Source organism: Burkholderia cepacia (assembly GCF_001039005.1).
Lineage (GTDB): Bacteria > Pseudomonadota > Gammaproteobacteria > Burkholderiales > Burkholderiaceae > Burkholderia > Burkholderia theae.
Genome location: NZ_LDWR01000019.1, coordinates 1 through 55819, shown reverse-complemented (window position 1 = coordinate 55819; position 55819 = coordinate 1). Strand labels below are relative to the sequence as shown.

Here is a 55819-nt window from a genome sequence, read left to right as displayed (position 1 = left end):
CTGAAAGGCGGCTCGTATCTGTGTCATCGCGACTACTGCTATCGCTACCGCATCGCCGCCCGGACGGGGCGACCGCGGGATACGTCTACCGGACACACGGGCTTTCGGATTGCCTATGATGTTGCACGCGAGTGATTGACAAAGCGGTCATGGAGCCACGATCCGAAACAGTCCGCTGAAACGTCGGACATAGTCATGAGCCGCCCGGATTGTCCGGACAGGTTGCAGTGCCGGTGTTCGGCGAACCGATGCCGCGCGGCGGAAACCTGCTCAGGCGGCTGGCTGTTCGCGGGGTTTGCCGGTACCGTCCGCGTGCCCGGCCGCGCGCGGAAACGTCAGTACCACCGCGAACCCGCCCGTTTCGGGAAACGCGAACCCGACGCGACCGCCGTGCGCCTTCATCACTTCCTGCACGATCGCGAGCCCGAGGCCCGACCCCGTGCGCCGCTCGCTGCCGTCCGGCGCGATCCGCACGAACGGTTGCAGTGCCGCGTCCCAGTGCTCGCGCGCAATCCCGCGGCCGTTGTCGGTGACGGTCAGCGTGACCGCACCGTCGGCGTTGCCCGTGGTCGCGACCGATACGACGATGTCGTCCGCATGGCCGTGCAGCAGCGCGTTGTGCAGCACGTTCGACAGTGCTTCCTGCAGGCTGATCGCGTCGCCGTCGATCCAGGCCAGCGGCGCGTCGCTCGCGAACGCGACCGCCACGTCGCGCTCGCCGGCGAGCGGAATCGTGCGGCCGAGCACGTCCTTCGCGAGCGCGACGAGTTCGACGGGCTGCAGCGGCACGGCCTCGGTGCGATGGATCACCATCGCGTGATTGAGCAGCTGGCCGGTGAGCCGGCCGACATCCGCGCAGGTCGCGCGCAGCGCGTCGAGGCGCGCCGCGTGGCGCGCGGGATCGGATTCGCCGTCGAGCAGCTCGATCTGCGCGTCGAGCCGCGCGAGCGGCGTGCGCATCTGGTGCGCGGCGTCGGCGATGAAGCGCTGCATCGCGTTGATCCGCTCGGCAAGGCGGTGCATCAGTCCGTTGATCGAACCGATGATCGCGTCGATCTCGCTCGGCGTGTCGACGGCCACGGGCCGCAGGTCGGCCGGGTCGCGCGCGGCGATGATCGTGCCGATCTGCGCGAGCGGACGCAGGCCGTGCCGGATCGCGAGGCCGCTCGCCACGATCGCGAGCACGCTCATCAGCAGGATCAGCGTCCACACCTTGATGCTCATGTCGTTGGTGAGCTGCTGGCGCGCGTGGGTGGTTTGCGCAACGGTCACGAGGGCCCAGCCCGGTGTGCTTTCCTCGGGCATGTAGCGCGCGATGGTCGCGGTGCGGATCCGGTGCCCCTGGTAGACGGCGTTCGCGAACGCGGGGCCCTGTTTCGCGGCGGCGAGCGTCGCGGTGCTCGACAGATCGTTGTAGCCGGCCACGACGATGCCGCGCGAATCGACGACCTTGTAGTAGACGAGGTCGTAGCGCGACAGCGTCGACAGCGCGGCCACCGGCGGATTCAGCGCGAGCACGCCGCCTTGCACGTAGAGGTTCTCCGCGACCTGGATCGACGCGCCGGCCAGCAACTGGTCGTACGCGCGTTCGGCAGCGACACCTGCGTAGTAGCGCGCGATCGCCGCGAGCGCGAGCGCGCCGGTCGCGACGACGAGTGCGATGAAGAGCAGCGTGCGCCCGAACAGCGTCTTCGGGAACCAGTTATTGCGCGGCAATCTGATACCCCATCCCGCGCGCGGTGCGGATCTCGACCGAGCTGCCCTGAAGCTTCTTGCGCACGCGCGTCACGTACTGCTCGACCGCGTTCGCGGTCGGCTCGTTGCCGAAGCTGAACAGCTGGTTCAGCAGTTCTTCCTTCGAGAAGATGCGCTGCGGTCGGCTCGCGAGGATTTCGAGCAGCGCGAACTCCTGGCGCGACAGCGACAGCGGCTGGCCATCGAGTTCCGCGAGACGGCTGCTGCGGTCGATCACGAGGCCGCCGAGCGTCAGCACGTCGTTTGCATGGCCGCTGTTGCGGCGCAGGAGCGCCTGCACGCGCGCGTCGAGCTCGCGGTAGTCGAACGGCTTCACGAGATAGTCGTCGGCGCCGAAGCCGAGGCCGCTCACGCGGTCGTCGATCGCCGAGCGCGCGGTGACGAGCAGCACGGGCGTCGTGCTGCCCGACGCGCGCAGGTTGCGCAGCACCGTGAAGCCGTCCATGCCGGGCAGGTTCGCATCGAGCACGACGAGGTCGAAGCGCTCGACGCGCAGCAGCCCGTTCGCGGTCGCGCCGTCGGTTTCGAGATCGACGGCGTGGCCGAGCCGCGCCAGGCGGCTGCGGATCGCCGCGCCGATTTCGGCATCGTCCTCCACGACGAGAATGCGCATGGTGCCGTTTTGCAGGTAGGTGGATTAGGGGTTTTCCCTGGGACGGGATGTCAGCATTTTCTCAGACTCGGTCGATAACCTGTGTCGAGCCGGAAGCAGCACGCAAGGACGGCATTAATACCAGAAATACTCAAGGAGACGGCAACATGCAGCATGTCACGGGCACGACGCACGCGCGGCGCGGCACGACGCCGGCCCTCGCGTCGCTGTTTGCCGCCCGCCGCGTGGGGCCCCGCGCATGACGACGTCGCCGCGCCGCCGCGCGTTGATCGCCGCCGGGCTTGGCGTGCTCGCCGCGCCGTCGTTCGTGCGCGCGAAGCCGCGCACGGTCCGGATCTCGAAAGGTTATGGCGTGCTGTACCTGCCGCTGCTCGTGATGGAGAAGCAGCGGCTGTTCGAACGGCACGCGGCACGGCACGGCGTGCGCGACGTCGCGGTCGACTGGGTGCTGCTCGACGGCGGCAATTCCGTCAACGACGCGATGATGGCCGGCACGCTCGATTTCGCGGGCGCCGGCGCGCCGGGCTTCATCGAGCTGTGGGCACGGGCGCGCGGCATTCCGAATGTCGAGGTGATCGGCATCAGCGGGCTGTCGACCACGTCGCTGTCGCTGAACGCGAATCGTCCGGGCCTCACGTCGCTGCGCGACTTCACGCCGTCCGACCGGATCGCGGTGCCCGGCATCCGCACGTCGCTGTCGGCCGTCGTGCTGCAGATGATCGCGAGCCGGCAGCTCGGCCACGCGCATTTCGCGCAGCTCGATTCGATTACCGTGAACCTGCCGCATCCGCAGGCGATGCAGGCGCTGATCCGCCGCGAGAACGGCGTCACCGCGCACTTCACGTCGCCGCCGTTCTCGACGCTCGAGTTGCGGCAGCCGGGCATCCACCGTGTCGTGAGCTCGGTCGACGTGCTCGGCCCGGTGACGCTCGACGTCGTGTTCGCGCCGAAGCGGCTCGTCGATACGGAGCCCGCGCTGGCCGCCGCGTTTCTCGGCGCGCTCGACGAAGCGAACCGCCTGATCGCGCAGGACCCGCGCGCGGCGGCCGCGCTTTATGCGGCGTCGTCGGGCGTCGGCGTGTCGCATGACGACGTGATGCAGATGCTCGCCGCGCCCGACACGCGTTTCTCGGTGCGGCCGAACCAGCTGATGGACTACGTCGAATTCCTGTACCTGGCCGGCACGATCAAGGCGAAGCCGCGCGCGTGGCACGAGATGTTCGCGCCGATGCTCGACGACTACCGGTCGGGCTGAACGCCGCCGGCTTGCGCCGGACCCCATTCATCGAAACATTCCGCGCCCGCGCCTTCGTTGTGCACGGCGCCGATTCAACCGACACGCAACCGATTCACGTAAGGAGCCTGCAGTGAACGCTACCGAAACCCTGGACCCCGCGTCCGCCGAAGAACAGCGCATCATGTCGAAGGTGGCGCGGCGCCTGCTGCCCATTCTCGTCGTGATGTTCCTGATCGCGTTCATCGACCGGCAGAACGTCGGCTTCGCGAAACTGCAGATGGTGCACAGCCTCGGGATGACGGAGGCCGCGTTCGGGCTCGCGTCGTCGCTGTTCTTCATCGGCTACCTGCTGTTCGAGGTGCCGAGCACGCTCGCGCTGCATCGCTACGGCGCGCGCGTGTGGCTCGCGCGGATCATGCTGACGTGGGGCCTCATCACGGTGCTGATGGGCTTCACGACGTCGATGCCCGCGTTCTGCTCGCTGCGCTTCCTGCTCGGCATCGCCGAGGCCGGTTTCTATCCGGGCGTGATCTACTACCTGACGCTGTGGTTTCCGCAGAGCTACCGCACGAAGGTGCTCGGTATCTTCACGCTCGGCAGCGCGCTCGCGAACATGCTCGGCTCGCTGGTCGGCGGCGTGCTGCTGAGCCTGAACGGCGTGTGGGGGCTGGCGGGCTGGCAGTGGGTGTTCATTGCAACGGGCATCCCGGCCGTGATCGTCGCGATCGTCGTGTTTCGCGTGCTGCCTGCGTCGTTCCGCGAAGCGCCGTTCCTCGACGAGCGCGAGAAGCAGATCGTCGCGGCCGCGCTCGAACGCGAGAAGCCGGCACAGGCCGAGCACGGGCAGCCGTGGAAGGCGCTGCTCGATCCGCGCGTGATGCTGTTCGCGGCAACCTACATGCTGATGTCGACGTCGCTGTACGGCGTCACGTACTGGCTGCCGACACTCGTGAAATCGTTCGGCGTGTCGAGCAGCACGAATGGCCTCCTGAGCATGTTGCCGTGGGCGCTCGCGGTGCTGCTGCTGGTGTGGCTGCCGGCGAAGCTGCGCCGCGCGAAGAGCATCCTGCGCACGATCGCGATCGTCGCGGCGCTCGGCGCGCTCGGTTTCCTGCTGAGTCTCGTGCTGCCGTCGACGCCGCTGCGCTTCGTCGCGCTCGTGCTCGGCGGCGCGTGCATCCCGCTGCTGTATCCGTGCTTCTGGTCGATGCCGCCGCGCTACTTCACCGGCGCGCGTGCGGCCGCGAGCGTCGCGGCGATCAATTCGATCGGCAACCTCGGCGGCTTCTTCAGCCAGAACCTGATGCCGTTCGCGGGCAAGGTGACGGGCACCGCGTTCGGGCCGATGATCGTGCCGATCGTGTGTCTCGCGCTGCTCGGGATCGGCGCGCTGGTCGCGTGGACGCGCTCGGAGCGGGGGATGGTGGCGGCGCGCGTGTGAGCGCGCGCGGCGTCACCGCATCATCACCTGGTTCCCGACGACCTTGAAGTTGGTCGATGCGTGTGTGTTCGACAGCAGGTACTTGAGCGCGGCGATGTCCGGCGCGGTCGTCGAGAAGCGGTTGTCGCCGTCGAATCTGAAGTCCCACGTGATGATGCCGCGGTTGTATTCGGGCATGTCCACGTGGATCTCCTTCAGCGACGCGAGCGGGTACGCGCGCTCGTGCCAGTCGAACAGGTGCCGCACGTAGAGGTGATCCTGCGTCACGATTTCGTAGCGCCGCAGGAACGGCGTCGCGACGACGAAGAGCACGGCGGTGAAGATCAGCAGCGAGCGGGCCGCGCGCCACAGGACGGCCCGCGATGTGCGGCCGCGCGGCTTGGTGCGGTAACGCTTGCAGGCGGAAGGCACGATCAGCAACACGCCGAACCACCAGATGATCGCGATGAACCCGAGCGGCACATTCATGAACGGCACCGACAAGGCGCCGACGAAGCTGGTCGGGAAATCCATCAGCCGCGCGGTCGACACGAATCCGAGCCCGAGGTAGCTGCCGGCCGGATGCGGGATGAACAGCGCCGTCGTCAGCGCCTGGAGTGCAAGCAGGACAGGCCAGCACAGCAGCGATACCGCCAGCCAGCCGGCCGCGACGGCGACGAAGCAGAGTACGTAGGTGAGGATGGTTTTCATCGTGGTGACGGGAGATCCGGGCGGCCGGCGCGTTGGCGCGAGAAGTGTGCGGATGGCGATGGCGGTGGATTGTAGCGCTGTGCCGATTCTGTCATCGGGCGCTCGGCGTAACGGGATGGGGGGCAGGGATGAGAACACCTCGCAAGCCGACTATTCCATATGGCCGACTCTTCACGCTCATGCTGACGTGCTATTATGCATTACATATGTAATGCATGGAGTGTGCGATGAAAACAGCAACGATGCCTGCGCTGCGAGTCGACCCGAAACTGCGTGAAGAGGCGGAATCGGTTCTGGCAGAAAACGAGACGCTGTCTGCGTTCATGGAGTCGGCGTTGCGTGATGGCATTGCGCGCCGGCGCATGCAGCGCGAGTTCGTCGCACGCGGCCTGGCGTCGCGCGACGAGGCGCGGCGTACCGGCGAATACGTCGATGCCGCGGATGTGCAGAACGAGCTTGAGAGCATGCTGAACGCCGCACGTGCGGCGAAGGCGGCTGATTGAGCTACCCGGTCCGCTATACGCAAGCGGCGCGTGAAGATCTGGTTCGACCGTATCGATATCTTCTCGAACGTGATGTGGATGCGGCGGCGAGGGCCCTGGAGGCGATCGAACGCGGCGTCGCCATGCTGCGATTGTTTCCGTTCACTTGTCGCAAGATCGACGCGAGCAATCCGTTTCTGCGCGAATTGATCGTGTCCTTCGGTACGTCAGGCTATGTCCTGTTGTTCGAGATCGAAAGTGCGGAGCAGGTAACGATCCTCGCCGTACGTCATCAACGCGAAGACGACTACCACTGACCACGTTAGCGACGCGGCGCTACCGCAAGCCACCGCACTTACCCCCGCGAAACCCCATCCCCGCCATGCGCGATCGCCACGGGCGCGTGCGGCAGCGGAATATCCACCTCGACCGTCGTACCCTCGCCGAGCGTCGTCGTGATCTGCAGCGTGCCGCCGACGAGATACGCGCGCTCGCGCAAACCCACCAGGCCGAACGAGCTCGACTTGCGTGGCACGCCGGGATCGAATCCCGCGCCGTCGTCGCGTATCGTCAACGCGATCGCATCGTCGCCGTACACGAGTTCGACGTTCGCCTGCGACGCGGCCGCATGCCGCGCGACGTTCGCGAGCGCTTCCTGCGCGATGCGGAACACGGCTGTCGCATACGGCTCGTCGAGCTGCAGCTCGGGCGGGTCGACGTGCAGCGTGCACGCGATCGTGTGACGGCGCCGGAAATCCTCCACGAGCCATTGCATCGCCGCGGCGAAACCGAGATCGTCGAGCATCAGCGGGCGCAGGTCCGACGCGATGCGGCGCGTCGCGGCCACCGCGCCGCGCGACAGCGTGTGCATCGTCGCGATCTTGCGTGCAAGCGGCGCATCGTCCTGCGGCACGTGGTCGATCAGCCATTCGAGATCGTTCTTCAGCGTCGCGAGCGTCTGCGCGAGTTCGTCGTGCAGCTCGCGCGCGATGCGGCGTTGCTCGGCTTCGCGCGCGGTCGCGCTGATCGCGGCGATCTCGCGCAGTTCCTCGCGCGATGCCTGCAGCGCCCGCTCCGCGCGCACGCGCTCCTCGACTTCGCGCCGCAGGTCGCGGTTCGACGCGCTCAGTTGCGCGGTGCGCGCGGCGACGCGCTGTTCGAGCTGCTCGTTCGCATCGTTCAGCTGCGCGCCCTTCTGCACGACGAGCAGATGCTGGTAGCGCGCGCCGGCCAGCGCGCGCACCGTCTGCGCATGCAGCCGGCCGTTCTCGAACAGCATCGCGAACAGCACGACACCCGATGCGACCAGGCCGTACGCGCGGCCCGCGTAGAAGCCGAGATCGTAGCGCCCGTGATTCAGCATCGACGACAGCGCGATGTCGAACAGCCAGGCGACGAGCACGGTCATCACCCACAGGTCGAGCACGGAATGGCGGCGCCGCTGCCGCCACATCAGCATCAGCGCGACCAGGTTCAGTCCCCAGACGACCGTGATCGCGTTCGTCATCGTCGCGGCCATCCGGTTGCCGTTCATGATGCGCGGCAGCAGGTAGTGGCCGGCGGTCGCGAGCAGCGCGAGCGCGACCGTCGCGCCGCCCGCCGCGGCGATGCAGAGCGTCACCGGAATCGCCGCACGGCGCTGCGGGGCAGGGAGCGGGGCCGGACGCGCGCGCGACGCCACGCGCAGCAGCGCGTAGGCGGCGACCGTCAGCGGAAAACCGCCGTGCCAGAACAGGTAGAGCCAGGCAGTGGTCTGGTCGCCGGCGCCGAGCAGGCCCGTCGGCGCGAACAGCCCGGGAAAGGTCAGCATGTGCGTGCCGGCCATGAAGCCCGTGAACAGGTAGCCGCCCGCGAGCACGAGCAGCGACTTCTCGCGCAGGATCGCGTACTGGCCGAGCAGGAGGCCGGCCGTCACCATGTCGTTGACGACGATCGCCGACTGATACACGGGGATGAACGCCCAGCCCGGCGCGAGCGGCACGCCCGCGAACGGCGCGAGCGCGGCGAAGAACATCGCCGACACGATGACCGTCGCGAGCGCGAGCCGCCGCTCGCGCCGGCGCGGCGGCAGCGACGACATGAACAGGCGCGACGCGTCCGGCTCTTCGTCGTCCGGGGGCGCGGGCGGGAGGTGGGCGGCCGTCATGCGTCGTCGACGCCGGGGTCGAGGTCGTGGCGCACCGCGTAGCGGACCAGCGCGGCTTCGTGCGGCAGTTCCATCTTCTCGAGGATCCGCGTCTTGTACGTGCTGACCGTCTTTGCGCTCAGCGCGAGTTCGGACGCGATCTGCGTGATGGTCTGGCCCGCGATGATGCGGTGCATCACGTCGAGCTCGCGCGTGGACAGCCGTTCGTGCGGCAGCGCCGCGGCCGGCGCGCACAGCGTGTGCGCGAGGCCTTCGGCCGCCGACGGACTCACGTAGACGCCGCCCGCCGCGACCTTGCCGACGGCCTCGACGAGCTCGGCGGTGGCACTGTCCTTCGTCAGGTAGCCGGTTGCGCCGGCCTTGAACGCGCGCGCCACGTACTGCGCTTCCGCGTGCATCGTCAGCACGAGCGTGCGCAGCGACGGCGCATGGCTTTTGAGCAGCCGGATCAGCTCGATGCCGGTCGGCGCGGGCATCGACAGGTCGAGCAGCAGCACGTCGGCGGCGGCGCGCTCGGCCAGCGCGAGCGTGGCCGAGCCGTCGCTCGCCTCGCCGACAATGTCGAAACCGCCGGCCCTCTCCAGGATGTAACGCAGTCCGTCCCGCATGACTGCGTGATCGTCAGCCAGAATTACCCTGATCATCTTCTAGCGATCCTCTTCGGGATGACGCGGCGAACGGCTGTCCGGTTGCCGCCGCGGCTGTTCTTCTGACCAATATATTCCGCCGAATCCGAAAACGGTACACATCCGGGAAATTTTCGAGATAGCCGGATGCGGAATGCGCACCAAAACGAAATAATCCACGGGAAAGGGTACGATGCGGAACGCGTGCGTGGCCGGGTATTCCCGGATGACTGCCGCGACCGGGGCACGCCGGCCGGTGTGTCGAGCGCCGCCCCGCGAACCCGCCTGATTCGGGACTAAACTGGTGCCCGATGCCACTTCGTCACCGAGGAGCCCCGCGATGATCGACCTTGCCGATATCCTGCCGTCCGCGCTGCCCGCCGCCGTCGCATGGGCTGAAGCGGAGGCGGCGCGCGGGATCGCCCAGGGCGCGCCGCTGACGCCGGCGCAAGCCGACGACGCGCGCACGGTCGGCGTCGCGCAGCCCGAGCGGATCCGCGTGGTGATCGTCGACCGCATGCCGTTTCCCGAAACGCCAACGCTTGCCGCGATCGCCCGCGACACGGGGCTGTTGTCGCCGGGGACGATCGGCCTGACCCTCGGCCATGCGGTGTACGTGCTGCGCGGGCAGGATACGCGCCGCCTGCTGACTCATGAATTCCGTCACGTGCATCAATTCGAGGCCGCCGGATCGATCGGCGCGTTTCTCGCGCGCTATCTGCAGGAGATCGCGACGGTCGGGTACCACGACGCGCCGCTCGAGGCCGATGCGCGGCAGCACGAGTTCGATTGACCGCCTACGCCGGCGCGACCGCGCGCATCCCGCGATGAACGTTTCCCACGCCACTGCCGACCCGGTGTTCGCACGCCGCGCCGCACCGCGGTGGAGCGTGCGATGAGCGACACGATCCACGCGTGGATCGGCGCGATCGGCGCGCATCCGCTGCTCGTGCTGACGATCGTGTTCGTGACCGCTTGCGCCGAGGCGATCGCGCTGATCGGCACGGTCGTGCCGGCCGGCGCCGTGATGTTCGCGGCGGGGGCGCTGATCGGCGCGGGCGCGCTCGACGGCTGGACGACGATCGGCGTCGCGGCCGTCGGCGCCGTGGTCGGCGACGGGATCAGCTACGAGCTCGGGCGGCGCTACCGCGGCGTGATCCGCAATGTGTGGGCGCGCTTCGGTTATGCGGCCGCCTATACGCGTGGCGAGGAGTTTGTGCTGCGTCACGGCATGAAGAGCATCGTGCTCGCGCGCTTTCTCGCGCCGGTGCGCGCGGTCGTGCCGGTCGTCGTCGGCTGCGCGACGCTGCCGCGCCGGTCGTTTTATCCGGTCAACGTGATCTCGGCACTCATATGGGCGCCCGTGCATGTGGCGCCGGGCATCCTGTTCGGCGCGTCGGCCGCACTGGCCGCGGCGATCAGTGTGCGGGTCGCCGTGATCCTGCTGGTCGTCGCCGCGCTGGTCGCGCTCGTGTGGATCGGCGTGCGCGTCGCGCTGCGGCGCGGCTGGCCGCTGCTGCGCCGTGCGCTCGTCGCGACCATGCATGCGTGTGCGCACCGCTGGCCGCGGCTCGGTGCGCGGCTGAACGGCGCGATCGCGCGCGTGCGCCGCCTGCCGGGCACGGTGCCCGTGCTCACGCTGCTGTTCATCGGCTGCGTGTGGTTGTTCGCGGGCCTCGTGCAGGATGTCGTCGCGAACGATCCGTTGATGCACACGGACATCGCGCTGTACGCGTTCCTGCAGAACCTGCGCACGCCGCCCGTGGACGCCGCGATGCGCGCGGTTGCCGTGCTGCACGGGCACGATACGGGGCTGATCGTCGCGGCCGCGTTTCTGGTCTGGCTGATGATCCATCGCTGCTGGCTGACGGCCGTGTGGTGGCTCGCGACGGTCGGCATCGCCTTCGTGCTCGTGCCGGTGTTCGGCGCGGGCGTACCGGGCGCAACGCCCGCGAGTCTGCCGCCCGGCGCGCTGCACGTGCCGCTGCCCGATGCCGAAGCCGCGTTCGCGATCCTCGCGAGCAGCGGCCTCGGCTGGGTGTTGACGCGCGACCGGCCCGCACTGTGGCGCATTCCGGTCGTGACGGCCGTCGTGCTGTGGATCGTGCTCGGCGGTTTCGCGCGGCTGTACGTCGGCGACACCTGGCTGTCGGGGCTGCTTGGCGGCTGGAGCCTCGGGCTGGCCTGGTTCGCGCTGCTTGCCGGCGCCTATGCGTATTGGCATGTGCACGAGCATGTGCAGCCGCGGGGCGCGCTCGTCGCGGTGGTGGTGGTGCTTGCGACGGCGGGTGTCTGGACGGTTCCCGCGCAATGGCAGCTCGACCGCGCGTCGCGCCCGCATGTCGGCGACGTGGTCGCGATGACCGTCGACCAGTGGCTGCGCGGCGGGTGGGAGCGCGTGCCGACGCGGCGCACCGAGATCGGCGGCGACCGCGAGGAATATCTGCCGCTGCAATGGAGCGCGACGTCGGACACGCTCGACCGCCATCTCGCGCAGGCCGGCTGGCAGCGCGCGACGCCGTGGTCGCCGGCCACCGCGCTGCGCTGGCTGTTGCCGCAGGCGACCGCCGATACGTTACCCGTGCTGCCGCGCTACACGCACGGCGAAAGCACGCGCCGCGTGTTCGTCCGCGTCGATCCGGGCCACCCGGAAAGCCGCCTCGTGTTGCGGCTGTGGCGTTATCCGTACGTGTTGCAGGACGCGCTCGGCATGCGGCCGCTGTGGTATGGCGCGCTGTATCGCGAGGCGCTGCACCGGCCGGCGCGGTTGATGACGTTCGTGCGTACGACGCCGATCGACGATGCGGCGACGATCGCGCAGGCGCTGGCGGTCGAACCGACGATCGAGCATCCGCCGGCGGGGACGAATACCGCGCCGGCCGAGATGCTGCTCGTGTGGATGGTCCGGCCGTAAGCGGGCCGTGTGCCGCTTACGCGTGCGCCGACTGCGCGGGGACGACGGACAGGCGCAGGCCGACGGTCTTGAGCACCGCGAGCAGGGTTTTCAGCGTCGGGTTGCCGTTGGGGGACAGCGTGCGATACAGCGATTCGCGGCTGATGCCGGCTTCGGCCGCGACCGCGCCGAGCCCGCCGTACGCTTCCGCGACCGTGCGCAGCGCGAGCAGGCCGGCCGCGCGGTTGTCGGGATCGTCGAGCGATTCCATGGCGACGCGCAGATACGCCACCGCGAGTTCGCGGTCGGCGCCGAGTTCGGCGACTTCCGCGTCGTGGTGCGATACCGCGCCTTTGAGCTTGTTCACATTTGCCTCCGTTTCCAGTTCAACCAGTGTTCCTTTGCGCGCCTGATGTCGTCGGGTTGACTGCCCTTGTCGCCGCCGGACAACAGCAGCACCAGTGCCCCGCCGTACCGGCCGAAGTACACGCGATAGCCGGCGCCGACATGGATGCGCAGTTCGATCACGCCTTCGCCGACAGGCGCGCAATCGCCGAAATTGCCTGTCTGCACGCGGCGCAGGCGTTCGCGAATCCGCGCCTGGGCGAGTTTGTCGCGCACGGCGTTCAGCCATTCGGTGAAAGGCTCGCGACCGTCGTCGCGCTGATAGCGCAGCAGTTCGAACTTGGATAGCATTGTAACTTATAAGCTACAAAAAGAGTGATGGAAACGATGCGGCTTTTTGGCCTGCCACCGGCGGGGTGAACGAAGCGCGATGCATCACGCTGCCGATTGCCGGCGCGAGACGGCACGCAGCGCGACGGCGTTGCGGCCGGCGTGCGTGCGGTGCTTCATGGTTCGGGATGTCAGACAGCGAAGCCGGCTTCCCGGACGAAGATCATTCTTTCATCCGGGGCGTACGGCGGCGATTCGGCCGAATGGCCTGTATCGATGGCGCGATGAAGGGCACGCGCCGTGGGCGGGGTGTCGGGGCGGAATGCCGAGAGTGGCAAACCCGCCGGCGCCGGTGCATTGCGCGACCAGCAAGCCGACAGGTTTGCCGCGCGTTACGGCTTCGCGGGCGCGGCGCTCGCGACCTTGTCGAGCGCGGCGGGGATGTACGTGTCGAGCTGCGCGGTCACCGATTCGTAGAAGTCCATCGGCTTGCCCCATGCGTCGGGCACGTCGAGGTGCTTTCCGGTCGCGTATTCGGCGAGCGTGAACACCTTGCCGGCCGCCGACGGATAAAGCGCGAGCACCTTCTCCTTGTGCTTGTCGGTCATCGTCAGGATCACGTCCGAATGCTTGACGTCGTTCGCGTTCAACTGCACCGAGCGGTGCGCGGACGTGTCGATGCCGCGCCGCTTCATCAGGATCACGCCGTTTTCCTCGGGCTTTTCGTCATACGGATCCTCGTCGACCGCACGCGAGATCACCGCGACATGCGCGTGGCGCTGCGCGATCAACTGGCCGGCAATCGCCTCGGCCATCACGCTGCGCCCGGTGTTGCCCGTGTCGACGAACGCGACCTTCTTCGGTTCGTCGGCGAACGCCGACGTCGCGCACTGGATGCCGACGCAACAGAGCAGCGCAAGCGTGTTGAGGGTGTGCCTTCTTTTCATCATCTCTCCGTCAGGGTGGGGCGCGCCCCGGCGGCGCGCCGGGGCTTGCGGGAGATCATGACGGCCGTGTGCGACAGAAAAAAATAACCGGCCGGTTTTCGCAAAACGGTGTCGCTTCGTTGCAAGCGGCCATGGCGGTCGCGCATGCGCGGTCCGGCCGACCGCGGCAGCCGCGAACCGTCGCGCCGAGCGCCGCATGTCACCGGTTCGTCGTCACGCCGTCGCCGCGACGCGTTCCACCGCAAACCCCGCCAGCGTCCGCAACGCGTCCCGTGCCGACCGCAGGTAAAACGCCTGCAGATGAAACACATGCCAGCGCGCCGCATGAATCTCGAGCCGGCACGGCACGCCGCACGCGATCGCATGATGCGCGAGCCGCTGCGCATCCGACAGCAGCACCTCCTGGTCGCCCGCCTGGATCAGCATCGGCGGCAGGCCGCGCAGGTCGGTGTCGAGCGGGCCGCGCGCCGCGGCTGAACCGGCGCCGTGATACCAGCGCAGCCCCTGTTCGAGCCAGCCGCGCCGGATCATCGGATCGTCGCGGCGGCGCGATGCCAGCGTCGCACCGCCGAGCGCCGGGTCGGTCACGGGCGAGATCAGCAGCAGCGCGGCGGCGGCCGGCTCGCCGCGTTCGCGCAGCGCGATGGCGAGCGACAGCGCGAGCGCGCCGCCGGCCGAATCGCCGGCGATGACGATCCGGTGCGGCGCATGACCTTGCGCACGCAACGTGTCGTACGTGGCCAGCGCATCGTCGAGCGCGGCCGGGCTCGGATGCTCGGGCGCGAGCCGGTAGTCGGGCACCCACACCGGCAGGCCGGCGTCGTTCGCGAGCCGCGTCGTCACGCCGCGATGCGTATGCGGCCCGCCGAGACAGAACGCGCCGCCGTGCAGATAAAGGATCGCGCCGCCCGCATCGCCGCGTTTCGGCGCGACGACTTCGACCGGCACGCGGTGCGCGGACGTGCGGTAGCGCAGCGTGCCGCCCGCGCCGGGCATCAGCGGCGACAGCAACGCGACGACGCGGCGCTGCATGCGCGCGCCGAACGGCGGCCCGATCAGCGGCCGGAACGCGACGCGCAGGAAGCCGCGCAGCGATGTGGCGGCGAGCACCTCCAGCCGGCCCGCGGGCGGCGCGACCACCACGCCGTGCGTCGACGCGGCGGCATCGGGCAGCGGACGCGAGAAGCGGTACGCGGACAGCCCGGTGAAGCGCGTGATCCATCGGTAGCTCAGCGTGAAGCCCGGCCAGTTCGTGCTGTTGTGCCCCGATGCATCGACGTACCAGCTCTTGCAGCTGCTCCACACCGAACCTGCGAGCCGCTGCTGCACGTGTACGTTGAAGCGCCGGTAGCGGCGCGCGTCGACGTCGATCGCGTTCGCGCCGTCGCGCCGCATCGCGCGCAAGCAGCGCATCACGTGCGCGATCTGGCTTTCGAGCATGTAGACGATCGAGTTGTGGCCGAGGTTGGTGTTCGGGCCGTAGAGCATGAAGAAGTTCGGAAAGCCGGGCACGGTGAGCCCGAGATACGCCTGCGCGCCACGTCGCCACGCGTCGTTCAGATCGAGCCCGTCGCGGCCCGTGATGCGCATCGGCGACAGGAATTCGGTTGCCGCGAACCCGGTGCCGTAGACGATTGCATCGACCGGATGGTGCACGCCGTCGACGGTCTCGATGCCGTCTTCGGTCACGCGCCGGATCCGCTGCGTGACGAGTTCGACGTTGGCGCGGCTCATCGCGGCAAGATAGTCGCTCGACAGCAGGATGCGCTTGCAGCCGATCGGGTAGTCGGGTGTGAGCCGGGCGCGCAGCGCGGCGTCCGGCACGTCGCGTGAAAGCAGCTTGCGGAACGGGCGGCCGACCGCATAATCCATCAGCCCGTGCAGGCGCGTGAACGCGATCGCGCGCGATTCGTAGCGCAGGTAGATCGACGCGCGATGCAGCTTCATCACCCATGGCAGCCGGCGAAACAGCGCCTTTTCCCAAGGGCGATACGCGCGGTCGGGGCGCGGCATCACGTAGGCCGGCGAGCGCTGGAAGACGACCAGGCGCTGCACGTCGCCGGCGATCGCCGGGACGAACTGGATCGCCGACGCGCCGGTGCCGACCACCGCCACGCGCTTGCCGGCCAGCGCATAGTCGTGATCCCAGTGCGCGGAGTGAAACGCGCGGCCGCGAAACGTGTCGATGCCGGGCAGGTCGGGCATCGCGGGGCGGCTCAACTGGCCGGTGCCGCTGACGAGCACGGCGGCGCTCAGCGTCGTGCCGTCGGCGAGCGTGACGCGCCACAGCGCAGTCGCTTCGTCGTACCGTGCGTGCTCGACGTCGACGCCGAAGCGCAGATGGCGCGCGAGGCCGTACTTGCGCGCGCAATGCTGTAGATACGCGTGAATCTCGGGCTGCGGCGCGAACACGCGCGACCAGGCCGGGTTGGGTTCGAACGAAAACGAGTACAGGTGCGAGGGCACGTCGCAGGCGGCGCCCGGGTAGCTGTTGTCGCGCCACACGCCGCCGACGTCGTGCGAGCGTTCGACGATCACGAAATCGTGAATGCCGGCGCGTTGCAGCGCGATCGCCATGCCGATGCCGGCGAAACCGGCGCCGATGATGATCGCCGCAAGCGGTGCGGCAGGCGTGGCCGGTTCGGTCGCGCGGGACGTTTCAGGCGACAACATGACGGGTGTCCTCCGGCTGAATGGCCGCGTGTGCGGCGCACGATGCAAGAACGGCGTCGTGGTCAATCGATGCACCGACGGTGTCGGCATGCGGTTGCGCAGACGTGCGGCAAACGCCGCGGATCAGGTCGACGGCCTTCTCGGCGATCATGATCGTCGGTGCATTGGTGTTGCCGCCGATGAGCGTCGGCATGATCGACGCATCGACGATGCGCAACCCCTGCAGGCCGTGCACGCGCAGTTGCGGATCGACGACGGCGAGCGCGTCGTGTCCCATCCGGCAGGTGCCGACCGGGTGATACACGGTGTCGGTGCGCCGGCGCAGCACGTCGCGGATCTCGTCATCGGTCGTGACGTTCGCGGTGAACAGGTCGCGCGTGATCCATTCGGCGAGCGCCGGCGCTTCCATCAGCCGGCGCGTGAGCCGGAAACCCGCGACCATGTCGTCGAGGTCGCGCGGATCGTCGAAGAACGCGGGATCGATGCGCGGCGCCGCGAGCGGATCGGCGCTGTGCAGCGTCACCGAGCCGCGGCTGCGCGGCCGCAGCAGGCACACGTGGCACGACAGCCCGTGGCCGGCATGCAGCTTGCGCGCGTGATCGTCGACGAGCGCGACGACGAAGTGCAACTGGATGTCCGGCGCGTCGAGGCCGGCGCGCGTTTTCAGGAAACCGCCGCCTTCCGCGAAATTCGACGTCAGCATCCCGCGCCGTTCGCGCCGAAAGCGCGCGAGCTCGCGCAGCATGCGCAGGCCGCCGCGCGCCGATACGCCCATCGTGTCGACGCTGCGCGACCGGTAGCCGAGAATGAAATCCGGATGATCCTGCAGGTTGCGGCCGACGCCGGGCAAATCGGCGTGCACCGCGATGCCGAGCTGCTGGAGATCGCGGCCCGGGCCGACGCCGGACAGCATCAGCAACTGCGGCGTCTGCAGCGCGCCGGCCGCGAGCACGACTTCGCGCCGCGCGCGCAGCGTGCGGACTTCGCCGTGCTGCCGCACTTCGACGCCGACGGCGCGCGTGCCGTCGAACAGGATGCGCAGCACCTGCGCGTGCGTCTCGACCGTCAGGTTGTCGCGGCGGCCGACGTGCGGCAACAGGTACGCGCGCGCCGCGCTCCATCGTTCGCCGTGCTTCTGCGTGACCTGGTAAATGCCGATGCCTTCCTGCTGCGCGCCGTTGAAGTCGTCGGTGAGCGGCAGGCCGGCCTGTTGCGCGGCTTCCAGGTAGCGCGCGTGGAACGGGTTGCCGGTGCGCAGGTCGCTGACCCACAGCGGACCGTCGCGGCCGTGCCACGCATCGTCGAAGCGCTCGTTGTGCTCGCTCAGGCGGAAGTACGGCAGCACGTCGTCGTATGCCCAGCCTTCGTTGCCGAGCGCGGCCCAGCCGTCGTAGTCGACGCGATGGCCGCGGATGTAGACCATCGCGTTGATCGCCGACGAGCCGCCCAGCGCCTTGCCGCGCGGCTGGTAGCCGATGCGCCCGCCGAGCCCCGGCTGCGGGACCGTATCGAAGGCCCAGTTGTTCACGCGGGTCGGCAGCATCGCGACCGCGCCGGTCGGCACGTTGACGACCGCGCCGTCGCCGCGGCCGCCGGCCTCGAGCACGCAGACGGTCACGGCCGGGTCCTCGGTCAGCCGCCCGGCGATGACGCATCCGCCCGAACCGCCGCCGACGACGATGTAGTCGAAAGTCTTGCTCATGAATCGTCTCCTGATGGTCGATGGATCAAGCGTTGCGCGTCGGCGCGCGGTCGCGGGCGCAGGTTTCGCGCCGGCGTTCGAAGCGGGTTGCGGGATCGGTCGGGCGACTCGGTCGCATGGTGTCTCCTAAGGGGGCGATGGCGTCGTTCGGACGGCGACTGGATGACGCCGATGGTGCTGGCCGCATGGGAAAACACCAATGCTGCTTCGGGACAATTGTTTTAGTATTTGGGCCAAATCGGCGCTTCGAGGGTTTCTCCGCATGAGCTTCTGGGACTTCACCCGGAGTCCGGCCAGCGCCCGGCTGCTGGTCGATTTCGGCGACGAACGCGGCGTGCCGCACACGGCCCTGCTGGCCGGCACGGGGCTCGGGAACGCGCAGCTCGACGATCCGAAAGTCGAGGTGACGGCCGCGCAGGAACTGCGGCTGACCGGCAACCTGCTGCGTGCGCTCGGGCGCGCGCCGGGCCTCGGGTTCGAGGTCGGCCTGCGCTATCACTTCTCGGCGTACGGCGTGTGGGGCTACGGACTGATCGCGAGCGCGACCGCGCGCGACGCGCTCGCGCTGGCGATGCGTTTCCTGCCGCTCACCTATGCATTCACCGTCATCACGTACCGCGAGGAACCCGACACCGGCGTGCTCAACTTCGGCGCGCCGGAACTCGACGGCGCCGTGAGCCGGTTCGTCGTCGAACGCGACATGACGGCCGCGGCCGTGCTGCTGCAGGAAATCGGCGGCGACGATTTCGCGTTGTCGCGCTTCACGCTGCAGGCCGCGCGCGCGCCGTCGCTACCCGCGCCGCGCATCGCCGGCATCGAACCGGTTTTCTCGGCGCGCGCGAACAGCCTCGCATTCGACCGCGCGTTTCTCGACCGGCCGCTGCCGCATGCGAATCCGCTGACGGTGTCGATGTGCGAGCAGATGTGCGGCCAACTCGTCGAAGCGCGGCGCGCACGCGTGGGCACGTCGGAGATGGTGCGCCAGTACCTGACCGCGACGCCCGGCGCCGCGCCGTTCTCGCTCGAGGACATGGCGCGGCTGATGAACACGAGCCCGCGCACGCTCAAGCGCCGGCTGCAGGAGGAGGGCACGACGTTTCGCGCGCTGCTCGCGCAGGCGCGCGGCGCGCTGGCCGAGACGCTGCTCGGCGATGCGCGTCTGTCGCTCGCGGAAGTGGCCGAGCGGCTCGGTTTCAGCGACCTGTCGAGTTTCTCGCAGGCGTTCAAGCGTTGGTACGGCGTGCCGCCGGGCGCGTATCGGAGCGGCGTGCTGCGAGACGGCAGCCATCGATGAATCGCGGTACGATCGATTGCATGCCCGCCGACATCCCCTTCGCGAGAGAATTCGCATGATCACGCTTCGCCCGATGACCGAGGACGATTTCCCGCGCTTCTGGCCGACCTACCGCGCCATCGTCGCTGCTCAGGAAACCTACGCATTTGATCCCGCGCCCACACCTGAAGCCGCGAGCGCGCTGTGGCTCGACGCGCCGCTCTGCACGTGGATCGCCGAAGAGGACGACGTGGTGCTCGGCTCGTACTACCTGAAGGCGAACGCGGCCGGGCCCGGCAATCACGTGTGCAACTGCGGCTACATGGTGAGCGAAGCCGCGCGCGGCCGCGGCGTCGCCCGCCTGATGTGCGAGCACTCGCAGCAGGTCGCGCGCGAGCGCGGCTTTCTCGCGATGCAGTTCAACTCGGTGGTCGCGACCAACGAGGTTGCGGTCGCGTTGTGGCAGAAGCTCGGATTCGACATCGTCGGCCGACTGCCGCGCGCGTACCGTCACGCGCGGCTCGGCTTCGTCGATTGCCTCGTGATGTTCAAGTGGCTCGGCAGCGAGGCGGCCGCCGAAGCCTGAGCACGCAGCAGTTTCGTCAGACGGCGAACGCGCCGTCGAACACGATCCGGTCGTCGAGCGCCAGCGTGCCGCGCGCGAAGATCAGGTCGAGATGATGGCTGCCGTTTTCGCCGCCGCCGAGCCCGAGATGCAGGCCCGGATGGCGTTCCTCGAATCCCGCGTTGCGGCCGTACAGGCCGCGGATCCCGAGGTTGGTGCCGATGCCGAATTCCTCGATGCGCCGGTGATTCGCGTGCCGGTCGAGATAGGTCGCGAAATCGCGCCGGAAGCCGGGATCGTCGCTGTCGAAATCAACGATCATGCTGCGTTCGACATGCAGCGTCGCGAGCCGCTCGGCCACCTTGTACTTGATCGCGAACGGCACGGTGCCGAGAAACGTGCCGCTGAACACGACCGAGCCGTTGAGGTCGGTGACGTGCGTCGCGATCTCGCCGGGCACGACGTCGAGATTGCCCATCCCGTCCACGCTCGTCCATTTCTGGTCCGGCGCGAGCGAGCCTGTCAGCGTGTTGCCCGCTTCGTCGATGAAGCGGATCTGCGACGCGTGCGCGGCCGCGTCGATCAGCCGGCCGTTGCGCGCCGCGATGTCGTCGAGCGACTCGGCGAACGCTTCGTCGAGGTGCGGGCCGTAATCCTTGAATAAAACCGACTTGCTCCAGTGCTCGACGATCGCGGGGCGGATCGCGGCAAGGAACGGCGGCCCGCTCGGCGATGGTGTCGGCAGGCACGACGAGTCGTACAGCAGCACGAACAGGTCGGCGCGTTCGAGCGCGGCGGCGGTGTCGGCGGGGGGCGTGCTTTCGAGGCAGAGGGTGGTCGCGTCGAGCGAATCGGGCAGGGCGGAAAACGCGCGCAACGCGATGTCGCGATTGCGGGTGTCATGGCCGACCAGCAGTTTTCCCGACTCGCCGCGCGCAAGCTTGTCGCGCAGCGCGGGGTGAAAGCCGAGCGCGCGGTGCAGGTTCAGCATGCGTGTCTCCGGAAACGGCGGAAGGGCCGATGCCCTTCCGCGAGAACGGGTGGCCCGCTCAGACCGGCCAGAGCGCGGTGCCGAACGGCACCACGGCGTCCTCGACCATCATGTCGACGGCCTCGGGGTGCGTGTCTTCCTGCATCCAGTCAAGCAATTCGATCTGCTGGGTTTCCTGCATGTCAACTCTCCTGTGGTGAACATGAGTGCTTCAACATGAAAGCGCGGCTAAAAAGTTGCCACTCCTCATCAGGCATTTCGTGAATGCCGGATGAGTGGCGTTGATATTAGTATGACGAATTGTCGAATGCAATGCGTTGCAAGGTTTTTAGCCGTAGCGTGCTAAACACGGGGGAGATCGGCGAGTCGCGTGTCGTAAAACATGGATAAAGCGAATGACGAATTCGATATCATTTTTTTATCTCTGGAATCGGGATCGACGCATTGAATTCGACGATTTTTCATCGGGAATTCGATCGTCGTGATCGACGTCGCTCGCGGCGGCCATGCGGCCATGCGTGCGAACGCATCGCTGCTCGGAAGGGGCGCGTCGGCGGCCCGATGCCCGTGTCAGCCGAGCAGCGCCTTGCCGAGCGGTTTGGCCGGCTCGGACCGGAGCACCAGCGACGTCGTGACCGCGCCGAAGCGGGCAATCGCGTCGATGATGGTTTCCAGTTGTCCCGGTGTCGGCACCAGTACCTTCAGCAGGAAGCAATCCTCGCCGGTCATCCGGTGGACCTCGATGACGTGCGGCATCTCGGCGAACGCGCGCAGCGCGGGCTTGATGTGTTCGTGCGTCGTCTTCAGCCGGATGATGGCCATCATCCCCAACCCCAGCGCTGCCGGGTCAATGCGCGCGCCGTAGCCCGCGATGATGCCGCGTTCTTCCAGCCGCTTGACGCGCTCCGACGTGGCGGGCTGCGACAGCCCGATGCGCCGGCCCACTTCGGACAGCGGCATCCGCGCGTTTTCCTGAAGCGCCTCGAGGATCGAAAGATCCAGGCGATCGAGTTCTCCGTTCGACATGTTCGCTTTCCTGCTCCGTTAATTCATCGGCATATTGTCTCAATATCCGATGATTTGCCATTCCCGGCCGGTTTCCGGCAGACGAGACTGCGAGCTCGCCTGTTCATGGAGAGGGAGACGGAGATGGACCACACGATCGTGATCGTGCCGGGGATCGGCAACTCGGGACCGGATCATTGGCAGAGCCACTGGGAGGCCGCGCATGCGGGTGCCATCCGCATGGCGCCTGCGTCATGGGATGCCCCCGACCTGCGTGACTGGATCGCGGCGCTGGATGAAGCCGTCGCACAAGCCGACGCGCCGCCGGTGTTGATCTGTCATTCGCTGGGTTGCCTGCTGTTCGCGCACTGGCGTGCGGCGTCGGCGCGCGTCGTGCGCGGCGCATTGCTCGTGGCGGTGCCCGATCCGGGCGGCCCGCGTTTTCCGGCCGCGGCCAGCGCGTTCGCGAAAGTGCCGGGCGGCGATTTCGGTGGCGTGCCGGTGCTGGCGATCGCCAGTTCGGATGACGGGTACGACCCGTCCGGGCGCGGCCTTGCATGGGCGTGCGAGCGTGGCGCGATGCCGCTGCTGCTCGGCCCGCGCGGCCATCTGAATGCGGAAGCGGGATTGGCGGAGTGGCCCGAGGGACGTGCAGTGTTCACGACCTTCGCGGCCGGATTGCGCGGGTAGCGCAGGCAAGCGGCTGCCGTTCTCCCGCGCTGGCCCCGTGCCGGCTCAAGTATGATCGTTCGACAGGATCGGAAGCGTCGACAGCCGGGATGGGCGCGTGCGGAACGCCGGTTCCGCCGTGACGACGTGCCCGTCTTCGAACGAAAAAGGAGACACTCGATGCGCGCAGCACCGCAACCGCAGCATGCCGGCCCGTCGCGGCCGGACGCCGGCGCTACCGACCCCGACCGCATGGCCGCATGGCGGCTCGCGATCGGTCTGTCGCTCGGCAGCGCGATCGCGCTCGGCCTTGCGCGCTTTTCGTATGCGCTGCTGCTGCCGCCGATGAAGGCCGATCTCGGCTGGACGTTTGCGCAGGCTGGCGCGCTGAACACGGCGAACGCGGCCGGTTACCTGATCGGCGCGCTCGTGTTTCCGCTGCTGTCGCGGCGCTGGCATGCGGGCACGCTGCTGGCGGCCGGTTGCGTGCTCACAGCGTTGCTGATGGCCACCTGCGGGCTCACGTCGGACATGCACGCGCTGCTCGTGCAACGGCTCGCGACGGGCGTCGGCAGCGCGCTGATTTTCATCAGCGGCGGCGTGCTGGCCGCTCGGCTCGCGTCGGCGTCGCCGCGCGATGCGGGGCTGCTGCTCGGCCTCTATTACGGCGGCACGGGGTGGGGCATCGTCGCGTCGTCGATGCTCGTGCCGGCGACGCTCACGCATGGCGTGCACGGCTGGCAGCCGGCCTGGTTCGCGCTCGCGGTTGCGTGCGTGCTGTTCTCGGCGGTGGCCGTATCGGCCGCGCGCCGCATCGAGCATGCGCACGCGGCACCGGCCGCGCCGCGCGACGGCGCGACATCGAGCGCGGCCGCGAGCCCGGCCCGCTTCGCGCTCGCGCTGGCCGGCTACGGCCTGTTCGGCGTCGGCTACATCGGCTACATGACGTTCATCGTCGCGCTGCTGCGTGGCGCGGGGATGAGCGGCACGGTGGTCGCCGCGTTCTACGTGATGCTTGGCGTGGCGACCGTCGTATCGGCGCGCTTGTGGTCGCGGCTGCTCGACCGGATGCGCGGCGGCCAGGCGCTGGCCGTGCTCAACGCGCTGCTCGGCGTCGCGACGCTGATGCCCGCGATGTTCGTGCATCCGGTGGCCGCGTTCGCGTCGGGCGTGCTGTTCGGCGCGACGTTCCTGTCGGCGGTTGCATCGACGACCGCCTTCGTGCGACACAACCTGCCGCCCGACGGCTGGGCGAAGGGGATCAGCGCGTTCACGACGGTCTTTGCATTCGGCCAGATCGCCGGGCCGGTCGCGATCGGCTGGGTGTCGGACAGCGCGGGGCTCGCGCGCGGGCTCGTGTATTCGGCGCTGACGCTGTTCGCGGGCGCCGCGCTCGCGGCCGGGCAACGCGCGTTGCGTGCTGCCGCATAGTCAGGCGACGGCTCAGCGCACGCACGCGGTGCGCGACACACGATGAAACGCGCGGCTGAAGTAGATCAGGCTGTCGCCGTCGTCGCGCACGCGGATCGACGTCGCCTCGATGAACATCACCGAATGCGAGCCGACTTCCTTCATCTCGGCGATCGTGCCCTGAAGGCTCGCGAGCGCGTCGCGCAGCACGGGCACGTCCTGTTCGCCGCGATCCCACACGGGCAGGTCGAAGCGCCGCTCCATCGGCAGATCGGTGAGCCCGGCGAAATGCCGCGCGAGCAGTTCGTGCTCGGCCGGCAGCACGTTGATGCACACATGGCGATTGCGCTCGAAGGTTGCGTGCATCGCGCTCGACCGGTTCAGGCACACGAGCAACGTCGGCGGCGCGTCGGTGACGGAGCAGACGGCGCTCGCGGTGATCCCGCAGCGGCCGTGTGGCCCCGCGGTGGTGATCACGTTGACGGCCGCGCCGAGGTGGGCCATCGCTTGCCGGAAGGCCTTCTGCGCGTCGGACGGTTCGACGCGCGCCGGTCGCGGGAGTTCGGTCATGGAGGATGTGGCGGACATGGGCGCTCCTGATGGGACGAAGGCGACGATTGCGCGGTCCGCCGATGCGGCGCCGGATCGTCGACGATGACCCAAGCGTACGTCGCGAAAATGCGGCCGACCATTCGCACGATTGACGATGGAGATGGCGTTCTCGCCAACGCGTCTAAAGGTTCTACCTAGGCGCGCCGCGCCGCGCGCGAAAAAAACGCGATTGTGCGTTCGTGCGGCACGTAAAAGGGTATTCAGCGGGTTTTCGGCTCGTTATGATGTGCCGCATACCCCCAGCGAACGACGCTCGCGACGAGCCGGCAACCGGCTACATGCGCGGCGCGTGCGATACCTATACCGATATTGAGCGAGACACCCGCGATGACGTCACCCGCACCGATCGTATACATCGTCGACGACGACAGCGGCATGCGGACGTCGCTCGCGTGGTTGCTCGAATCGGTCGGCATCGCGTCCGAAGGGTTCGCGAACGCCGCCGACTTTCTCGCACGTTTCGACGTGAACCTGCCCGCGTGCCTGGTGCTCGATGTGCGGATGCCGGAAAAAAGCGGCTTCGACGTGCAGGCCGAACTGAATGCGCGCGGCGCGACGCTGCCGGTGATCTTCGTCAGCGGGCATGGCGATATCCCGATGTCGGTGCGTGCACTGCAGAACGGCGCGATCGATTTCGTCGAGAAGCCGTACAACTCGCAGCAGATGCTCGAGCGTGTGCAGCGCGCGCTGCGGCTCGCGCAGCAGCGGCATGCGGTCGGCCAACGTCACCGCGAGTTGCGCCAGCGGCTCGATGCGCTGACCGCACGCGAGAAGGAAGTGCTGCGCGGCGTGGTCGACGGCAAGGGCAGCAAGCAGATCGCGTCGGATCTGTCGATCAGCGTGAAGACCGTCGACGTGCATCGCGCGAGCATCAAGGAGAAGCTCGGCGCGACGTCGATCGCCGCGCTCGTGCGCGACGTGATGGTCGTGTGGGGCGACGACGGGGAGTCGTCGCGTTAGGGCCTTGATCGGGCCGCTGCGTTCAGCGCATGTAGAGCCCGCCGTTGATGTCCCAGCACGCACCGTTCGCGAAATGCGCGTCGCCCGACGCGAGCAACACGGCTGCATCCGCAACGAAGCCGGCCGAGCCGAGCTTGCCGCCCGGCAGGCTCGCGAGCACCTGACGCAGTTTTTCCGGCGCGACGCTTTCATACACGATCGGCAGATCGAGCGGGCCGGGCGAAATCGCGTTGACGGTCACGCCCTGCGCGGCGAGATCGCGCGCGAACACCTTGGTCAACGTCAGCGTGCCACCTTTCGCGGCCGCGTAGTGTGCGCCCGTTGCCGAGCCGCCGTTCTGCCCGGCGAGCGATGCGATGTTGACGATGCGACCCGCGCCGCGCGTCGCGAAATACTGGCCGAACACCTGGCAGCCGAACAGCACGCTGCGCAGGTTCACGTCGATCACCTGGTCGAACTGCTCGGCCGTGATCTCCATCGCGGGCACGACCTTCGATGCGCCCGCGTTGTTGACGAGCACGTCGATCGTGCCCCAGCGGGCAACGAGTGCGTCGCGCGCCGCTTCGAAATCGTGCTTCGACGTGACGTCGAGCGGCAGCGCGATCGCGCGTTCGCCGCTCGGGTCGAGTTCGCGCGCATGCGCATGAATGGCGTCGGCGGCGATATCGGCCAGCGCGACGCGATAACCGGCCGCATGAAAGCGCTCGGCGATGACGGCGCCAAGCCCGCGCGCGGCGCCGGTGACGAGGACGACTCGATCTGACATGGTGCGTGATTCCCTGGTTCGCGGGCGCGCGCTTGTCGTAGCGGCGCCCGCATCGTGATTCATGCGGCGAGCGCCGCTTCGAAGTGTGCGGCGATCGAGCATACCTGTTCGTCCGCGCCCTTGCGTCCGACGATCTGCAGGCTGGCCTTCAGCGGCGAACCGGCCAGCGGCAGCGGCACGCTGAGCGCCGGATGGCCGCTGAGGTTGAACGGCCGGATCAGCGACGACATCGCGATCACCGATACGCCGTCGCGCGCTTGCTGCAGCGTGATCGGCAACGCGGGCAGCGTCGGCAGCACGAGCACGTCCGCATGTTCGAGCGCGGCGTCGACCTGCGCGGTGAAGCGCGCGCGCACCGCTTCGGCTTCGTCGAGTGCGGCGGGTGTCGTCGTCGCGGCCGTGCGCAGCCGCGCATCGAGATCGGCACCGAGCTTGCCCGTCGCGACCAGATGCCCGAATGCGCGCGACGTTTCCGCGTTGATCACGGCGAGCCCCGCGGCGAACGCGGCCGGCAGCGCGTCGAGCACGATCGCGTGCGAGCGCAGGCCCGACGCGCGCAGCACCGCGTCGAGTGCGGCAGCGATCGCCGGATCGGTGTCGACGGTGATTTGCGCAATCGTACAGTCCACCGCGGATGCGGCTGCGCGCGCACGATCGAAGCCCGGCGCGATCGCGGCCATCACCGCGGCCAGCGTGCGGACGTCGCGAGCGAACGGCCCGACGCAATCGAGCGTCGTGTCGGCCGGCGCGACGCCGCGCCGCGACACGCGGCCGAAGGTCGGCTTCAGCCCGAACACGCCGCAGCACGCAGCCGGCCCGCGAATCGAACCGCCCGTGTCGGTGCCGAGCGCCGCGTCGACCGCGCCGAGCCCGACGAGCGACGCGGAACCGCTCGACGAGCCGCCCGGAATGCGCGATGCGTCCTGCGGATTGACGGGCGTGCCCGTGTAGTCGTTGATGCCGGTCATGCCGAACGCGAGCTCGTGCATGTTCGCCTTGCCGGCGATTTGCCAGCCCGCGTCGAGCAGCAGGCGGACGACGTCCGCATGTTGCGCGGCCGGCGGCGCATCGGCGAGCGCGCGGCTCGCCGCGCGGGTCGGATGGCCGGCGATGTCGATCGTGTCCTTGATCGCGATCGTGGGGCCCGGGCCGCCCAGCGTGAAGGTGTCGATGAAGCCTGTCATGGTCGATCTCGTACGGAAGCGGTGAAAAGCATCAGGCCCGTGGCGCGGCGGCGAGCGGCCACGGGCCGTCGAGCACGCGTTCGGTGCGGAAATGACGGATCAGCCAGGTCGAGCCATCGGCGGCCGGCACGAAATCGACGGTCAGCCGCGCGGCGATCAGCTCGGCCGTGCCGCCCGCATAACACGACGCCTGCAGCATGATCCAGCGGCCGCGCGCGGTCGTGTTGCCGGCGCCGACGTCGATCGATTCCGACGTCAGGAAATGCAGGTTCGACGAGAAATGCGGATCAGGCGGCAGATAACGGCCCAGCATCGCGACGATCGCGGCCGTGCCTTCGAGGCGGCCGAACTTGCGCGCGTACTGCGGGCCGATGCCTTCCCACACGGCGTCGGCCGTGAACAGGCCGGCGAGCGGCGGGCCGTCGCCGGCATCCTCGGGCACGTCGCACAGCGCCATGTAACGCGTGATCGTCGCGCGCACCGCGCGCTCGGCGTCGAACGCCGTCACGCGCTGCGCGAGCGCGTCGAGCAGGCCGGGTGACGGGGCGGTCATCGCGCGCCTCACGACGCGGGCCGCGCGGCCGGCGGCACCGTCAGCGCGCGGCCGACCCGCGCCTCGATCTTGCCGTAGCGCCACAGGTTGTATTCGCCCACCGGCGTCGTGCGATACAGGTTGCACACGGCGACCGTCGTGTCGAAATCGGCGACGTCGGCCATGATGTAGAACGTCCACGGCGCGCCGTCGGCCTGGCCGACCACGAGGCGGTCGTCGTCCATCACGCCGAGCACGCGCACGCCGGGCATCGCTTCGACGGCGGCGAGCATCGCGCCGTACGCCTGCCACACTTCGCCGATCTTCTCGCGCGGCAGGTCGAAGAAGTTTTGCGACACGCCGCAGCAGAACAACACGCGCAGCGGCAGCGGATTCGAATCGGACATATCAGGTTCTCCAGAGGAATCGGTTGAGTGCATGAGCCGGCCGGCGACGGCGCGGCGGCTTCATGCACTTTCAGGGAAACGGCTTACAGGTAGCCGGGAAACGGCGTGACGCCGGTGAATACCGCGCCGGCGCCGTCGAAGTTGCCTTCGGCGAGAAATGCGTGCTGCGTGACGACCATCGCGTCGCGCAGCAGTCGCTGCAGCGGATGCGACCGATAGATGGCGGCCGTGCCGCCGAGGCGGTACGCGCGTTCGACGACGCTCGCGCCTTCGCGTGCGATCTGCGTGGCTGCGAGCCGCAGCAGGCTGACCTGGTCGGGCGTCACGGGGTTGCCCGCGAGGATCGATTGCCACACCGTGTCGGTCGCATCGTAGAAGAATGCGCGCGCCGAGCGCAGCTGCGCCTCGGCCTTCGCGAGCTCGATACGGAAATACGCGCGATCGGCGAGGCGCGGCGCGCCGGTCGTCGTCTGGCGTCCGCCCGACATGCGGTTCGCGACGTCGAGCGCCGCGCGCGCCAGCCCGAGATTGACGACGGCCAGCACCTGCGCCGCATACGCGACGGTCGGATAGCGGTACAGCGGCTCGTCGACGGTCGGCTCGCCGCCGCGCACGAAGGTCCACGCCTCGGGCACGAAGCGGTCGTCGACGCGCAGGTCGTGGCTGCCGGTGCCCTGCATGCCGACCACGCTCCAGTTCTCGACGATCTCGACCTCCGCGGCGCGGAACACGGCCGTGCGCGGCTTGTTCGGCGCCGCGTCCTGCGCGCCCGGCACGGCGATGCCGACGCCGAGCCAGTCGGCGCCCTTGCAGCCGCTCGCGAATTTCCACGTGCCGTTCACGCGCCAGCCGCCGGGCGCGGGCTGTGCCGGCTGCACCGGGAACAGGCCGCCCGCGAACACCTGGTCGGGGCCGCTCGCGTACAGCTCGGCCTGCGTGTCGAGCGGCAGCGCGGCGAGATAGACGTTCGCGGAACCGAAGCTCGCGACCCACGCGGCCGAGCCGTCGGCGGTCGCGATTCGTTCGATCATGTCGAGGAACGCGGTCGGCGCAAGCGCATCGCCGCCGAAGCGGCGCGGCGTGCCCGCGCGATAGATGCCGGCCTGCTTGAACAGCGCGATCACGTCGCGCGGCACGTGCGACAGGCGGTCGAATTCTTCGCGGCGCGCGGCGACGGTCTCGATCACGGCGTCGAGCGGCGACAGCTGCGCGGCCGAGGTCGGCGCGGGTTCGATAGCGAGGGCGGCGTGGGGCATGACTGTCTCCTGGGCGGATAAGGGTTCGAATGCGGGGCGGCATGCGTGCTGTGCGGCACGACGATGCAGCCAGTCTAGAAACGCCGAAAACCCGCAGCAATTGGTGCGTTGGGCCGCGCGACTGGTGACGATCCGTGCCGGCCTAAAGAAATCTTCAGATGCGGGCGGCGCGCGCCGGTGCTATGTTGGGTTTCCGGCCGCGCGACACTGCGCGCCTTCCTCCGAATCCGATCATGAGTTTTCCCGACGAAGACGATTTCCACCGGCTGCTCGACGCGCTGACCACCTGCGTGCTGCTGCACGACGCGCAGACCAAGGCGATCGTGTGGGCGAATCGCGCCGCGTGCATCGCGCTCGGCTTTTCCGTCGAGGAACTGCTGCCGCTGAAGGCACCGGACATGACGCGCCCCGAACCGAAGTACCGGCGCGAGATCGGCGTGGGCGCGATGGACCGCGCGATGGTCGACGGGCCGCAGGTGTACGAGTGGTGCTACCGGTCGCGCACGGGCGTCGACATGCTGTCGGAGGCGATCGCCACCTATGTGCCGCTGCGCGGGCACGATGTCGTGATGGTGCAGTTCCGCGACATCAGCGCGGAGGAGGCGATTCGCCAGCAACTGCGTCGTTACGAGGCGCGGCTGCGCGAGTTCATGCAGGATCTCGACGAAGGCGTCGCGGTCGTGTCGCCGCACGGTGGCGCGCAGTTCATCAGCGAGTCGGGGCGCCGCGTACTCGGGCTCGCGCCGGACGAAGCGCTCGGCGAGGTGCTCGACTACTGCACCGAGGCCGATCGCGACCGGCTCGTCGCGCAGTTGCGCGATGCGCCGTCGACGTGCCCGTCCGAGCCGCAGCGCTACCGGATCGTGCGGCGCGACGGCTCGACGTGCTGGCTGCGCATCACGTGCCGGCAGGTCGAGATCGAAGGCGATCTCGACGGGCTGCTCGTGCAGTTCCGCGACGTCAGCGACGAAGTCGCGATCGAGGACGCGCGGCGCGCCGAGGCGCGCATGCTCGAATACGCGGGCCGCTACAACGCGATGGGCGAGATGGCAACCGTGATCGCGCACGAACTGAGCCAGCCGCTCGCGGCCGTGCGCAACTTCATCGAGGGCGCGGTGCAGCGGTTGAACGGGCGCGGCGCCGTCGACGACGCAATCTGGGGGCTGCGCAGCGCGGACCGGCAGGCCGAGCATGCGGCGCTGATCATCAAGAGCGTGCGCGAATTCATCGTGAGGCGCGACACGGTCGCCGCGATCGCCGACCTGCGCGACATCCTGGCGGACGTCGCGTATTTCATCGAGCTGCGCGCGAAGGAGGCCGGCGTGACGGTCGAGATCGTGCAGGCCGATGCACCGCTGCCGATCCGCTGCGAACGCGTACTGATCGGGCAGGTGATCCTGAATCTCGCGTTCAACGCGATCGAGGCGTTCGCCGGCTGCGAACGCATGCCGCGCACGCTGACGCTCGGCACCGCGAACGTGGCCGGGCACGCCGAGCTGCGCGCGATCGACAACGGCCCGGGCATCGCGGAAGGTGCGCACGACCGGCTGTTCGACGGCTTCTCGTCGTCGAAGGCCGGCGGCAACGGGATCGGGCTGTCGCTGTGCAAAAGCATCGTGACGCGTCATGGCGGCCGGATCGGCGCGAGTCCGGCCGATGGCGGCGGCCTCGATTGCCGGGTGACGCTGCCGCTCGCCGGTGAGCACGTATAACGACGACCGGCGTAACGACGCCCCGCACATCATCAGCGCCCCAGCGCCCGCGCGGTTTGCCCGCCGATGCCGAAGTCCGTGTTCGGAATGTCCTTGATGATCACACGCGTTGCCTGCAGCGGCGCGTCGAGCACGTTCGCACCGGCATCGGACAACGCGGCGATCAGCGCGCGCTTCTGCGCGTCGGTGCGCCCGGCGATCAGGATCGCGACGATCACCGGCAGCGACGGCGGCGCGCCGTCCGCCGCAGTGCGGCCGCCGAGGCCGATGTGCGTCGCGGGCAATTCGGTGAGCAGCACGCGCACGGATTCGATCGGCGCGCCGATCGCATCGACGGTCGCGCTGCTCAATCGTGCGATCAGTTCGGCCTTGCGCGCGTCGTCATGGCCGGCCGGCAGGAAAACTTCGAGTGTGGGCATGGTCGTCCGGAAAGGTGAAGGTTGCCGGTTCACCGTTGCGTTTTCGGCGGCGAACCGGCCACGGCTTACAGCAGGAAGCCGATCGCGCTGAGTGCTTCGGTCGAGTCGATCAGGCGCACGACTTTCTCGGCGATCCGCATCTCGCCCTCGGCGTCGACGTGCAGCTTGTGCGTGACGTCGGCCGCGAACAGCGTCGCGACGCCGCGCTTGTACGCGACGACGACCTGCGCGGATTTCAGCTCGACGGTATCGGCGCTGCCGCTTTCGAGTGTGAAGCGCGACACGGTGCGCACCGTGCGCGCCGCGTCGGTCGCCGATGCCGAATAACCGGACACCATCCGCTGCACGCGCTTCTCGCGCATGTCCTGGTCGTCGAACACGTAGTTCAGCGTGGCCGCGAAGTCGGTCGCGTCGGGATCGATCGGCACCACGTAGTGGCCGGCCGGATCCCACAGGTCGAGCCACACGCGATAGTCGCGGCGGTCGAGCATCTCGGCTTCGCGCCACACGAATTCGACCGCGCGGGCGAAGGTCTGCTGCGAGAAAAGGGCGTTGCGGTCGTCCATCATTGTTGCTCCATCATCTTGCGCCATTGCTGGTAGGCCTCGCGCATGCCGGTCTCGTCGGTCGCATGCGCGGTCTTTTCGCCGTTCGCGGCGGTCGTCTCGCGGTTCAGCCCGCGATTCACGAGGATCGGCACGTCGGGGCCCGCATGCGCGCCGCGCTGCACGCGCTCCCACGCTTCCGCATCGTCGGGGCTGCCGAAACCGAACGGGCCCTGGAAATGCTCGTGGATGCGCAGCCGCTCGCGGTTCGCCTCGTCGGGGCCGCCGTCCATTGCGAGCGCGACGTGGCGGATCTCGGTTTCGTTCGCGGAGATCGGCCGCAGCACGCGGAAAAACGCCATCGACAGCGCGAGGTTCGGGAACAGGTTCAGGTTGAAGCCGACGCCCATCAGCGAGCGCACGATGCGGCGTACTTCGTCCGGCGCGTGGCGTTCGGCGAGCTTCTCGGCGAGCGGCGCGAAGCGCTCGGGCAGCGGCGCGCCGTCGTCTTCGTCGAGGTCGATCAGCTCGGGCATCAGCACCGCGAGGCTGTGGCCGTTGCCGAGCGCGCGGCAGAACGCGGCCTCGCTCGTCATGAAGCTCGTGATCGCGGCGGCCGTCTCGTCGTCGATTGACTTCATCCACGACTTGTGCACGACCGGGAAGTGATAGAGGTCGGTGGTGTTCTCGAGCTGGATCTTCCAGTTGCCCTTGAACTTGAACTTGTGCTCGCCGTTCGCCTTGATCGGGTAGCCGGCGCCCTGCTTCATGAACAGGTCGATCCACGGCTTCGCGCCGCCGAGGAAATCCTCGAGCGGTTCGATGTCGTCGTTGAAGCTCGCGAAGATCAGCCCCTGGTACACGCCGACGCGCAGCTTCACGAGCGGCAGGTCGCCTTTCTCGCACACGCCTTCGTAACCGTCGCCGTACGGCAGCGCGCGCAGCGTGCCGTCGAGCGCATACGACCAGCTGTGATACGGGCACGTGAAGCCCTTCGCGTTGCCCTTGTGCGATTCGCACACGGTCGCGCCGCGATGGCGGCAGCGGTTCTGCAGCACGTTGATGTCGCCGGTCTTGTCGCGCACGACGATCACCGGCTGGCGGCCGATCGTCGTCGTGATGAAGTCGCCGGGTTGCGGCAGTTCGCTCTCGTGCGCGACCCAGATCCAGGTGCGGTAGAAGATGCGGTCGAGCTCGGCTTCGAACAGCGCGGGGTCGTGATACATCGCGGGCGCGATGCGGTCGGGCTGCGCGAGGCCGTGCAGCGCACGGGTGTCGATCGTCTGGTAGGGAATGTCGCTCATCGTTGTCGTGGGGAAGGAGTCGCGAAAACGGGCCGCGCGGGGCGCGGTATCGAGAGACCAGTCTCGTCTTCCGCTACATATCCGTCAAATTGATCTAAAATTAGCGAGTCAATAAATACGGCAAATGATGGAGGTCACGATGGCGTCGGTCGATCATCTCGATCTGAACCTGTTGCGCGTGTTCCAGGCGATCGTCGAGGAACGCAGCCTGACGAAGGCCGGCGAGCGGCTCGCGCTGTCGCAGCCGGCCGTCAGCTATTCGCTCGGCCGGTTGCGCACGCTGTTCGACGATCCGCTGTTCGTGCGCACGCGCTCGGGCATGCAGCCGACGCCGGTTGCGCTCGAGCTTGCGGGCATCGTCGGCAAGGCGCTCGACATGGTGCGCGTGGCGCTGCGTTATGCGGAGCGCTTCGACGCGGCGACCAGCACGCGCACGTTCCGGCTGTCGTTGTCGGACGCGGGCGAGATGGCGTACCTGCCGGCGATCTGCCAGGCGCTGCGCGAGCGGGCGCCGCGCGCGACGCTGAGCGTGCAGCCGATGCCGGTGGAGGAGATCGAGGAAGCGCTGCGCGCGAGCCGGCTGGATTTCGCGATCGGCAACCTGCCGGAACTGATGCCGCGCACGCGCCATCACGTGCTGTTCGAGGAAACCTACGTTTGCATGACGGGCCGCCGGCGCGGCTTGCCGGCCGGCGCCGCGCTGAGTCTCGACCAGTTCGTGCGCGCCGCGCACGTCAACGTCAAATCGGTCGAGCACAGCCATCACGCGCTCGACGACGCGTTGCGTGCGCAGGGCGTGGGCCGCAACATCGCGCTCGAAGTGCCGCACTTCGTCGCGCTGCCGAGCGTGCTGTCGGTCACGGATCTCTATGCGACGCTGCCGAAGCGGCTCGCGCAGATCCTGAACCGTGACAACGCGTTCCGGCTTTACGACCTGCCGGTGACGCTGCCGCCCGCGCCGGTGACGATGCACTGGCACGAGCACTTCCATGAGGACGAGGGCAACGCGTGGATGCGCGCGCTGCTGGCCGAGATCGTCGAGCGTTTCGACGACGCGTGACGGCCGGGCCGTGTGCGCGTGTCAGAGATCGAGGACGAGCACCGCCGAGCGCGCGCGCGACACGCAGCAGCAGATCACCGTGTTGCTCGCGCGCTCGGCCTTGCTGAGGCAGTGGTCGCGATGATCGGGCTCGCCGTCGATGACGGGCACCATGCAGGTGCCGCACAGGCCTTCGCCGCATGACGTATCGACCTCGATGCCGATCCGCGCGAGCGCATCGACGATCGACGTGTCGGGCGTGACGCGCACCGATTGTCCGCTGCGCTGCAGCCGCACTTCGAAGCCGTCGGCCGGGCCGGCATCGGCATTGGAATTCGCATTCGTATCGGCGGCGGCCGGGTCCGCCGCGAAGCGTTCGAGATGGATCGACGCATCGGGAACGCGCGTCGCGGCGGCCGTGACCACCGCATCCATGAACGGCCCTGGGCCGCATGTATAGACGTGGGCATGCGCATCGACCGACGCGACGCAGCGGCCGAGTTCGGCCGCGAGCGCGTCGGGCTCGACGCCGTAGTGGAACGTCACGTGCGACGCAAACGGTTCGGCCGACAGGTCGTCGACGAATGCCGCATGTTCGCGGCTGCGTGCGAAATAATGCAGCCGGTAGCGCGCGTCGCGCCGGTGCAGCGCATACGCCATCGACAGCAGCGGCGTGATGCCGATACCGGCCGCGATCAGCACGTGCTCGCTCGCGGCATTCGTCAGACGAAACAGGTTGCGCGGCGCGCCGATCGACAGTTCGGCGCCAACCGTCACGTCGTCGTGCAGCGAACGCGAGCCGCCGCGCGACTGCGCTTCCTTCTTCACCGCGAACAGGTAGGTGCCGCGCTCGTCGGGGTTGCCGCACAGCGAGTATTGCCGCGTGATGCCGGACGGTGCGGTGACGTCGATATGGGCGCCCGGTTCGTACGCGTCGAACGGCTGGCCGTCCACGCGCGAAACCCGGAAGCAGCGAATGTCCTGCGCCGCGTCGATCAGCGCGTCGATCCGGACCTGGTGGCGGTTCGCTTGCATGGGAAATTCCGTGGGGTAAGGGGAACGCGGCGCGGCAGACACCGCGCCGTCATGCGATCGAGAATAGGGACGGGCATCGCATAAATCAAATCGATAAAAAAACGATGCCTGAATCAGTCGAATTGATAATGGTTGGGCGGCCGGTTGGGGTCAGCGTGCGGCGACCGCGTCGCCGGCATCGGCCGTCTGCGGTGCCGCTGCCGATGCATGACCGCGTTCGCGGTCGAGGCTGCGGCGATAGTGCCGGCACCCGGCGGCGAGCAGCAGCGCGGCGAGCGTGGCCGCCGCGACGTTGACGATCGACATCGAATGGCCGACCGCCGCCGGCGCGCCGAACACGCGATCGGTGAACAGCGCGACGACGGTCGTGCCGATCCCGAGCGCGATCAGGTTCGACACGAGCAGGAACAGCGCGGAGATCTGCGCGCGCATCTGGTTCGGCGCGAGCGTCTGCATCGCGGCGGTCGACGTCGGCATCGGGAACGACGCGAAGAACATCGCGACGACGAGCATCGCGAGCGACGCCGGCACGGAGTCGAGCTGCGTGAACAGCGTCGCGGGGATCACCATGCATGCGGCGCCGATCGCGCCGGCGCGCATCGGCGCATCGTTGCGGCCGCGCAGCAGCAGCCAGTCGTTGAGCCAGCCGCCGCAGAACACGCCGGCGGTGTTCGCGACCAGCAGCACGATGCCGAGCGTGTAGCCGGCTTCGACGGCCGTCATCCCGAAGCGGCGGATATAGAACGCGGGCGTCCAGCTCAGGAGGCAGTACAGCGTCATCGCGTAGAACGAGAAGCCGAGGTAGTGGCACGTGAAGGTCGCGCGGTGCGTGCCGACGAAGCGCAGCGAATCGCGCATCGACACGCGCCGCACGGCGCCCGAGCGATCCTGCGCGAGCCCCTTGCGCTGCGGGTCGCGCACGGTCGCGGCGAACAGCAGCGCGACGAAGAGCCCCGGCAACCCGACGATCAGGAACGTGACCTGCCACGCATGCACCTGCCCGACGACCGGCAGCGTGAACGCGCTCGCATGCTTGAGCAGCGCGATCACGTAGCCGCCGATCAGGAACGCCACGCCGCCGCCGATGAACGAGCCGAGCGAATACACGGCGATCGCGCGCCCGAGCTTCTCCTTCGGGAAGTAGTCGGCCAGCATCGAATACGCGCCGGGCGACAGCGTGGCCTCGCCGACGCCGACACCCATGCGCGCGATGAACATCTGCACGAAATGCTGGCTGAGCCCGCATGCGGCGGTCGCGACGCTCCACAGCGCGATGCCGATCGAGATGATCCGCGGACGCGCGTAGCGGTCGGCGAGATACGCGACGGGGAGCCCCATCACCGCGTAGAACAGCGAGAACGCGAAGCCGTTGAGCAGGCTGAACTGCGTATCGGACAGGTGCAGGTCGCGCTTGATCGGTTCGATCATCAGCACGAGGACCTGGCGGTCGACGAACGAAAAGACGTACGCGAGCATGCAGATGACGACGACATACCATTCGTACGTATAGCGCTTGCCGTCGGCAGCGCGGGCCGTGGATGCGGACATGCGGATTCTCCAGGAGCGGGCGGTGGGGATGCGCGGCATCGGCCTTGCGAGCCGGGCGCCGGCGCGGCGCGAAAGCGTGCGGGTGACACGATCGGAGACGCAGCGTAGTCGGCCAAATTCGGCCGCCATAGCCGGAGTGACAGCCGCGCCACACGGACATTTACCGACCCGGATAAAGAAAACACCGAGGCTGTGCGCGCAGGGTGTCGCGCAACACGCATGTGGCGGGGCGCGCGCGCTTCATGCGGCACGTCTATAAGCGTTATAGATCGCATTGCGTCGACGTCCGAAATTGTCGTTCCTAGACTCGGCCCGTTTTTCATTGGCGGCGTTGGCCCTTCGCGGCGAACGCGCTTCACACCAGACGGCGCGATGCCGACAGGCGCCGGCACTTCTACGGGACGACGAAGATGAACCATCCGAACAGGCGGGCCGACCGGCTTGCCGTACCGCTTGCCGTGCTGCTCGCCAGCGCGGCGCTGCCCGCCGCCGCGCAATCGAGCGTGACGCTCTACGGCCGCGTCGACACCGCGATCGAATACGCGAACGCCGGACCGAACCACGTGACGCGCATGGGCAGCGGCAACCTGTTCGCGTCGCAATGGGGGTTGAAGGGTGTCGAGGATCTCGGCGGCGGCTATGCGACGATCTTCAAGCTCGAGGACGGCTTCAACGCGGCGAGCGGCGCGTTGTCGAACAGCAGCGCGCTGTTCGGCCGCGAAGCGTGGGTCGGCATCACGGGGCCGTTCGGCGGCGTGCAGTTCGGCGAGCTCTACACGATCGTGCACACGACGCTCGTCACGTACAGCCTGCCCGGCCTCGGTGCGGGGCTCGCATGGGGCAATGCGACCAACAACTTCGTCGGGCCGGCATTCCTGCGCGTGCGCAACTCGATGCGCTACACGTCGCCGCGTTATGCGGGCTTCATGCTGCGCGCGATGGCCGCGCGCGGCACCAACGGCGCGGCCGGGCAACCGGCGACACTGGGCGATACGTATGGCGCGGGTGTCAACTACGCGCGCGGCGGCCTGTCGGTCGACGTCGACTATATGCAGCAGAAGTTCAGCCCGGTTGCCGCATCCGCGCTCGGCGACACGAGCCCGGCCGCGAACGGGAACTACACGGTCGGCGCGATCTCGTACGACTTCAACGTCGTGAAGGTCGCCGCGCTGTATATGCGCCATCGCGGCGGGCCCGACGTTGCGACCGCGATCGACAGCCAGAGTGCCTATCCGCACAGCGACATCATGGAACTGAGCGCGACGGTGCCGATCGGGCGCGCGTCGCTGCTGCTGAGCGTCGGGCATTACCGCAAGGTCGCGGACAGCGAAGGCAACGCCGATTCGTACGGCATCCGCTTCGACTATCCGCTGTCGAAGCGCACGGTGCTGTACACGGGCGCCGCGATGGTGCGCAACGGCGCGCATGCGCGCTTCGTCGTCAACGGCGCGGCGGGCGGCGGCGTCGCGGTCGCGAAGCCCGGCGCGACCGCCAGCTCGATCGTCGCGGGCATCCTCACGTCGTTCTGATCGTCGCGGCCACGCCGGCCGGCCCGCGCCGGCGTGCGTCGTTATGCGCAGGCCGGCGGCTGCGGCGCGAGCCATGCGTCGAACGGCGCCTGCTGGCCGATGCTGAACAGTTCGAGCAGCAGCGCGCGCAGCCAGCGATGGCCGGGGTCCGCATCGAAGCGCCGGTGCCAGTACGCATTGACGGCCCATTCGCCGGCGTCGGCGATCTCGTACAGCGTGCACGGTTGCCGCGCCGCGAACGTGATCGCGATGGTCTCCGGCAGGATCAGCGCATAGTCGCCGTCGTGCAGCAGCGCGGGCACCACCATGAAATCGGGCAGCGCCGCGCGCACGCGCGGCATCAGCCCGTGCCGTTCCAGCAACTGCATCGATTGCGGATGCGACGTGATCGCGACGAAGCGCAGCGCGTCGGGCGCCGTGCCGTCGAGCACGAAATCGTCGGGCAGCGCGACGCGCTGCGCGGTGCGGCGCGGCATCAACAACACGCAGCGCTCGTGCAGCAGCGCGGTGCGCTGGAAGTGGCTCGACGCGTCGGCGAAATGCCCGAGCGCGAAATCGATGCGCCCCGATTCGAGCGCGACGTTGAGCTGGCATTCGTCGACATGCAGCGTCTCGATCACCGCGCCCGGCGCGCGGCGGTCGAATTCGGCGAGCATCGTCGGCAGGAACGCGCTCGCCGCGAAATCGCTCATGTGCAGGCGGAACACGCGCTGCGTGCTGTCGGGCGCGAAGCGCGAGCCTTCGTCGAGCACGTCCTGCAGGATCGCGAGCGCCTTGTCGACCGATAGCGCGAGCCGCTGCGCGCGCGGCGTCGGCTCGACGCCGGTGCCGGTGCGCACGAACAGCGCGTCGCGGAACATCAGCCGCAGCCGGCCGAGCGCGTAGCTCACGGACGGCTGCGTGACGCCGAGCCGCAGCGCCGCGCGGCCGACATGCCGCTCCTCGTAGACCGCGCGAAACGTCTTCAGCAAGTTGAGATCGAGATCCTGCACGCGCAGGCCGTTGTGCGCGTCGCCGTCGCGCGCTGCTGGTTCGGCGCGGGCGGGGGCCGCGGGGCGGCCGGGGGCGGAGTGCGTCATCGTGTTTGTCTCGCGGTGACGGAAGGCGCATGGCCATAACGCCGCGCATACGCCTTCGCGAAATGGCCAAAGCCGTGGATGCCGTGCGCGATCAGCACGTCGGTCACGCTGCGCGCGTCGCCGCGTTGCAGCGCCGCGTGCACGGCGGCGAGCCGGCGCTCGCGCACGTAGGCGGCCGGCGTGGTGTGCAGGAACGCGCGGAACGCGTGCTGCAGCGTGCGCGGCGCGACGCCTGCGACGGCCGCCAGCGCGGCGAGCGCGAGCGGTTCGCCGAGATGTGCGTCGACGTGGTCGCAAGCGCGGCGCACGTGCGCCGGCAGCAGTGGGGTGCCGCGCGCGAGCGCGTCGCTGTACGAATGCGGCAGGTGCGTGAGCAGCAGCGACATCAGCCACGCGGTGAGATCGGCGCCGAAGGTGGTCGCCGCCGTGCCGATGCCCGGCTGCGCGCCGAGCCGGCACAGATACTCGAACGTCGGCAGCATGAGTGCGGCGCCCGTGCCCGTGCCGCCGGTGGCGAGTTCGAACTGCAGTGGCCGCGTGAGCGTCGCGTGCAGCATGTCCTGCAGCTTGCATTCGAGCGCGCCGCGTTCGAGCCGCAGCACGAGGTTGCGGCAATCGGGGCTCGTGCTCAGGCGGCTCGCGAGCGCGGGCGACGACACGGTCAGCTCGCCGGGGCCCGCCTGCGCGACCGCGGCGCCGGCCTGCAGCTCGCATGCGCCGGCGAGCGTCAGCCTGAACAGGAAATGATCGGCGTCGCCGCCGAAATCGATGCGCGTTTCGCGGCCGTAGCAGAGTTCGAGCAGCGCGCCGTGATGCAGCGGCACCTCGTACAGCTCCGCGCGAAACGGATCGCGGCCGTGCGCAGCCATCCGGTGCGGCCCGAGCCGGTGCGCGACCGCGCGTTCGACTTCGTCGGGCGCCTGCAGCGTGCCGAGCCGGTTCGGTGCATGGCGGGAAAGGGCGATATCCATTCGTGGGCCTCGGAGCGGATGCGTTGGCGCGTCAGCATGCGCGGGCGGCGCATGCGCAGCGCCGCGATTGCGTTGCGCGAACGGGCGTGCCGTTGCGCGTTTTGAAGCGACGCGACCGGGGCGGCCGCGTAGTCTCGATCACACTCGATCAACCGGAGACGACGATGAAGGTATGTGTACTGGGCGGCGGCCACGGCTGCCATGCGGCCGTAATCGACCTGCTCGAAAAGGGGCACGACGTGACATGGTGGCGGCGTGATCGCGAACCGCACGCGCGGCTGCGCGAGCTCGGCGTATTGAACGTGACCGACTATCGCGGCAAGCGGCCGGTTCCGCTCGGCGACGCGCCCGGCGCGATTCGCCTGACCGACGATCTCGCGGCCGCGCTGCGCGGCGCGCGGCTCGTCGTGGTGCCGCTGCCGGCCACGTCGCACGACGCGCTTGCCGCGCAGGTCGCGCCGCTGCTGGCAGACGGCCAGGTCGTGTTCCTGCCGCCCGGCACGTTCGGCAGCGTCGTGTTCGCGCGTGCGGCGGCCGACGCCGGCAATCGTTCGCGTGTCGCGTTCGCCGAGACGGGCACGCTGCCGTACCTGGTGCGCAAGCATGGCGACAACGAGGTCGTGATCAGCGCGTATGCGACGCGCCTGCCGACCGGCGTGTTTCCGGCGAATGCGGCCGGCTGGGCGTTCGACGTGCTGCGTGCGGGTTATCCGTCGGTCGAGCCGGTCGAGGACGCGTTGTCCGGCGCGCTGATGAACGCGGGGCCCGTGATCCATCCGCCGCTGATCCTGATGAACGCCGGGCCGCTCGAACACTTCGACGCGTGGGACATCCACAACGAAGGCACGCAACCGGCGATCCGCCGCGTGACGAACGCGCTCGACGCCGAGCGCATTGCGGTACGCGAAGCGCTCGGCTATCGCGCGCCGCATTTCCCGCTCGCGGATCACTACGCGGCCGACGGCGACGAGTGGATGTACGGGCGTGGCGCGCACGGCAAGCTGACCGATAGCGGCGACTGGCGCGAGAAGATCGATTTGCGCACGCATCGCTACATGCTCGAGGACACCCGGCTCGGGCTGTCGCTCATCGTGTCGTGCGGGCGCTGGGCCAACGTGCCGACGCCCGTCGCGCAGGGGCTGCTGAGCATCGCGAGCGCGGTCGCGGTGCGCGACCTGTATGCGGAAGGCCGCACGCTGGAGCGGCTCGGGCTGGCGACGCTGTCGCACGACGCGATGCGCGCGCTGCTCGACGCGGGGTACCAGGCATGATCGCGGCCGCCGATGTGACGCGCGTGCACGTGCTCGGTGCGGGACGCATGGGGCAGGGCATCGCGCTTGTGTTCGCGTTCGCGGGGCTCGACGTGACGCTGGTCGACTTCAAGCCGCGCGACGCGGCCGGATGGCGTGCATTCGACGCACGTACGCGCGACGAGATCGCACGGCCGCTGCACGCGCAGGTCGCGCTCGGCCGCATCGATGCTGCGCAGGCCGATGCCGTCGTCGCACGCATCGAGCTCGTCGCGCGGGACGGCGCGGCGGAAGCGGTGCGCGACGCCGACGTCGTGTTCGAGGCGCTGCCCGAAGTGCTCGACGCGAAGGCCGACGCGCTGCGCTGGCTCTGCGCGCACGTCGATGCGTGCGCAACGATCGCGTCGACGACGTCGACGTTCGTCGTCACCGAGTTGCAGCGCCATGTCGTATATCCCGCACGGATGCTGAACGCGCACTGGCTGAACCCCGCGCTGCTGATGCCGCTCGTCGAGATCAGCCGCAGCGACGCGACGGATCCCTCCGTCGTCGATCGACTCGCCGCGCTGCTCGTGCGGGTCGGCAAGAAACCGGTGATCTGCGGGCCGGCGCCCGGCTACATCGTGCCGCGCATCCAGGCGCTCGCGATGAACGAGGCCGCGCGGATGGTCGAGGAGGGCGTCGCGAGCGCCGAGGACATCGATACGGCGATCCGCACCGGTTTCGGCCCGCGCTTTGCGGTACTCGGGCTGCTCGAATTCATCGACTGGGGCGGTTGCGACATCCTGTACTACGCGTCGACGTACCTGGCCGGCGAGATCGGCCCGCGCTTCGCGCCGGCCGACAGCGTCGTGCGCAACATGGAGGCCGGGCGCGACGGCGTGCGCACGGGTGCTGGCTTCCACGACTATGCCGAGGTCGACGTGCCCGCGTACATGCGGCAGCGGCTCGGCGAGTTCGCGTGGCTGCTCGACCACCTCGGACTGGCGCCGGCGTTCGACGGCGCGCGGCGTACCGGCGGGCGCTGAGCGTTGCGCGCTCACGCCGCGTCGCCGCGCGAACCGTCGGGCTGCGTGGTGCGTGTCTCGCGCATCACGCACAGCGTGGCGACCGTGACGAGGCCGAGCGCGACGAGGAACAGCGAGACGGGCCACGACGCGTGATAACGCGCGAGCAGCGCGGTCGCGATCAGCGGCGACATCCCGCCCGCGAAGATCGACGCGACTTCATGGCCGAGCGCGACGCCCGAGTAGCGCACCTCGGTGCTGAACAGCTCGCCGACGAGCGCGGGCAGCGTGCCGATCATCGCGCCGTGGCTGACGGCCGTGCCGACCGTGAGCGCGAGCCACACGAGCGGCGTTGCCCGCGTGTCGAGCAGCCAGAAGAACGGGAACGCGCAGGCGACGAGGCTCAGCGCGCCGATCAGGTACACGGGCTTGCGGCCGATCCGGTCCGACAGCCTGCCCCACGCGAGCATCGCGCCCATCTCGACGATCATCGCGATCATCACGCCGGTCAGCATCACGCCGTTCGGGATGCCGACGTATTTGCCGTAGACGAGCGAGAACGCGAGGAAGATGTAGGCGCCGCCGTTCTCGGCCACGCGCAGCCCCATCGCGAGCAGGATTTCCTTCGGGTGGCGGCGCAGGCATTCGACGATCGGCAGATGCGTGTGCGCGCCGCGCTTGCCCGCCTGCTCGAAGTCGCGGCTTTCCGGCAGATGGCGGCGGATATAGATGCCGATCGCGAAGATGGCGATGCTCGCGAGGAACGGCAGCCGCCAACCCCACGCGCGGAACGCGTCGTCCGGCAGCGCCTGCGCGGCGAGAAACGCGGCCGACGACAGCACGAAGCCGCCGCCCACGCCGAGCTGGCTCCAGGCGGCGTAATAGCCGCGCTGCTCGGGCGGCGCGTTCTCGCTGATCATCAGCACGCCGCCGCCCCATTCGCCGCCGGACGCGATGCCTTGCAGCAGGCGCAGCGCGACGAGCGCAGCGGGCGCCCACAGGCCGACCTGCGCGTAGGTCGGCAGCAGGCCGATCGCGAAGGTCGATGCGCCCATGATCAGCAGCGTCCACACGAGCGACGCCTTGCGCCCGCAGCGATCGCCGACGTGGCCGAACACGACCCCGCCGAGCGGCCGCGCGACGAAGCCGAGCGCGAACGCCGCGAACGCGGCGAGGCTGCCTGCGAGCGGCGACGCGCCGGGCGGAAAGAACACGTGGCCGAACACGAGCGCCGCGGCCGTGCCGTACACGAAAAAGTCGTACCACTCCATCGCGTTGCCGGCGACGGAGGCGATGACGATCCGGCGCAGTTGCCGGTCTGCGAGCGGCCGGGCGGCGCTCGGGGATTGCACGGTGTCGGTCGGGTACATGGCGGACTCTGAAGGGGGAGGCGGGCGCGCGCCGTCTGTGCGGCACTGCGGGCTAGTGTTGTCGGCACCGCCTTCCCGGTCAAATCCGCAGAAAAAGGGGAGTGTCATCACTCCCGCAAATGATGGTCGCGGCGGGGGCGCGCGGCTATTTCACGCGCGCCTGCAGCAGCGCGACGATGCGCTGTACCAGCGGCGGCAGGTACGCGCCCGCCCGATGCATCGCGGCGATGCGCCGTCCGAGGTCGAGTTCGCCGGGCAGCAGGTCGAGCGCGCGCAGTCCGTTGAGTTGATCGAGCGCCTCGGTTCCGCCGACGCACAGCAACGGCGTGCCGCGCAGCAGGTGCAGCAGCGACGTGCTGCCGAAATCCGTTTCGACGCGCAGGCGCGGGCCGGCCAGGCCGCGCGCGCGGAATGCGTCGTCGATCTGGCGCCGCACGGGCAGCGTCGTCTCGGGCAGCAGCCATTCCTGGTCGACGAGATCGGCGAGCGTGAGGCCGCGCTTGCGCTGCAGCGGATGCGCTTCGTCGGCGAGTACCGACAGGCGGTCGCTGAACAGCTCGACGCGCGCGAGCGTCGCGTCCGGCTGCGTCGGCGCGGGCGCCACGACGAGATCGAGCTCGCCGGCCGCGAGCAGGTCGAGCAGCTCGCGCGCGAGCCGGCAGCGCAGCCGCAGCTTCGCGGCCGGCCGTTCGCCGATCAGTTGCCGGCACGCGCCGAGCACCAGCGCGGTCGGCACGGTCGGCGAGTAGCCGATCCGCACGACACCCTGCTCGCCGCCGCGGATCGCGCGCATCTCCTGCATCGCATCGTCGAATTCGAGCGCGATCCGCTGCGCGCGCGCGACGAACCGCGCACCGGCCGGTGTCGGCGTCATGCCGCTCGCGGTTCGCTCGAACAGCGTCACGCCGACCTGCGTCTCCAGCCGCTGCATGGCTTTGGTCAGCGCCGGCTGCGACAGGCCCAACGCGTCGGCGGCCTTGCCGATGCTGCCGTGCCGTTCGACGGCCAGCAGGTATTCCAGGTCGCGCGTATCCATCAGGGGATTCCCACGGGTTATGACTTTATAGCCAGTGATGCATTGTGGTGATGCCCGTGCATCTTACAGACTGGCGGCATCGTTCGACCAGGAGAATTCGCTTGAGCTTCGCCTACTTCCTGCGGCGCGCGGCCCGTTACTGGGGCGACCAGCCCGCCGTGCTGCATCGCGACCGCGCCGTCACCTACCGCCAGCTCGACGAGCGTTCGACGCGCCTCGCGAACGCGTTGCGCGGGCTGGGCTTCGCGCCCGGCGCGCGGATCGCCGTGCAGGCCCGCAACGCCATCGAGCTCGTCGAGATCGAGTGCGCGCTGTACAAGGCCGGCCTCGTGAAGGCCGCGCTGAATCCGCGCTTCACCGCGGCCGAGGCGGCCGACGTCGTCGGCAACTGCACGCCCGTCGCGTTCATCGGCGGCCGCGGTTATACGCATTACACGCCGGACTCGCCGGGCTTCGCGTCGGTGGAGCGATTCGTATCGATCGACGGCGCGACCGACGGTTACCTCGATTACGAAACGCTGCTCGCGCAGGGCAGCAGCGCGACGCCCGACTACGCGCCGGCCATCGACGATCTCGCGGTGCTGCATTTCTCGTCCGGCTCGACGGGGCGCATCAAGGCCGCGATGCAGAGCTACGGCAACCGGCTCGCGTCGCTGCGCAAGATCGTGCTGGGCATGGATCGCCCCGCGCAGCCCGGCGACCGGCTCGCGCTGATCGGGCCGATCACGCACGCGTCGGGCATGCTGATGCAGCCTTACCTGTTCTGCGGCGCGACGCTCGTGCTGTTCGACGCGTTCGAGCCCGCGCGCTTCCTCGCCGACGTGGCGCGGTTGCGCATCACGCACGCGTTCATGGTGCCGGCGATGATCAACATGGTGCTGAACGAGCCGGACCTCGTGCACGCCGACCTGCGCAGCCTGAAGGTGCTGGGCTACGGCGCGGCGCCGATGGCGCCGGCGCGCATCGAGGAGGCGTGGTCGCGCATCGGCCCGGTGCTGTCGCAGGGTTACGGCGCCAGCGAGTCGACGTCGGGCGTCACGCGTCTCGGCATCGCCGACCACGCCTCCGCGCTGCTGTCCGATCATGCGCGACTCGCGTCGTGCGGCCGGCCGCTCGGCGAGACCGAGGTGCGCGTCGTCGACGCGAACGGGCGCGAAGTCGAAGGCGACGCGATCGGCGAGATCGTGATTCGCGGCGCGGACGTGTTCCAGGGTTACTGGAACGCGCCGGAGTTGACGCGCGAGGTGCTGGTCGACGGCTGGCTGCATACGGGCGATCTCGCGCGCACCGACGACGAAGGCTTCATCTACCTCGTCGACCGCAAGAACGACATGATCATTTCGGGCGGTTTCAACGTGTACCCGACGGAAGTCGAGGCGACGCTGTATCGGCACGCGGACGTGCTCGAAGCGTGCGTGGTCGGCGTGCCCGACGAAAAGTGGGGTGAGGCCGTGAAGGCCGTCGTCGTGCTGAAGCCCGGCCGCGACGCGCAGGCCGCCGATCTCGTCGCGCATTGCCGCGCGCTGCTCGCCGACTACAAGCTGCCGCGCGCCGTCGATTTCGTCGCGGAGTTGCCGAAGAACGCCAGCGGCAAGATCGCCCGCAAGCTCGTACGCGAGCAGTACTGGCACGGCGTCGCGCGCCGCGTCAACTGAAGGAGACACCACCATGTTCGATCATCTGGACCGCCCCGAATTCGTCGCGCTGCGCGCGGCCGTGCTGCGCTTCGTCGACGACGAATTGCGCCCGATCGAGCGCGAGCTGCGGCTCGACTCCGAAGCCGTGTGGCCGCGCGACGTGCTGCGCCGCGTGTGGCGACGCTCGTCCGAACTCGGCTTCTACACCGCGAGCCTGCCCGTCGCGCTCGGCGGCAAGGGCCTGTCGATCGTCGAGACCTGCGCGCTGAAGGCCGACCTCGCCGCATCGGGCGCGGCGCTTGCGCCGCACGTGCTCGGCGAACTGGGCGGGCCGCCGCGCGTCGGCAACATGCTGAAGTACGCGACGCCCGCGCAGCTCGAACGCTATTTCAAGCCGGTGATGCGCGGCGAGAAATCAACCTGCTTCGCGCTGACCGAACCGCATTCGGGCTCGGACGCGATGAGCATCAGCACGAGCGCGACCGAGGACGGCGACTCGCTCGTGATCAACGGCACGAAGCACTACATCAGCGGCGCACCGTTCGCCGATTTCGCGATCGTGATGTGCGTGACCGACGCGACCGCGACGCCGCCGCAGATCACGGCGGTGCTCGTCGATCTCGACCTGCCGGGCGTCACCGTCGAGCACGAATACGTGCCGATGTCGGGCCAGCACATCGATGCGGACATCCGTTTCGACAACGTGCGCGTGCCGCGCGAGAACGTGTTCGGCGGCGTCGGCAACGGCTTCAAGCTCGGCATGTCGCGGATCAACGTGAACCGGCTGCTGCATTGCCCGACGATGCTCGGCCTCGCGATGTCGGCTTACCGCGCATCGCTCGACTACGCGCGCACGCGCCGGCAGTTCGGCGGCCCGATCGCGCGCTTTCAGGCGATCCAGCACATGCTCGCCGACATGGCCGCCGCGCTGTGGGCGTGCGAGAGCATGATCGCGCACACGGCCATGCTCGCCGACGCGGGCGCCGACCTGCGGATGGCGGCCGCCGCGTGCAAGCTGTTCGTGTCGGAGCGCTGCTTCGAAGTCGCGGACAAGGCCGTGCAGATTCACGGCAACGTCGGCGTGACGCGCGGCCATCCGGTCGAGCAGACCTTCCGCAAGCTGCGGATGTTCCGGATCCTGACCGGCACGAGCGAGATCCAGCGCAACACGATCGCGAAGGCGATTCTCGAACCGGCCGGCGCGGGAGCGTGAGCGATGACGATCGATGACCCGCGCGCCGACGAACCGGCGCAGCCGCACGCGAAACCCGCGTGGTCGTGCCTGAACGACGTGACGATCCTGGACCTGAGCCAACTGCTGCCGGGCCCGCATGCGTGCGCGCTGCTTCGGCAACTCGGCGCCGACGTCGTCAAGATCGAGCCGCCGCTCACCGGTGACGCGTCGCGCCTGCTCGGCGACGCCGTGTTCGCGCAGTTCAACCGCGGCAAGCGGTCGGTCGCGCTCGACCTGAAGGCGCCGGCGGATCGCGACCGCTTTCTCGATCTCGTGCGCCGCACCGACGCCGTCGTCGAAGGCTTCCGGCCCGGCGTGATGGCGCGCCTCGGGATCGGCTACGACACGCTCGCGCGCATCAACCCGCGCATCGTGATGTGCTCGATTTCGGGCTACGGGCAGGATGGCCCGAACGCGGCACGCCCCGGCCACGATTTGAATTTCCTCGCGGAAGCCGGCTATTGGGCGGTCCCGGCGCAGGTCGACGACGTGGTCGGGCGGCCGCGCGTGCGGCTCGCGGACTACGCGGCCGCGATGCATGCAGCGCTGGCGCTGTCGGTGGCCGTGACGAGCGCGCGTGCGAACGGCCGCGGCCAGCACCTCGATGTATCGATCCACGACGCGACGCTCGCATGGACGGCGCCCGCCGCATGGGCGTCGCGCGCGCATCGCGCAGCGCCGTCCGATGCGCCATGGGTGATGCCCGACAACGACCTGTTCGAGACGGCGGACGGACGCCATCTCGCGCTCGGCATCCTCGAGGACAAGTTCTGGATGACGCTGGGCGATGCGCTCGGCGACGCGTTCCCCGCGCTGCGCGATCTGCGTTTTGTACATCGCATCGGCCGGCAGCGGCACAAGCGCGAAGTCAGCGAGCTGCTGAAGTCGGTATTCGCGAGCCGCACGCTGGACGACTGGATGCGCGCGCTGCGCGGGTTCGACCTGCCGGTGTCGCCGCTCCTGGACCCGGACGAGTTGTTCGCCGATCCGCACGTGCGTGCGCGCGGCGTCGCCCACGAGATCGACGGGGCGCTCGCCGTGCGCTTTCCGGTGAAGTTCTCGCTGGGGCTGCCGGACGGCGACGACCACGTGCCGGGCTTGGGCGAGCACGACGCGTAGCGGCCGCGCACGACGGCCCTGACAGACAACACGGAGACACGGATGACGACAGGCGACACGCAATACCGCCCGGCACGGGCATGGTCGATCGCGATCATGCTCGCGCTGATGATGCTGGTGAATTTTCTCGACAAGGTGGCGCTCGGGCTCGTGTCGGTGCCGATGATGCGCGAGCTGCACCTGAGCCCGACACAGTTCGGCCTGATCGGCGGCAGCCTCAACTGGCTGTTCGCGGTCGCGGCCGTCGCGGGCGGCATCGCCGCGAACCGTTGGCCGGCGAAGTGGCTGCTGTTCGGGATGGCGGCCGCGTGGTCGGTGCTGCAGTTGCCGATGCTGGTCGCGGGGTCGATCTGGGTCGTGATCGCGTGCCGCGTGCTGCTCGGCGCGGGCGAGGGGCCCGCGTCTCCGGTCGCCGTGCATGCGCTGTACAAGTGGTTTCCGGATGCGCGGCGCAACCTGCCGGTCGCACTGCTGCATCAGGGCAGCGCGCTTGGCATGCTGATCGCCGGCCTGTCGATTCCGGTCGTGACGACGCACTGGGGCTGGCGCGCGAACTTCGCGTTGCTCGCGGCGCTTGGGGCGTTGTGGTGCGTCGCATGGGCCGCATGCGGCGAGGAGGGCACGCTCGTGCGCGGCGGCCGCGTCGCGGGCACGGCTGGCATCGCGCGCGACGAACGCGTGCCGTACGGGCTGCTGCTGACCGATCGCACGGTGATCGGCAATTTCCTCGGGCATTTCGCGGCGAACTGGATCCTGGCGATGAGCCTGACGTGGATGCCGGCCTATCTGCAGCTCGGGCTCGGTTTCGAGCCGCATGCGGCGGGACGGATGTTCGCGCTGTTCGTCGCGACGACTTCGCCGCTCAGCCTCGCGCTGGCGTGGCTGTCGCAGGTGCTGCTCGCGCGCGGCGTGCCGTCGCGCTACGGGCGCGGCGTGTTCGTCGCGACGACGCTGGCGATCGCGGGGCTGCTGCTGGCGGCGCTCGCGCTGCCGGACTTGCCGCGCGCGGCGAAGCTCACGGCGCTGACGCTCGGCAGCGGGATGACGCTGACGATGTATTCGATCGGCCCGGCGATGCTGGCCGAAGTCACGCCCGACGCGCAGCGCGGCGGCGTGCTCGCGCTCAGCAACGGCTTCGCGTCGCTCGCGGGCCTCGGCGCGCCGATCGTGACGGGCATGCTGATCGAGGCGGCCGGCGCGTCGACTGCACGTGGTTTCGAGCAGGCGAGCCTCGTATGCGGCGTGGTGCTTGTGCTGTGCGGCGCGCTCGGCGTGCTGTGCCTCGATCCGCAGCGATCGCTGCGCCGTCTGGCGCAACGGCCGCACGACACGCCGGGCGCGATGCGCGAGTCGCGCGGCTGACGCCACGGCATCGGCCGTTCCGGAAAGACGAGCATTCGTGAAGTGCAGTAATCCTTATCGATTAGCAGGGAAGCAAGAAAAGAGACGATTCGACAACAAGGAGGAGACGCATGAGAAAGGTGATGGTAGCGGCGCTGATCGGCGCGCTTTCGGGGGCCGCGCACGCGCAGTCCAGCGTGACGCTGTTCGGCCGGATCGGCGGCGGCGTGCGCTGGGTCAACGGCTTGCCGGGCGGCAGTCAGGTCGGCTTCAACAACAACATCATCGCGGGCAACGAGTTCGGCCTGCGCGGCAAGGAGGATCTCGGCGGCGGGCTGAAGGCGCTGTTCGTGCTCGATGGCGCGTTCAACAGCGGCACCGGCGCGGTGAAGACAGCCGGCACGCTGTTCTCGCAGGCCGCGTATGTCGGCCTGTCGGGCGATTTCGGCCGCGTGACGCTCGGCCGCCAGTTCAACGCGGCCGAGGATCTCGGCATCGCGCTCGATCCGCTCGGCGGGCGCGGGCAGTCGCTCGCGGTCGAGCCGGGCGTGTTGTTCGACGGCAACTTCTTCACGCTCGATTCGCGTTTCAACAACACGATCAAGTATCTCGGGCAGGCGGGCGGGTTGCGTGTCGGCGCGAGCTATTCGCCGGGCGGCGTCGCGGGCGCATCGCGCGCGGGCACCAACTATTCGGCGGCCGCGATGTATACGCTGGCCGACCTGATGGGCGGCGCGTCGTACGCGAAGACGTACAGCCCCGACGGCTCGCAATCGGCGCAGACGATCCAGGCGGGCGGCACGCTGCAGCTCGGCCGCGCACGCTTCTACCTGAGCTATGCGTCGCTGAACGTGACCGCGAACAAGGCCGGCGCGCCGTCGCGGCGTGACGACATCCCGTCGTTCGGCATCGTCGTGCAGCCGCTGCCGGCGGTGCAGTTGAGCGCGGCCGCGTTCTACGACCGCGCGCGCAATCTCGGCAACGCGTCGGGCGCGGACGGCCACAAGCTGACGACCTATGCGATCGCCGAGTACTTCCTGTCGAAGCGCACCGAGCTGTATGTCGAAGTCGACCGCAACGGGATGACCGGCGCTTACATGCGCGACCCCGCGACGATCGCGGCGCTGAACCTGCGGCGCGGCGCGAGCGCGACGACCGGCGTGTCGATCGGCCTGATGACGCAGTTCTGAGGTTTCCTTCAACCGTTTTTCCGGAGTGTGATTCGATCATGCGTACTTCATCCCGACTTGCCGCGGGGCTGCTGATGGCTGCATGCTGCACCGTCGCCGCCCATGCGCAATCCGATGCCGCGAGCACGGCGGCCCCGTCATCGACGCCCGTGCAGGAATCTGCGCAGGCGTCTGCGCCGGCCGGCCTGTCGCCGGCACAACGCAAGGCAGCCGACCGCAAGCTGCAACGCCGCGTCGGCACGGCGCTCGCACGCACCAAAAACCTGAACGCGACGCGCATCCTCGTGCGGGTGCGCGACGGCAACGTGACGCTGGCCGGCTCGGTCACGGATACGAACCAGGTGAATCTCGCGGCGGCGGCCGCGCGGCGCGTCGATGGTGTCGCGTCGGTGTCGAACCTGTTGCGAATCGACGGCCAGCAACCCTGATTGCCGGGCACGTCGCCCGGTCACTTTTCACTACGAGGCATGACCCGATGCGAATTCATCGACGCTTTTCGGCGACCCGGCGCACCCGCCGGCTGGCCGGCACCTTCGTGCTCGCCGGCGGGCTCGCGCTCGCCGCGACCGCGCCCGCCGCGACCGACGTCGCCGCGCCGGGCGTGATGCAGGGCTTTCCGCCGCCGGCCGAGCAGGCCGTCAACAAGGCGAATGCGTTCACTCCGGCGCGACTGCGCTGGGCGCTGAGCAACACGCGGCTGCTCGCGCCGACGGCCGGCATCCGGCATGCGGCCGCGCCGATGCCGCTCCCCGAGCACCCGGCGCCCGGTCTCGACGCGCTGCCCGTCACGATCGGCGGCGAGACGCTGACGCTCGATGCATACCTGCGCGCGACCCATACCGACGGCTTCATCGTCGTGCAGCGCGGCCGGATCATCTACGAGCGGTATTTCGACGGTTTCCGGCCCGATCAGCCGCACGCATGGGCGTCGATGACGAAATCGGTGACGGGCCTGCTGGCCGCGCAGATGATCGAATCCGGTGTGCTCGATGCGGGCGCGCCGCTGTCGCGCACGGTGCCGGAACTGGCCGATACGCCGTTCGGCACCGCGACGCTGCAGCAGAACCTGGACATGGAAGTACCCACCGCCTATACGCCGGGCGTGCCGCCCGATCTCGGCCTGTTCGGCGCCGTCGGGCTGGTGCCGCACCGCGAAGGCGCGCCGGCCAGCATCGTCGAGTTCCTGCAGACCGTGCGGCGTGTGCCGGACGTGGCGCCGGGCAGCCTGTGGTTCTACCAGAACGGCTCGCCGGAAGCCGTTGCGTGGGCGATGCAGCGCGCGACGGGGCAGTCGTGGAGCGCGCTGGTCGAGCGGTGGCTGTGGCGCGATTTCGCGGAAGACGATGCATACGTCGCCGTGGACCGCAACGCGATGGCGATGGCGAGCGGCGGGCTGTACACGACGTTGCGCGATGCCGCGCGCTTCGCGGAGCGCGTGCGCACCGGGTTCGGCGGCGCGCCGGGCACGCTGCCCGCCGCAACGATCCGCGCGGCGCTGCAGCCCGCGCACAACGCGGCGCTGTTCGCGAAGGGCAACGTCGTGCCCGGCAAGGACGGTGATGCGTATCGCGACTACTGGTATCAGGTGAACGACGGCGACGGCTCGTTCGCGGCGGCGGGGCGCTTCGGCCAGTCGATCCTCGTCGATCCGAAGACCGCACTGACGATCGTCAAGTTCTCGTCGTCGCCGGACTTCGCGCCGCGTGCGCTCGATGCGCACGGCGACGCCGCCCGGCCGCGCGCCGCGCTCGAACGCGGCGACGCGCTGAACATGGTTGCGCGCGCGCTCGCCGAGCGGCTGCGGTAACGCACCCGCGCCCGCACCCGTGCGGGATCAGCGCTCGATCTGCCGGTTCCAGCGCGTATCCCACTGCGCGCGGCGTGCGTTGATCGCGGTCCAGTCGACCACCGTCACCTTGCGCACGAGATCGTCGACATTGCCGAGGCTTTGCTGCATCGCCGCGGGCATCTTCGCGAGCCGGTTGGTCGGGATCTGCTTGCCGGCCTCGGCGGCCTTCGTCTGCGCGGGTGCGGACAACAGGAACTGCGCGAGCTTTTGCGCCAGCTGCGGATCGGGATTGTTCGCGACCACGCACAGGTCGACGAGCAGCAGCACGGGGCCTTCCTTCGGGTTCGCATACGCGACCGGAATGCCCTTGTCCTGCAGGTCGCCGACACCGGTCGGCGTGAGCGGGAACAGGCCGGCTTCGCCGGTCTGCACCATCTCGGAGATCTTCGCCGAGTTCGGGATGTACTCGACGACGTTCGGCCCGACCGTGCTTGCCCACTTGCTGAAGCCGGGCTCGACGTTCTGCTCGTTGCCGCCGAGCAGCCGGTTGATCGCAAGGAAGCCGTGCAGCCCGAACGTGCTGCTCGACGCCGACTGGAACACGACCTTGCCCTTGTATTTCGGATCGGCGAAATCCATCCACGACGTCGGCGGCGTCCAGCCCTTTTCCGCGAACAGCTTCTTGTTGTACGCGATGCCGGTCATCCCGAGCTGCACGCCCGCGCCGACATCGTCCTTCATCCGCGCGAACGGATACAGCTCCTTCAGCACCGGCGTATCGTCGAGCTTCTGGCACACGCCGAGGCTGACCGCGCGCGCCATCACGCCGTCGTCGAGGAACGCAACGTGAATCTGCGGCTTGTTGCGGTTCGCGAGCAGCTTCGCGAGCACGTCCGACGACGTGCCGGGCACGACGACGACCTTCACGTTGTTTGCCTTCTCGAAGTCGGGCAGCACCTGGCTCGTATAGGCCTTTTCCATCGGGCCGCCGTTCATGCCGACGTAGATCGTCTTCGTTTGCGCGCACGCGGGCGCGCTGACGCCGGCCATGCAGAGTGCGGCTGCGGCCGCGATCGTTCCGAGCAGTTTCATCGAGAGGTCTCCTCTTGGGGGAAGGGGGCGGCCGGCGCGGCTTGCGGGGCAAAGCGGCCGATCGAGAAGGCAGTCAGGGGCGTGGCGGTTTCGCCGGTCGTGACGAGATCGGCGAGCACGTCGCCGACACCCGGCGCGAGCAGGAAGCCGCCGCCGGAAAAACCGAACGCATGCAGCAGGCGCGGCGTCGTGCCGCTCGCGCCGATGATCGGGTTGTGGTCGGGCGTGCAGCCTTCGACGCCGCTCCATGTGCGGATCAGCAACGCGTCGCGCAACGCGGGCAGCAGTGCGCACGCATCGCGCATCGCCGCGCGCGTCGTATCGACCGACGGCTGGCCGAATTCGCCGTCGCCACGGCCGCGCCCGCCGCCGATCACGCAGTTGCCGCGCGCCACCTGCCGCGCGTACACGCCGCCGCCGTACACGCCGAGGTTGTGCGTGATGAACGGCGGCAGTGGTTCGGTGACCCACATGTTCGGATAGATCGGCTCCATCGGCACGGCTTCGCCGAACCGCTCGGCGATCGTGTTGGCCCAGGCGCCGGCCGAGTTGATCAGCCACGTCGCGGTGCATGCGCGGCCGCCCGCGAGAAAGTGGAAGCGCGTGCCGTCGTGGCGGACGTCTTCGACGCTGGTGTGCTCGAACACGTCCGCACCGGCCGCGCGGGCAGCACGTGCGAACGCGGGCGACACGAGGCGCGGGTTCGCATGTCCGTCGGTTTCACACAGCGAGCCGCCGAGCGCCGCGCGGCCGAGCCACGGATAACGACGGCGGAACGCGTCGCCGCGCATCACCTGCAGCGGCAAGCCGTGCTCGCCGGCGAGCGTAGCGTAGGCGTCGAGCGCGTCGAGATCGGCGTCGCTGCGCGCGAGCCGCAAGTGGCCCGACATGACGAATTCGCCGTCGATGCCGATCAGCTCGGGCAGGCGATCCCAGATGCGCCGCGCACGCAGCGCGAGCGGCAATTGCTCGGCCGGGCGGCCCTGGCAGCGCACGCCGCCGTAGTTCACGCCGCTCGCCTGCGCGCCGCAGTCGCGCCGCTCGAACAGCCCGACGCGCAGGC

The 55819-nt window shown here is 69.0% G+C and carries 54 protein-coding genes (1 of these 54 cut by a window edge); 24 read left to right on the top strand and 30 right to left on the bottom strand.

Annotated elements, in window-relative coordinates:
* Positions 1-135: the 3' portion of a formylglycine-generating enzyme family protein gene (locus tag VL15_RS12165; RefSeq protein WP_230684432.1), read on the top strand. It extends 837 nt beyond the left edge of the window; 135 of the gene's 972 nt are visible here — the last part of the coding sequence; the start codon falls outside the window, past its left edge; its stop codon occupies positions 133-135.
* Between the two features lie 135 nt (positions 136-270).
* Here the strand turns inward: VL15_RS12165 and VL15_RS12160 are convergent, their stop codons facing one another.
* Together VL15_RS12160 and VL15_RS12155 are read right to left on the bottom strand one after the other, a co-directional pair.
* Positions 271-1716 carry a sensor histidine kinase gene (locus VL15_RS12160; RefSeq protein ID WP_048245759.1) on the bottom strand — a complete coding sequence of 482 codons (1446 nt, stop codon included), beginning with the start codon at positions 1714-1716 and terminating at the stop codon, positions 271-273.
* A complete protein-coding gene (locus VL15_RS12155) occupies positions 1703-2368 on the bottom strand; it encodes a response regulator transcription factor (protein ID WP_048245758.1) in 666 nt (221 codons plus the stop codon). The genes VL15_RS12160 and VL15_RS12155 overlap by 14 nt, the downstream gene beginning before the upstream one ends.
* Before the next feature lie 238 nt (positions 2369-2606).
* Here VL15_RS12155 and VL15_RS12150 point away from each other — a divergent pair, with 238 nt between their 5' ends.
* Together VL15_RS12150 and VL15_RS12145 are read left to right on the top strand one after the other, a co-directional pair.
* The gene (locus VL15_RS12150) at positions 2607-3623 is read left to right on the top strand and encodes an ABC transporter substrate-binding protein (RefSeq protein ID WP_048245757.1); all 1017 of its coding nucleotides are present in this window, start codon (positions 2607-2609) and stop codon (positions 3621-3623) included.
* 112 nt (positions 3624-3735) lie between these two features.
* The gene (locus tag VL15_RS12145) at positions 3736-5046 is read left to right on the top strand and encodes an MFS transporter (protein ID WP_048245756.1); all 1311 of its coding nucleotides are present in this window, start codon (positions 3736-3738) and stop codon (positions 5044-5046) included.
* 12 nt (positions 5047-5058) lie between these two features.
* Here VL15_RS12145 and VL15_RS12140 read toward each other — a convergent pair whose 3' ends face one another.
* A complete protein-coding gene (locus VL15_RS12140) occupies positions 5059-5736 on the bottom strand; it encodes a hypothetical protein (protein WP_048245755.1) in 678 nt (225 codons plus the stop codon).
* A 227-nt stretch (positions 5737-5963) separates the two neighbouring features.
* Between VL15_RS12140 and VL15_RS12135 the strand changes: the two genes are divergently transcribed.
* Both VL15_RS12135 and VL15_RS12130 read left to right on the top strand, forming a co-directional pair.
* Complete coding sequence (locus VL15_RS12135) at positions 5964-6239, top strand: YlcI/YnfO family protein (protein WP_048245754.1); 276 nt, start codon at positions 5964-5966, stop codon at positions 6237-6239.
* Positions 6236-6535 (top strand): type II toxin-antitoxin system RelE/ParE family toxin, encoded by a 300-nt coding sequence (locus tag VL15_RS12130; RefSeq protein WP_048245753.1) that lies wholly within the window; start codon positions 6236-6238, stop codon positions 6533-6535. The genes VL15_RS12135 and VL15_RS12130 overlap by 4 nt, the downstream gene beginning before the upstream one ends.
* Positions 6536-6573: 38 nt before the next feature.
* Here VL15_RS12130 and VL15_RS12125 read toward each other — a convergent pair whose 3' ends face one another.
* Together VL15_RS12125 and VL15_RS12120 are read right to left on the bottom strand one after the other, a co-directional pair.
* The gene (locus tag VL15_RS12125) at positions 6574-8364 is read right to left on the bottom strand and encodes a sensor histidine kinase (RefSeq protein ID WP_048245752.1); all 1791 of its coding nucleotides are present in this window, start codon (positions 8362-8364) and stop codon (positions 6574-6576) included.
* Positions 8361-9008, bottom strand: coding sequence for a response regulator transcription factor (locus tag VL15_RS12120; RefSeq protein ID WP_048245750.1), 648 nt, complete (start codon positions 9006-9008; stop codon positions 8361-8363). Before VL15_RS12120 ends, VL15_RS12125 begins: the two co-directional genes overlap by 4 nt.
* 322 nt (positions 9009-9330) lie before the next feature.
* On the opposite strand from VL15_RS12120, the gene VL15_RS12115 reads away from it, so the two are divergent.
* Positions 9331-9783, top strand: a complete 453-nt coding sequence (locus tag VL15_RS12115; protein ID WP_048245749.1) for a hypothetical protein — start codon at positions 9331-9333, stop codon at positions 9781-9783.
* Positions 9784-9885: 102 nt separating this feature from the next.
* Complete coding sequence (locus tag VL15_RS12110; RefSeq protein ID WP_048245748.1) at positions 9886-11904, top strand: LssY C-terminal domain-containing protein; 2019 nt, start codon at positions 9886-9888, stop codon at positions 11902-11904.
* Between the two features lie 16 nt (positions 11905-11920).
* Here VL15_RS12110 and VL15_RS12105 read toward each other — a convergent pair whose 3' ends face one another.
* The 5 genes from VL15_RS12105 to VL15_RS12085 form a co-directional block, all read right to left on the bottom strand.
* Positions 11921-12250: a DNA-binding protein gene (locus VL15_RS12105; RefSeq protein ID WP_048245746.1), complete on the bottom strand. Its 330-nt coding sequence runs from the start codon at positions 12248-12250 to the stop codon at positions 11921-11923.
* On the bottom strand, positions 12247-12579 hold the full coding sequence (locus VL15_RS12100) for a type II toxin-antitoxin system RelE/ParE family toxin (protein WP_048245745.1): 333 nt from the start codon (positions 12577-12579) through the stop codon (positions 12247-12249). Before VL15_RS12100 ends, VL15_RS12105 begins: the two co-directional genes overlap by 4 nt.
* A 371-nt stretch (positions 12580-12950) precedes the next feature.
* Positions 12951-13505 carry a protein-tyrosine-phosphatase gene (locus tag VL15_RS12095; RefSeq protein ID WP_048245772.1) on the bottom strand — a complete coding sequence of 185 codons (555 nt, stop codon included), beginning with the start codon at positions 13503-13505 and terminating at the stop codon, positions 12951-12953.
* 213 nt (positions 13506-13718) lie between these two features.
* On the bottom strand, positions 13719-16178 hold the full coding sequence (locus tag VL15_RS12090) for a flavin-containing monooxygenase (RefSeq protein WP_048245743.1): 2460 nt from the start codon (positions 16176-16178) through the stop codon (positions 13719-13721).
* The gene (locus VL15_RS12085) at positions 16165-17880 is read right to left on the bottom strand and encodes a GMC family oxidoreductase (RefSeq protein WP_048245742.1); all 1716 of its coding nucleotides are present in this window, start codon (positions 17878-17880) and stop codon (positions 16165-16167) included. Before VL15_RS12085 ends, VL15_RS12090 begins: the two co-directional genes overlap by 14 nt.
* Positions 17881-18142: 262 nt before the next feature.
* Between VL15_RS12085 and VL15_RS12080 the strand changes: the two genes are divergently transcribed.
* On the top strand, positions 18143-19174 hold the full coding sequence (locus VL15_RS12080) for an AraC family transcriptional regulator (protein ID WP_048245741.1): 1032 nt from the start codon (positions 18143-18145) through the stop codon (positions 19172-19174).
* Between the two features lie 55 nt (positions 19175-19229).
* Entirely contained in the window at positions 19230-19739 is a 510-nt protein-coding gene (locus VL15_RS12075; protein WP_048245740.1) for a GNAT family N-acetyltransferase, read from the top strand.
* 16 nt (positions 19740-19755) lie between these two features.
* On the opposite strand, the gene VL15_RS12070 is transcribed toward VL15_RS12075, so the two are convergent.
* From VL15_RS12070 to VL15_RS12060, 3 genes are all read right to left on the bottom strand, one after another.
* Positions 19756-20709, bottom strand: a complete 954-nt coding sequence (locus tag VL15_RS12070; protein ID WP_048245739.1) for a leucyl aminopeptidase (aminopeptidase T) — start codon at positions 20707-20709, stop codon at positions 19756-19758.
* A gap of 58 nt (positions 20710-20767) precedes the next feature.
* Entirely contained in the window at positions 20768-20890 is a 123-nt protein-coding gene (locus VL15_RS43570) for a hypothetical protein (RefSeq protein WP_006479692.1), read from the bottom strand.
* Positions 20891-21279: 389 nt separating this feature from the next.
* Complete coding sequence (locus VL15_RS12060) at positions 21280-21735, bottom strand: Lrp/AsnC family transcriptional regulator (RefSeq protein ID WP_011356102.1); 456 nt, start codon at positions 21733-21735, stop codon at positions 21280-21282.
* Positions 21736-21858: 123 nt separating this feature from the next.
* Here VL15_RS12060 and VL15_RS12055 point away from each other — a divergent pair, with 123 nt between their 5' ends.
* Together VL15_RS12055 and VL15_RS12050 are read left to right on the top strand one after the other, a co-directional pair.
* Positions 21859-22404 carry an RBBP9/YdeN family alpha/beta hydrolase gene (locus VL15_RS12055; RefSeq protein ID WP_048245738.1) on the top strand — a complete coding sequence of 182 codons (546 nt, stop codon included), beginning with the start codon at positions 21859-21861 and terminating at the stop codon, positions 22402-22404.
* A 159-nt stretch (positions 22405-22563) separates the two neighbouring features.
* Positions 22564-23814, top strand: a complete 1251-nt coding sequence (locus tag VL15_RS12050) for a YbfB/YjiJ family MFS transporter (RefSeq protein WP_048245737.1) — start codon at positions 22564-22566, stop codon at positions 23812-23814.
* A 12-nt stretch (positions 23815-23826) separates the two neighbouring features.
* Here the strand turns inward: VL15_RS12050 and hpaC are convergent, their stop codons facing one another.
* Positions 23827-24381 (bottom strand): 4-hydroxyphenylacetate 3-monooxygenase, reductase component, encoded by a 555-nt coding sequence (hpaC, locus tag VL15_RS12045; RefSeq protein ID WP_080970802.1) that lies wholly within the window; start codon positions 24379-24381, stop codon positions 23827-23829.
* Between the two features lie 351 nt (positions 24382-24732).
* Here hpaC and VL15_RS12040 point away from each other — a divergent pair, with 351 nt between their 5' ends.
* A complete protein-coding gene (locus VL15_RS12040; protein ID WP_044845365.1) occupies positions 24733-25365 on the top strand; it encodes a response regulator transcription factor in 633 nt (210 codons plus the stop codon).
* 22 nt (positions 25366-25387) lie between these two features.
* Here the strand turns inward: VL15_RS12040 and VL15_RS12035 are convergent, their stop codons facing one another.
* The 5 genes from VL15_RS12035 to VL15_RS12015 all read right to left on the bottom strand — a co-directional run bounded on the left by VL15_RS12035 (position 25388) and on the right by VL15_RS12015 (position 29510).
* Entirely contained in the window at positions 25388-26131 is a 744-nt protein-coding gene (locus VL15_RS12035) for an SDR family NAD(P)-dependent oxidoreductase (protein WP_048245734.1), read from the bottom strand.
* Positions 26132-26190: 59 nt separating this feature from the next.
* The gene (locus VL15_RS12030; protein WP_048245733.1) at positions 26191-27315 is read right to left on the bottom strand and encodes an amidase; all 1125 of its coding nucleotides are present in this window, start codon (positions 27313-27315) and stop codon (positions 26191-26193) included.
* 31 nt (positions 27316-27346) lie between these two features.
* Positions 27347-27868: a nuclear transport factor 2 family protein gene (locus VL15_RS12025; protein WP_048245731.1), complete on the bottom strand. Its 522-nt coding sequence runs from the start codon at positions 27866-27868 to the stop codon at positions 27347-27349.
* Positions 27869-27876: 8 nt separating this feature from the next.
* The gene (locus VL15_RS12020; RefSeq protein ID WP_011660268.1) at positions 27877-28254 is read right to left on the bottom strand and encodes a hypothetical protein; all 378 of its coding nucleotides are present in this window, start codon (positions 28252-28254) and stop codon (positions 27877-27879) included.
* An 83-nt stretch (positions 28255-28337) separates the two neighbouring features.
* Positions 28338-29510: an acyl-CoA dehydrogenase family protein gene (locus VL15_RS12015; protein WP_048245730.1), complete on the bottom strand. Its 1173-nt coding sequence runs from the start codon at positions 29508-29510 to the stop codon at positions 28338-28340.
* Positions 29511-29668: 158 nt separating this feature from the next.
* Here VL15_RS12015 and VL15_RS12010 point away from each other — a divergent pair, with 158 nt between their 5' ends.
* Positions 29669-31222, top strand: coding sequence for a sensor histidine kinase (locus VL15_RS12010; RefSeq protein ID WP_048245729.1), 1554 nt, complete (start codon positions 29669-29671; stop codon positions 31220-31222).
* Positions 31223-31254: 32 nt separating this feature from the next.
* Here the strand turns inward: VL15_RS12010 and VL15_RS12005 are convergent, their stop codons facing one another.
* The 3 genes from VL15_RS12005 to VL15_RS11995 form a co-directional block, all read right to left on the bottom strand.
* Positions 31255-31641, bottom strand: a complete 387-nt coding sequence (locus tag VL15_RS12005) for a tautomerase family protein (protein WP_048245728.1) — start codon at positions 31639-31641, stop codon at positions 31255-31257.
* Between the two features lie 65 nt (positions 31642-31706).
* Positions 31707-32210 carry an aromatic-ring-hydroxylating dioxygenase subunit beta gene (locus tag VL15_RS12000; RefSeq protein WP_048245727.1) on the bottom strand — a complete coding sequence of 168 codons (504 nt, stop codon included), beginning with the start codon at positions 32208-32210 and terminating at the stop codon, positions 31707-31709.
* The gene (locus VL15_RS11995) at positions 32207-33490 is read right to left on the bottom strand and encodes an aromatic ring-hydroxylating oxygenase subunit alpha (protein ID WP_048245726.1); all 1284 of its coding nucleotides are present in this window, start codon (positions 33488-33490) and stop codon (positions 32207-32209) included. Before VL15_RS11995 ends, VL15_RS12000 begins: the two co-directional genes overlap by 4 nt.
* A gap of 139 nt (positions 33491-33629) precedes the next feature.
* Between VL15_RS11995 and VL15_RS11990 the strand changes: the two genes are divergently transcribed.
* Positions 33630-34550, top strand: a complete 921-nt coding sequence (locus VL15_RS11990) for a LysR family transcriptional regulator (protein ID WP_048245771.1) — start codon at positions 33630-33632, stop codon at positions 34548-34550.
* A gap of 21 nt (positions 34551-34571) precedes the next feature.
* Here the strand turns inward: VL15_RS11990 and VL15_RS11985 are convergent, their stop codons facing one another.
* Together VL15_RS11985 and VL15_RS11980 are read right to left on the bottom strand one after the other, a co-directional pair.
* Positions 34572-35564, bottom strand: coding sequence for a PDR/VanB family oxidoreductase (locus VL15_RS11985; RefSeq protein WP_048245725.1), 993 nt, complete (start codon positions 35562-35564; stop codon positions 34572-34574).
* A 150-nt stretch (positions 35565-35714) separates the two neighbouring features.
* Complete coding sequence (locus VL15_RS11980) at positions 35715-37112, bottom strand: spinster family MFS transporter (RefSeq protein ID WP_048245724.1); 1398 nt, start codon at positions 37110-37112, stop codon at positions 35715-35717.
* A 410-nt stretch (positions 37113-37522) separates the two neighbouring features.
* On the opposite strand from VL15_RS11980, the gene VL15_RS11975 reads away from it, so the two are divergent.
* Positions 37523-38641 (top strand): porin, encoded by a 1119-nt coding sequence (locus VL15_RS11975; RefSeq protein ID WP_048245723.1) that lies wholly within the window; start codon positions 37523-37525, stop codon positions 38639-38641.
* Between the two features lie 41 nt (positions 38642-38682).
* Here VL15_RS11975 and VL15_RS11970 read toward each other — a convergent pair whose 3' ends face one another.
* Together VL15_RS11970 and VL15_RS11965 are read right to left on the bottom strand one after the other, a co-directional pair.
* Positions 38683-39720: a LysR family transcriptional regulator gene (locus VL15_RS11970; protein WP_048245721.1), complete on the bottom strand. Its 1038-nt coding sequence runs from the start codon at positions 39718-39720 to the stop codon at positions 38683-38685.
* Positions 39717-40691 carry an AraC family transcriptional regulator gene (locus VL15_RS11965; protein WP_048245720.1) on the bottom strand — a complete coding sequence of 325 codons (975 nt, stop codon included), beginning with the start codon at positions 40689-40691 and terminating at the stop codon, positions 39717-39719. Before VL15_RS11965 ends, VL15_RS11970 begins: the two co-directional genes overlap by 4 nt.
* Before the next feature lie 164 nt (positions 40692-40855).
* Between VL15_RS11965 and VL15_RS11960 the strand changes: the two genes are divergently transcribed.
* Both VL15_RS11960 and VL15_RS11955 read left to right on the top strand, forming a co-directional pair.
* Entirely contained in the window at positions 40856-41962 is a 1107-nt protein-coding gene (locus VL15_RS11960) for an NAD/NADP octopine/nopaline dehydrogenase family protein (protein ID WP_048245770.1), read from the top strand.
* Positions 41959-42969 (top strand): 3-hydroxybutyryl-CoA dehydrogenase, encoded by a 1011-nt coding sequence (locus VL15_RS11955; protein ID WP_048245719.1) that lies wholly within the window; start codon positions 41959-41961, stop codon positions 42967-42969. Before VL15_RS11960 ends, VL15_RS11955 begins: the two co-directional genes overlap by 4 nt.
* An 11-nt stretch (positions 42970-42980) precedes the next feature.
* Here the strand turns inward: VL15_RS11955 and VL15_RS11950 are convergent, their stop codons facing one another.
* Both VL15_RS11950 and VL15_RS11945 read right to left on the bottom strand, forming a co-directional pair.
* Positions 42981-44318: an MFS transporter gene (locus tag VL15_RS11950; RefSeq protein ID WP_048245717.1), complete on the bottom strand. Its 1338-nt coding sequence runs from the start codon at positions 44316-44318 to the stop codon at positions 42981-42983.
* Between the two features lie 145 nt (positions 44319-44463).
* Entirely contained in the window at positions 44464-45354 is an 891-nt protein-coding gene (locus VL15_RS11945; protein WP_048245716.1) for a LysR family transcriptional regulator, read from the bottom strand.
* Between the two features lie 101 nt (positions 45355-45455).
* Here VL15_RS11945 and VL15_RS11940 point away from each other — a divergent pair, with 101 nt between their 5' ends.
* The 7 genes from VL15_RS11940 (at position 45456) to VL15_RS11910 (ending at position 53682) form a co-directional block, all read left to right on the top strand.
* Entirely contained in the window at positions 45456-47009 is a 1554-nt protein-coding gene (locus tag VL15_RS11940) for an AMP-binding protein (protein WP_048245715.1), read from the top strand.
* Positions 47010-47022: 13 nt separating this feature from the next.
* A complete protein-coding gene (locus VL15_RS11935) occupies positions 47023-48204 on the top strand; it encodes an acyl-CoA dehydrogenase family protein (RefSeq protein ID WP_048245713.1) in 1182 nt (393 codons plus the stop codon).
* A 3-nt stretch (positions 48205-48207) separates the two neighbouring features.
* Complete coding sequence (locus tag VL15_RS11930) at positions 48208-49344, top strand: CaiB/BaiF CoA transferase family protein (protein ID WP_048245712.1); 1137 nt, start codon at positions 48208-48210, stop codon at positions 49342-49344.
* Between the two features lie 42 nt (positions 49345-49386).
* Positions 49387-50706, top strand: a complete 1320-nt coding sequence (locus VL15_RS11925) for an MFS transporter (protein WP_048245711.1) — start codon at positions 49387-49389, stop codon at positions 50704-50706.
* A gap of 110 nt (positions 50707-50816) precedes the next feature.
* The gene (locus tag VL15_RS11920; protein ID WP_048245710.1) at positions 50817-51875 is read left to right on the top strand and encodes a porin; all 1059 of its coding nucleotides are present in this window, start codon (positions 50817-50819) and stop codon (positions 51873-51875) included.
* 38 nt (positions 51876-51913) lie between these two features.
* Positions 51914-52303 carry a BON domain-containing protein gene (locus VL15_RS11915; RefSeq protein WP_048245709.1) on the top strand — a complete coding sequence of 130 codons (390 nt, stop codon included), beginning with the start codon at positions 51914-51916 and terminating at the stop codon, positions 52301-52303.
* A 47-nt stretch (positions 52304-52350) separates the two neighbouring features.
* Positions 52351-53682 (top strand): serine hydrolase domain-containing protein, encoded by a 1332-nt coding sequence (locus VL15_RS11910; protein WP_048245708.1) that lies wholly within the window; start codon positions 52351-52353, stop codon positions 53680-53682.
* Between the two features lie 27 nt (positions 53683-53709).
* Here VL15_RS11910 and VL15_RS11905 read toward each other — a convergent pair whose 3' ends face one another.
* Complete coding sequence (locus VL15_RS11905) at positions 53710-54756, bottom strand: ABC transporter substrate-binding protein (RefSeq protein ID WP_048245707.1); 1047 nt, start codon at positions 54754-54756, stop codon at positions 53710-53712.
* Positions 54753-55819 (bottom strand): NAD(P)/FAD-dependent oxidoreductase (locus VL15_RS11900; RefSeq protein WP_048245706.1); only part of this gene is annotated, 1067 nt, incomplete at its 5' end. The genes VL15_RS11900 and VL15_RS11905, both read right to left, overlap by 4 nt.

What these genes read in the sequence shown, in the direction of transcription:
- VL15_RS12155 (WP_048245758.1), bottom strand. Translation starts at nt 2,368, where the DNA reads ATGCGCATTCTCGTCGTGGAGGACGATGCCGAAATCGGCGCGGCGATC.
- VL15_RS12150 (WP_048245757.1), top strand. Translation starts at nt 2,607, where the DNA reads ATGACGACGTCGCCGCGCCGCCGCGCGTTGATCGCCGCCGGGCTTGGC.
- VL15_RS12140 (WP_048245755.1), bottom strand. Translation starts at nt 5,736, where the DNA reads ATGAAAACCATCCTCACCTACGTACTCTGCTTCGTCGCCGTCGCGGCC.
- VL15_RS12135 (WP_048245754.1), top strand. Translation starts at nt 5,964, where the DNA reads ATGAAAACAGCAACGATGCCTGCGCTGCGAGTCGACCCGAAACTGCGT.
- VL15_RS12125 (WP_048245752.1), bottom strand. Translation starts at nt 8,364, where the DNA reads ATGACGGCCGCCCACCTCCCGCCCGCGCCCCCGGACGACGAAGAGCCG.
- VL15_RS12120 (WP_048245750.1), bottom strand. Translation starts at nt 9,008, where the DNA reads ATGATCAGGGTAATTCTGGCTGACGATCACGCAGTCATGCGGGACGGA.
- VL15_RS12115 (WP_048245749.1), top strand. Translation starts at nt 9,331, where the DNA reads ATGATCGACCTTGCCGATATCCTGCCGTCCGCGCTGCCCGCCGCCGTC.
- VL15_RS12110 (WP_048245748.1), top strand. Translation starts at nt 9,886, where the DNA reads ATGAGCGACACGATCCACGCGTGGATCGGCGCGATCGGCGCGCATCCG.
- VL15_RS12100 (WP_048245745.1), bottom strand. Translation starts at nt 12,579, where the DNA reads ATGCTATCCAAGTTCGAACTGCTGCGCTATCAGCGCGACGACGGTCGC.
- VL15_RS12095 (WP_048245772.1), bottom strand. Translation starts at nt 13,505, where the DNA reads ATGAAAAGAAGGCACACCCTCAACACGCTTGCGCTGCTCTGTTGCGTC.
- VL15_RS12090 (WP_048245743.1), bottom strand. Translation starts at nt 16,178, where the DNA reads ATGTTGTCGCCTGAAACGTCCCGCGCGACCGAACCGGCCACGCCTGCC.
- VL15_RS12085 (WP_048245742.1), bottom strand. Translation starts at nt 17,880, where the DNA reads ATGAGCAAGACTTTCGACTACATCGTCGTCGGCGGCGGTTCGGGCGGA.
- VL15_RS12080 (WP_048245741.1), top strand. Translation starts at nt 18,143, where the DNA reads ATGAGCTTCTGGGACTTCACCCGGAGTCCGGCCAGCGCCCGGCTGCTG.
- VL15_RS12075 (WP_048245740.1), top strand. Translation starts at nt 19,230, where the DNA reads ATGATCACGCTTCGCCCGATGACCGAGGACGATTTCCCGCGCTTCTGG.
- VL15_RS12070 (WP_048245739.1), bottom strand. Translation starts at nt 20,709, where the DNA reads ATGCTGAACCTGCACCGCGCGCTCGGCTTTCACCCCGCGCTGCGCGAC.
- VL15_RS43570 (WP_006479692.1), bottom strand. Translation starts at nt 20,890, where the DNA reads ATGCAGGAAACCCAGCAGATCGAATTGCTTGACTGGATGCAGGAAGAC.
- VL15_RS12060 (WP_011356102.1), bottom strand. Translation starts at nt 21,735, where the DNA reads ATGTCGAACGGAGAACTCGATCGCCTGGATCTTTCGATCCTCGAGGCG.
- VL15_RS12055 (WP_048245738.1), top strand. Translation starts at nt 21,859, where the DNA reads ATGGACCACACGATCGTGATCGTGCCGGGGATCGGCAACTCGGGACCG.
- VL15_RS12050 (WP_048245737.1), top strand. Translation starts at nt 22,564, where the DNA reads ATGCGCGCAGCACCGCAACCGCAGCATGCCGGCCCGTCGCGGCCGGAC.
- hpaC (WP_080970802.1), bottom strand. Translation starts at nt 24,381, where the DNA reads ATGTCCGCCACATCCTCCATGACCGAACTCCCGCGACCGGCGCGCGTC.
- VL15_RS12040 (WP_044845365.1), top strand. Translation starts at nt 24,733, where the DNA reads ATGACGTCACCCGCACCGATCGTATACATCGTCGACGACGACAGCGGC.
- VL15_RS12035 (WP_048245734.1), bottom strand. Translation starts at nt 26,131, where the DNA reads ATGTCAGATCGAGTCGTCCTCGTCACCGGCGCCGCGCGCGGGCTTGGC.
- VL15_RS12030 (WP_048245733.1), bottom strand. Translation starts at nt 27,315, where the DNA reads ATGACAGGCTTCATCGACACCTTCACGCTGGGCGGCCCGGGCCCCACG.
- VL15_RS12025 (WP_048245731.1), bottom strand. Translation starts at nt 27,868, where the DNA reads ATGACCGCCCCGTCACCCGGCCTGCTCGACGCGCTCGCGCAGCGCGTG.
- VL15_RS12020 (WP_011660268.1), bottom strand. Translation starts at nt 28,254, where the DNA reads ATGTCCGATTCGAATCCGCTGCCGCTGCGCGTGTTGTTCTGCTGCGGC.
- VL15_RS12015 (WP_048245730.1), bottom strand. Translation starts at nt 29,510, where the DNA reads ATGCCCCACGCCGCCCTCGCTATCGAACCCGCGCCGACCTCGGCCGCG.
- VL15_RS12010 (WP_048245729.1), top strand. Translation starts at nt 29,669, where the DNA reads ATGCGGGCGGCGCGCGCCGGTGCTATGTTGGGTTTCCGGCCGCGCGAC.
- VL15_RS12005 (WP_048245728.1), bottom strand. Translation starts at nt 31,641, where the DNA reads ATGCCCACACTCGAAGTTTTCCTGCCGGCCGGCCATGACGACGCGCGC.
- VL15_RS12000 (WP_048245727.1), bottom strand. Translation starts at nt 32,210, where the DNA reads ATGATGGACGACCGCAACGCCCTTTTCTCGCAGCAGACCTTCGCCCGC.
- VL15_RS11995 (WP_048245726.1), bottom strand. Translation starts at nt 33,490, where the DNA reads ATGAGCGACATTCCCTACCAGACGATCGACACCCGTGCGCTGCACGGC.
- VL15_RS11990 (WP_048245771.1), top strand. Translation starts at nt 33,630, where the DNA reads ATGGCGTCGGTCGATCATCTCGATCTGAACCTGTTGCGCGTGTTCCAG.
- VL15_RS11985 (WP_048245725.1), bottom strand. Translation starts at nt 35,564, where the DNA reads ATGCAAGCGAACCGCCACCAGGTCCGGATCGACGCGCTGATCGACGCG.
- VL15_RS11980 (WP_048245724.1), bottom strand. Translation starts at nt 37,112, where the DNA reads ATGTCCGCATCCACGGCCCGCGCTGCCGACGGCAAGCGCTATACGTAC.
- VL15_RS11975 (WP_048245723.1), top strand. Translation starts at nt 37,523, where the DNA reads ATGAACCATCCGAACAGGCGGGCCGACCGGCTTGCCGTACCGCTTGCC.
- VL15_RS11970 (WP_048245721.1), bottom strand. Translation starts at nt 39,720, where the DNA reads ATGACGCACTCCGCCCCCGGCCGCCCCGCGGCCCCCGCCCGCGCCGAA.
- VL15_RS11965 (WP_048245720.1), bottom strand. Translation starts at nt 40,691, where the DNA reads ATGGATATCGCCCTTTCCCGCCATGCACCGAACCGGCTCGGCACGCTG.
- VL15_RS11960 (WP_048245770.1), top strand. Translation starts at nt 40,856, where the DNA reads ATGAAGGTATGTGTACTGGGCGGCGGCCACGGCTGCCATGCGGCCGTA.
- VL15_RS11955 (WP_048245719.1), top strand. Translation starts at nt 41,959, where the DNA reads ATGATCGCGGCCGCCGATGTGACGCGCGTGCACGTGCTCGGTGCGGGA.
- VL15_RS11950 (WP_048245717.1), bottom strand. Translation starts at nt 44,318, where the DNA reads ATGTACCCGACCGACACCGTGCAATCCCCGAGCGCCGCCCGGCCGCTC.
- VL15_RS11945 (WP_048245716.1), bottom strand. Translation starts at nt 45,354, where the DNA reads ATGGATACGCGCGACCTGGAATACCTGCTGGCCGTCGAACGGCACGGC.
- VL15_RS11935 (WP_048245713.1), top strand. Translation starts at nt 47,023, where the DNA reads ATGTTCGATCATCTGGACCGCCCCGAATTCGTCGCGCTGCGCGCGGCC.
- VL15_RS11930 (WP_048245712.1), top strand. Translation starts at nt 48,208, where the DNA reads ATGACGATCGATGACCCGCGCGCCGACGAACCGGCGCAGCCGCACGCG.
- VL15_RS11925 (WP_048245711.1), top strand. Translation starts at nt 49,387, where the DNA reads ATGACGACAGGCGACACGCAATACCGCCCGGCACGGGCATGGTCGATC.
- VL15_RS11920 (WP_048245710.1), top strand. Translation starts at nt 50,817, where the DNA reads ATGAGAAAGGTGATGGTAGCGGCGCTGATCGGCGCGCTTTCGGGGGCC.
- VL15_RS11915 (WP_048245709.1), top strand. Translation starts at nt 51,914, where the DNA reads ATGCGTACTTCATCCCGACTTGCCGCGGGGCTGCTGATGGCTGCATGC.
- VL15_RS11910 (WP_048245708.1), top strand. Translation starts at nt 52,351, where the DNA reads ATGCGAATTCATCGACGCTTTTCGGCGACCCGGCGCACCCGCCGGCTG.
- VL15_RS11905 (WP_048245707.1), bottom strand. Translation starts at nt 54,756, where the DNA reads ATGAAACTGCTCGGAACGATCGCGGCCGCAGCCGCACTCTGCATGGCC.